Raw genomic sequence first — 57671 nt, forward strand, 5'->3', positions numbered from 1 at the left:
ATCGCCGACTACGGCGGAGTGCAGAAGGTCGCCCCGGTGCTCGCGGGCACCTTCCTGATCGGCGGCCTCGCGACGCTCTCCCTGCCGGGCCTCGCGCCCTTCGTCAGTGAGTTCCTGGTCCTGGTCGGCACGTTCACGCGCTATCCGGTGATCGGCATCATCGCCACCTTCGGCATCGTGCTCGCCGCGCTCTACACCCTCGTCCTCTACCAACGGACGATGACGGGCCCGGTGAAACCCGAGGTGAGCGCGATGCCCGACCTGCGGGTGCGTGAGCTGGTGGTCGTGGCGCCGCTGGTGGCGCTGCTGATCTTCCTGGGCGTCTTCCCGAAGCCCGTCACGGACATCGTCAACCCCGCGGTGGAGCAGACCATGTCCGACGTACACAAGAAGGACCCCCAGCCTGAGGTGGAGGCGGCCAAGTGAGCGCAACAGCCGTCCACAGCCTGTGGACAACGGCGGCCGATCCGATCTCGAAGATCGACGCGCCGAAGATCGAGTACGGGCAGCTGTCGCCCACCCTCATCATCCTCGGCGCGGCGATCGTCGGAATCCTGATCGAGGCCTTCGTCCCGCGCAGGTCCCGCTATTACGTGCAGACGTTCGTGGCCGCCGTGGCGATCGTCGCCGCGTTCGCCGCGGTCGTCGCCCTGGCGGCGGGCGGATACGGCACGACCAAGGCGGGCATCGCGGCGATGGGCGCCATCGCCGTCGACGGACCGGCCCTGTTCCTGCAGGGCACCATCCTGCTGGCGAGCCTGGTCGGCCTGTTCACCTTCGCCGAGCGGCGACTCGACCCGGAGGTGCACGGCAACCGCGTCGACTCCTTCGCCGCCCAGGCCGCTTCCGTGCCGGGCAGCGAGAGCGAGCAGAAGGCGGTGAAGGCCGGGTTCACCACCACCGAGGTGTTCCCGCTGCTGATGTTCGCCGTCGCCGGCATGCTGGTCTTCCCGGCGGCCAACGACCTGCTGACCCTCTTCGTGGCCCTGGAGGTCTTCTCCCTCCCGCTGTACCTGCTGTGCGCGCTGGCCCGCCGCAAGCGGCTGATGTCGCAGGAGGCCGCGGTCAAGTACTTCCTGCTCGGCGCGTTCGCCTCCGCGTTCACCCTGTTCGGCATCGCCCTGCTCTACGGCTACGCGGGCTCGATGTCGTACGGCACGATCGCGCAGGTCGTCGACGGCACCGTCCAGAACGTCACCCCGGCGCTCGCCGACACCATGGGCAACGACGCGCTGCTGCTCGTCGGTGCCGCGCTGGTCGTCATGGGCCTGCTGTTCAAGGTGGGCGCGGTGCCCTTCCACATGTGGACACCGGACGTGTACCAGGGTGCGCCGACACCGGTGACCGGCTTCATGGCGGCGGCCACCAAGGTCGCGGCCTTCGGCGCCCTGCTCCGCATCCTCTACGTCGTCCTGCCCGGCCTGCGCTGGGACTGGCGGCCGGTGATGTGGGCCGTGGCGATCGTCACCATGCTGGCCGGCGCGATCGTCGCGATCACGCAGACGGACATCAAGCGGCTGCTGGCGTACTCGTCCATCGCGCACGCGGGCTTCATCCTCGCCGGTGTCATCGCGACCACGCCGGACGGCATCTCGTCCGTCCTCTTCTACCTGGCTGCGTACTCCTTCGTGACCATCGGCGCCTTCGCGGTGGTCACACTGGTGCGCGACGCGGGCGGCGAGGCGACGCACCTGTCGAAGTGGGCCGGGCTCGGGCGCAGGTCGCCCCTGGTGGCGGCCGTGTTCGCGGTGTTCCTGCTGGCCTTCGCGGGCATCCCGCTCACCTCCGGGTTCTCCGGGAAGTTCGCCGTGTTCAAGGCGGCGGCGGAGGGTGGCGCGGCCCCGCTGGTCGTGATCGGTGTGATCTCGTCGGCGATCGCGGCGTTCTTCTACATCCGCGTCATCGTCCTGATGTTCTTCAGCGAGCCCCGGCCCGAGGGCCCGACCGTGGCGGTGCCGTCACCGCTGACGATGACGGCGATCGGCGTGGGCGTGGCGGTCACGGTGGTGCTCGGTGTGGCGCCGCAGTACTTCCTGGACCTGGCGGGACAGGCGGGGGTGTTCGTGCGCTGACGCGGCATGCCCCGCACACGGCGGCGGCCCGGCACCCTCGGGGGGTGCCGGGCCGCCGCCGTGTGCGGGGGTCACTCGCCGCCGCGGCGTGCCTTGATGGCGGTCAGGTCCAGGTCCATCGGGAAGGGAGCGCTCACCTTCATGCGTTCACGGAAGATGCCTACGCCGGTGTAGGCGCGGGTGGTGGGCTCCAGCTCGAAGGCGTGGACGACGGCGAGACCCTTCTCGTTCTCCACCCGCCAGTAGTGGGCGATGCCGGCCCGGGCGTACTTCAGGGGCTTGGTCTCGCGGTCGCGGGAGACGGACTCGGCGGAGACGACCTCGATGGCCAGGGTGACGGCCTCGGCGGGGTAGCGGGTCTGCTCAGGGTCGTCGACCACGTCGCCGCGCACGACGATGACATCCGGCTCGGGCCGGTTCTGCCGGTCGATGTCGATGGTGAACTCGCGAATGACCTCGAACTCCGCCGGGGCGAGGGACTGAAGCTGCCAGTTGAAGTAGTCGACAGCGCGTGAGTGGAAAAGGGTCTGCGGACTCACGAAGACGAGGCTCCCGTCGATCAGCTCCGTATGCGGAGGCAGGTTCGGAAGCCGGTCCAGGTCGTCCGCCGTCCAGCCGCCCTCCGGCGGGATCGGCCAGTCGGGTGTGGACGTCCTCGGTGCGACGCTCATCAGTGCTCCCATGGGACGGAGTCTCGCGGGTGCAATCAGACTATCCGCCAGAAACGGGCAGGTCTCCCGCGAACGTGTGAACGACTGTCGTGTCCTTGACGCGCATGACGGTCGTCACGGCGGGTGGGCCTGTGGATAACTCCGAGGCTGTCGGCGCGGCCCCCTATCGTTGAGGCAGTGGTCGGGACACGACGGACCAGACGGGCGAGGCAGGGCGTACGGGGGACAGGACGATGGGCGGGACGGGCGTGATCGGCGAGATGGCAGAGACGGTACAGGCGACGGGCGTGGGCGGCGAGGCGCTGGCCACGCTGCACCGGGTCTTCGGGTACGAGTCCTTCCGCGGCGAGCAGGAGGCGATCGTCGAGCACGTGGTGGCGGGCGGCGACGCCGTCGTGCTCATGCCAACCGGCGGCGGCAAGTCGCTCTGCTACCAGATTCCGTCCCTGGTCAGGCCCGGCACGGGCATCGTGGTCTCACCGCTCATCGCGCTCATGCAGGACCAGGTGGACGCCCTGCGCGCGCTCGGTGTGCGGGCGGGGTTCATGAACTCCACGCAGGACTTCGACGAGCGGCGCGTGGTGGAGGCCGAGTTCCTCGCCGGCGAGCTGGACCTGCTGTACCTGGCCCCCGAGCGGCTGCGGCTGGAGGGCACCCTCGACCTGCTCTCCCGGGGCAAGATCTCCCTCTTCGCGATCGACGAGGCGCACTGCGTCTCGCAGTGGGGCCACGACTTCCGGCCCGACTACCTCGCCCTGTCGCTGCTCGGTGAGCGCTGGCCGGACGTGCCCCGGCTCGCGTTGACGGCCACGGCCACGCACGCGACGCACCGCGAGATCACCGAGCGGCTGAACATGCCGGCGGCCCGGCACTTCGTGGCCAGCTTCGACCGGCCCAACATCCAGTACCGCATCGTGCCCAAGAGCGACCCCAAGAAGCAGCTGCTGAGCTTCCTGCGCGAGGAGCACGCGGGGGACGCGGGCATCGTCTACTGCCTCTCGCGCAACTCCGTCGACAAGACCGCCGAGTTCCTCTGCCGCAACGGCATCGAGGCGGTGCCGTACCACGCGGGCCTCGACGCGGGCACCCGCGCGGCGCACCAGTCGAGGTTCCTGCGCGAGGAGGGCCTGGTGGTCGTGGCGACCATCGCCTTCGGCATGGGCATCGACAAGCCGGACGTGCGCTTCGTCGCCCACCTCGACCTGCCCAAGTCGGTCGAGGGGTACTACCAGGAGACGGGCCGCGCCGGCCGGGACGGGCTGCCGTCGACGGCGTGGATGGCGTACGGACTGAACGACGTCATACAGCAGCGCAAGATGATCCAGTCCGGCGAGGGCGACGAGGCGTTCCGCCGCCGCGCGCAGTCCCACCTGGACGCGATGCTCGCCCTGTGCGAGACCGCCCGCTGCCGCCGCGGCCAGCTCCTCGCCTACTTCGGCCAGGAACCGGACCCGGCCGGCTGCGGCAACTGCGACACCTGCCTCACCCCGCCGGAGACCTGGGACGGCACGGTGGCGGCGCAGAAGGTGCTGTCGACGGTGGTGCGGCTGAAGCGGGAGCGCGGGCAGAAGTTCGGCGCGGGCCAGATCATCGACATCCTGCTGGGCAAGCGCACCGCCAAGGTGATCCAGTTCGACCACGACCAGCTCTCCGTGTTCGGCATCGGCGAGGAGCTGACCGAGGGCGAGTGGCGCGGCGTCGCCCGGCAGCTGCTGGCCCAGGGCCTGCTCGCCGTCGAGGGCGAGTACGGCACGCTGGTGCTGACCGAGGACAGCGGGGCGGTGCTGCGGCGGGAGCGGGACGTGCCGCTGCGCAAGGAGCCCAAGAAGCCGGCCGCGGCACGGACGACGGGCGGCGGTCGCGGCGACCGCAAGTCCAAGGCCGCCGCCGCCGAACTGCCCCAGGACCTGGTCCCCGCCTTCGAGGCCCTGCGCGCCTGGCGCGCGGAGCAGGCCCGGGAACAGGGCGTCCCGGCGTACGTCATCTTCCACGACGCCACCCTCCGGGAGATCGCCACCGCCTGGCCCGCCTCGGTCGAGCAGCTCGGGGGCGTCAGCGGGGTGGGCGAGAAGAAGCTGGTGACGTACGGGGAGGGTGTACTCGCCGTACTGGCCGGGCTCCGAGGACCGGACGCCGCCGCATCGCCCGCGGCCCCCGCAGCGTCCGCGGCCGACCGGTCGTCGGACGGCTCCGGCCCCGACGCGGACGACTGGCCCGAGCCGGAGCCGGACGACTGGATATAGGCGCCGCGCGGTGCCGGCCGTACCGGCGCGCCCCGGGTACTACAGCGCCTTGGCCGCGTAGGCCCTGACGTCGGCGTCGGAGTCGGCCGTGACCGTGGAGAGCGCGGCCCGGGCGTCCGCGCTGGTGGCCGTGTGCCGGGTCAGAGCCAGGACGGCGGCCTTGCGGACGTCCGCGTTCGGGTCGGCCAGGGCCTTGGCGAGGGCGGCCACCGCGATCCCGGCGGCGGCCGCCGACAACGCGGTGGCCGCGCCGGAACGCACCTGCCAGGCGGGGTCCCCCAGAGCGTCGACGGCTCGTGCGGCCGGCCGGTCCGGGCAGCCCGACCGCGCGAGGGCCGCGAAGGCGGCGCCCCGGACGAGCGGGTCGGGGTCCTCGGTCAGCCGGTCGAGGGCACCGCCCGTGAGCGGCTCCGCCCTCAGGGTCCCCAGGGCCTTGGCCACGGTCACCCGTACCTCACGGGACGGGTCCGGGGCCGCGAGGGCGACCAGTTCGGCGGCGTCCAGGGAGACCAGGCCGCGTACGGCTTCGACACGGACGGCGGCGTCGGGGTCGTCCAACGCCGTCGTGAACGTGCCGGCGTCACCCAGTCGCAGCGCGCGGAGCAGGTCGAGGGCGGTGGCGCGGACGAGGGGGTCGGGCTGGGCCAGCGCTCGGACGAGGGGGTCGCCCAGGGCGGGTTCCGACGTCAGCGTCTCGGCCAGTTCGCGCAGGGAGGCCGCTGCCGCCGCCCGTACCTCGCCGTCGGCGTCGGACAGCAGCGCCGCGAGCGCCGGGCCGGTGCCGTCCGGCACGGTCTCGGTGAGGACGGTGACCGCGGTGCGCCTGACGGCCGGCAGGGGGTCCGACAGGTAGGGCCGCAGGGCGGCGAGCGGCGGTTCGCCGTCGGCCAGGGCGAGGAGTTCCAGCAGCCGCGGTGAGGCCGGGGCCGCGGCGTCCCGGCCGCCGCGGGCCGCGTCCTCGCCGCCGGCCGGGGACGGCGGCACCGCGGCGACCGGCGCCACGTCACGCGCACCGGCCGTGGAGACCTGCTCCGGGTGCACCTCGCCGAGGTGCCGGGAGGGGCCGCCGACCGGGGCGAACTCGTCGATCGGTACCAGATAGGGAGCCACGGGCCGGGCCGTGAACTCCATCGCACCGGAGGGGGACTTGTGCAGATCGAGATGGTGGAACCAGGAGACGTCGTCACGGCCGGGGTGGTCGAGGCGGTCGTGGTAGAGGCCCCAGCGGGACTCCGTGCGGGCCAGGGAGGCCCTCGCGGCCATCTCCGCGCAGTCGCGGATGAAGGTGACCTCGGCGCAGCGCATCAGCTCGTGCGGGGTGCGGGCGCCCATCGCGGCGACGTCGGCACGCATCCGCTCGAACGCCTCCAGGGCGAGCGAGAGCCGGGCACCGGACTTCGGCGGGGTCACGTAGTCGTTCACGAAGCGGCGCAGTTTGTACTCGACCTGGGGCTGCGGCGGGCCCTCCGGGTTGCGCAGCGGGCGGTACACCAGTTCGTGCGCGGCGCGCAGCTGGTCGGCGGGCAGGTCCCCCTCGTAGGGGCGGTACCGCGCGGCGTCCGCACCCGCCAGGTCGCCGAAGACGAACGCGCCGATCATGTAGTTGTGCGGCACGCAGGCCAGGTCACCGGCGGCGTAGAGGCCGGGGACGGTGGTGCGGGCGTGGTCGTCGACGCGGACGCCCGAGGCGGAGTGGCCGCCGCACAGGCCGATCTCGGAGATGTGCATCTCGACGTCGTGCGTGCGGTAGTCGTGTCCCCGGCCTGCGTGGAAGGTGCCGCGGGTCGGACGCTCGGTGGAGTGCAGGATGCCCTCCAGGGCGGCGACCGACTCCTCCGGGAGGTGGCTGAGCTTCAGGTACACCGGCCCGCGGTCACTGGCGACCTCCGCCGCGAACTCGGCCATCATCTGGCCCGACCAGTAGTCGGAGTCGACGAAGCGTTCGCCGTTGCGGTTGACCTGGTAGCCGCCGAAGGGGTTGGCGACGTAGGCGCAGGCCGGCCCGTTGTAGTCCTTGATCAGCGGGTTGATCTGGAAGCACTCGATGCCGGTGAGTTCCGCTCCGGCGTGGTAGGCCATGGCGTAGCCGTCACCGGCGTTGGTGGGGTTCTCGTAGGTGCCGTAGAGGTAGCCGGAGGCGGGCAGGCCGAGCCGTCCGCAGGCCCCGGTCGCCAGGATCACGGCGCCCGCGCGGACGGTCACGAACCGTCCGGTGCGGGTGTGGAAACCGGCCGCGCCCACGGCCCGGCCTCCGGCGGTCAGGACCCGGACCGGCATGACACGGTTCTCGATGCGGATGCGCTCGCGCATCTCGCGCCGGCGCAGTTGCCGGTAGAGGACCTTCTTGACGTCCTTGCCCTCGGGCATGGGCAGCACGTAGGAGCCGGACCGGTGCACCTGGCGGACCGCGTACTCGCCGTGCTCGTCCTTCTCGAACTTCACGCCGTACGACTCCAGCCGCTGCACCATGGCGAAGCCCCGGGTCGCGGTCTGGCGGACGGTGGACTGGTCGACGATGCCGTCGTTGGCGCGGGTGATCTCGGCGACGTAGTCGTCGGGTTCGGCCCGGCCGGGGACGACGGCGTTGTTGACGCCGTCCATGCCCATGGCGAGGGCTCCGGAGTGGCGGACGTGCGCCTTCTCCAGCAGCAGTACGTTCGCGCCGTGCTCGGCGGCGGTCAGCGCCGCCATGGTGCCGGCGGTGCCGCCGCCGACGACGAGGACGTCGCAGGAGAGTTCTTCGGCGTCGGTGAGGGCGGGGATCTCCACCAGAGGGCCTTTCAGGTGCCGAGGGATGTGCCGAGGGAGGCCAGGACGTCGCGTCGCAGCGCCAGGCGCGCCGGGTCGCCGTGGGCCGCGCGGTCCCGCGGGCGGGGAACGTCCCGTACGGCGGTGAGGTGTCCGGCGCCGAGGAGGGCGACCCGGTCGCCGAGGAACAGGGCCTCGTCCACGTCGTGGGTGACGAAGACGACGCTCGCGCCCGTGCCGTGCAGCACCTCGACGAGAAGGTCCTGCATGCCCGAGCGGGTCTGCGCGTCCAGCGCGCCGAAGGGCTCGTCCATCAGGACGGCGCGAGGGCGCCCGGCGAGGGCGCGGGCCAGCTGGGCGCGCTGGCGCTGGCCTCCGGACACGCGGTGCGGCAACTGCCGTGCCTGCGCGGCGAGTCCGACCCGGTCGAGCCAGGCCGCCGCCTGTTCCCGGCGTTCCGCCCGGGGCACTCCCTGGATGGCCAGGGGGAGTTCGACGTTGGCGCGCAGGGTGCGCCAGGGCAGAAGGGCGTCCTCCTGGAAGACCAGTGCGCGGTCCGCGGCCGGCCCGGTGACGTGCCGTCCGTCCTGTTCCACCGACCCGGCCAGGGGCGGCAGCAGGCCGGCGAGCGTGCGCAGCAGCGTCGACTTCCCGCAGCCCGACGGGCCGGTCACGGTGAGGATCTCGCCGGGGGCGACGTCGATGTCCACGCCGGTCAGGGCGGGGGCGTCCGGGCGGCCGAGTGCCGCGTCGCGCAGGGTCAGCCGGGTGCCGCGCGGGGAGGTACGCTCCCCGGCCGGCGGGCGGGTCACGGGCTCAGTCCCGGACGAGGTGCTCATCGCGTGCCTCCTCGGTGTCGTGCCTCTCGGGAGCGGCGGTGCGGGTGGGCGGGGCCGCCGTCGCCGCGGCGCGGGCGGGCTTCGTGCGGGCGGCGGCGGGGACGTACGAGGTGCGCGGGAGCCAGCGGGTCAGCCGACGGCCGAGCAGTTCCACGGCGGTGGAGGTCAGCCAGCCGAGCACGCCGATCGTGACCATGCCGACGAACACGCCCGGGTAGTCGACGACGGTGTAGTCCTGCCAGGTGCGGTAGCCCACGCCGTACTGGCCGGAGATCATCTCGGCGGAGATGACGCAGATCCACGAGACGCCGATGCCGACCGACAGCCCGCCGAAGACGCCGGGCAGCGCACCCGGCAGGACCACGGAGCCCAGCACCCGCCACCGGCCGCCGCCCATGGTCCGTACGGCCTCCTCCCACACGGGGGCCAGCGCGCGGACCGCGTGCCGGGTGGAGACCAGGACCGGGAAGAAGGCCGCCGTGCAGGTGATGAAGACGATGCCCTGTTCGTTGGAGGGGAAGAGGAGGATGGCGACGGGGACCAGGGCGATGGCGGGAACGGGCCGGACCACTTCCAGCACCGGACCCAGCAGGTCCTCCGCGAGCCGCGAGCGTGCCACGAGCACGCCGGCGCCCACGCCCAGTACGGCGGCGAGCAGGAAGCCGGTGAGGATGCGGGTGAGGCTGTCGGTGAGGTCCGTCCAGTAGTCGGACCCGGACAGCCGGCCGGCGAAGGCGTGCGCCACGTCGGTGACCGTGGGGAACTGCGAGAAGCGCAGCCACAGGTCGATGTTCCGGCTGGTCAGCAGTTGCCACAGGCCGAGGGCGACGCCGAGCGAGGCGGCGCGCAGCGCGTAGCGGGTCATGACGCGCGCTCCAGCGCCTGGTCGTACGTGATGACCCGGGCCCCGCCGTGTCCGGCGACGTACGCCTGCGCGGTCTCCGGGGCGACGAAGGGCAGGAGCGCGGTGCCGTCGGCCACCCACACCGCCCGGTCGGCGAACCACAGGGTGCCGGTCGTGGCGTCGGGGACGTAGGCGGCGCGCACCGAGTCGCGGTGCCCGGCCACGTGCCTCAGCAGGGCGGTGGGCGAAGCGAAGGCCAGGGTCTTCCGTGCCCCCTCGGGCCAGACCTCGCCGGCCGGTTTTGGGGGGCCGGCGGCGAGCCGTTCGGCGTACTCGGCCGGTCCGAGCGCCTTCTTCACGTACCTGTCGTCCACGAAGGCGTCCACGTCCACGTCGCCGGTGAGCCTGGCGTCCTTGAGGATCGACACGTCCTCCTTGAGGGCCGCCACGAGCTGGGGCCTGATCGCCGGGTCGAAGGTGGCGATGCCCTGGGCGCCGTTGTAGAGGTAGACGGCCTCGGCGGGCAGGCCCGTGGCCTTCGCGACCTTCTCGGCGGCGTCCACGGGGTGGGAGGCGAGGTAGTCGGTCGCCTGGGCCTGCGCCTTCAGGAACGCCTCCAGCACGGCCGGGCGCCGCTTGGCGAAGTCCTCCCGGGCGGTCACTCCGTGGAAGGTGGGCAGGTTCAGCAGCGCGCCGTCGTACAGCGCCTTCGCCTTGCCCTGCCGGGCGAGCAGGCCGGGCCAGGCGACGAACTGCGACAGGGCGTCGGCACTTCCCGACGACAGGGCCGAGGCGCCGACCGCGGGCTCCTGGTTGAGCTTCTCGATGTCCTCGGCGGGGTCGAGGCCGGCGCGGCGCAGGGCGCGGACGAGGGTGCCGTCGGCGGCCGAGCCGACGCTCGTCGAGACCTTCTTGCCCTTCAGGTCCTTGAGGGAGGTGAGCCGCGAACCGGGTGCGGTGACGATGGTGTTGAGGCCGCCGCGCAGGTTGTAGCCGGTGACCGAGACCAGGCGGGTCGGCTTGCCGAGCTGTTGGCCGCGGGCCGCGTTGATGAGGAGGGGGAAGTCGCCCATCGAGCCGATGTCGATCTTCCCGGCGGTCATCTGGGCGGTGATGGGGGCGCCGGTCGCGTAGTCCTGCCACTTCACCTTGTAGGTGCGGCCGTCACCGAGGGCGTCGAGCTGCTTCTCGAAGGAGCCGAGGGAGCGCAGCAGGGTGCCGGCGGTGACGGTGTTGATCGTCCGGGACTGGTAGCCGACGGTCACGGTGACCGTGGATCCGTCACCGTCGGCCGAGGCGTCGCCACCGCAGGCGGTGAGGGGCAGGAGCAGCGCGGCGGCGGCCGCGGCCGCGGGGATGCCGGTGCGGGTCTGTTTCATGGGATGCGGGCCTCTCACCGGAGCAGGTAGGGCATGTTGACCGTGACGGCCCCGGTGGGGCAGCGGGCCGCGCACGGGCCGCAGTACCAGCACTCGTCGACGTGCATGTAGGCCTTGCCGTTGCGCTCGTCGATGGCCAGGGAGTCCAGCGGGCACATGTCCACGCAGAGGGTGCAGCCGTCGATGCACTTCGACTCGTCGATGGTCACGGGCACGTCGGCCCGCTGGGGCGCCAAGGGCATGGCTGTCTCCAGGAAGGTGCGAGGGAGGATGCGCGGAAGCGAGGGCGCGGGCCGGGTGACTACGCGGACCGGTGGAGCAGGCCGCTCATCGCGATGCGGTCGCCGCGGAAGCGGATGAACTCCAGGTCGACCGGGCGGCCGTCCGCGAGGTGGGTGAGCCGTTCCAGCATGAGGACGGCCGCGCCCCGCGGGGTCTCGAGCACGGCGGCGGAGTGCGCGTCGGCGCTGACGGCCTCCAGATTGATCTCGGCGTGGCCGAGCGGCGTGCCGGTGACGGACTCCAGCAGGTGGAAGACGTCGTTGTTCTCGAGGTCGGCGCCGAGCAGGGCGGTGCCGGTGTCGAGGGGAAGGTAGGTGTGGTCCAGGGAGAGGGGGACGCCGTTCAGGCGGCGCAGGCGTTCGATGTAGAGGACGTCCTCGCCGGGTGGGACGCGGAGGCGTTCGGCGACCGGGGCGGGGGCCGGGACGGGGACGGTGGCCCGCACCTCGTTGGTGACCCGCCCGTGTTCGTGCAGGGTCTCCGCGAGGCCCATCAGACGGTCCAGTCCGTGGGGGTACTTGCGGGTGGCGAGCACGGTGCCGACACCGGGCTGCCGGGTGACCAGCCCCTCGGCGCGCAGCAGGTCCAGGGCTTGGCGGACCGTGTTCCGGGTGGCGTCGTACTCCGCGGCGAGCGCGTCCTCGTGGGGCAGCGCGCCGTCGGGGAAGGCGTCGGTGAGCAGTTGCCGGCGCAGCAGGTCGGCCAGTTGACGGGCCCGGTCGGCGCGCAGCCGACGCCGCGTGCGGTGGGCGGCGACGGTGGTCGCGCCCTGGCCGACGTGGTCCCGGAGGCGTTCGGAGGGGGGCATGGGCTGGACCATACCGAGTGGGTGGCGTGAGTGGTGTTGCTGGTTTGTTGCGCCACCGGGGGCTTCCCCGGGCAGGGGGATGAGCTGCGCTTTTCCCTGCTCCGGGGACGAGTTCCGCCACCCGGGACCGGCTGCGGATCCGGCCCGGCGCGGGCACGGGCGCCGAGGTCCGTGCCGCGCCGGAGCAGGGCTACGCCAGCGCCGTCAGCCCCGGGGCGAAGGTGATCAGCAGGGGGAGGAGGGGGACGAGGGCGGCCGTGGCCGTGGTCAGGGCCCGGTGCCGGGGGGTCAGGCGGGGCGGCGGTTCGAGGAGGCGGTCGACCCGCTCGCCGAGGAGGCGGTGACTGGAGGCGCAGGACAGGACGCCCCGGTGCTGGTTGAGTTCGATCAGCGCCAGTGCCGTGGTCAGGTGGCCGCAGCGGCGGGAGGCGGTGTCGTCGGCGGACAGCTCGACCAGGCGGTGGGTCTGGTCGCAGAAGTGGGCGAAGAGCGGGACTCGCGGGAAGCCGGTGGCCAGCGCGGTGGACAGGTGCAGCAGCCAGTCGTGCCGGGCCCGGGCATGGCCGCGCTCGTGGGTGAGGACGGCGTCGAGCTGGTGGTCGGTGAGGCGCTGCAGGGCGCCGGTGGTGACGATCAGCTGGGGCGGGTGGCCGGGCATCCACCAGGCGTCCGGGTACTCGTCCTCCAGGACCAGCAGGGGACCCCGGGCGGTAGGGAGACCGGCGGGCAGGTCGGGAGCGCGTTCACGCAGCTGGGCGCGGGAACGGGCGCGGCCACGGCGGGCCTCGACCAGCTCCCGGGCGAGCATGGCGGTGGTCCACGCGGCCCCGCCGGCCAGCAGCAGGGTGAGGGCGGCTGCCCAGGGCGGGCCGGCGGAGAGGTTGTAGGCCGCGGTCACCGCGGGCGGTGCCGGCGCGAAGAGCTGGGCGCGGACGGTGCCGAAGACGGCGGCGGCCCCGAGGACGAGGGCCGTCAGGCAGCACAGCAGGACGGTGGCGACCAGGCACTGCCACACCCACAGCGCGACCACGGGGTCCCGCTCGGGCCACGCGGACCGGGTCAGCGCGCGCGGCACCGGTACCGCGGCGGTCACGGCGACGGCGAACAGCAGGAGCAGGCAGACGGTCATGCCACGGGCTCCGGATCCTGGTGTCGGAAGGGCGGGCGGCTCTGGCTGTGCGGGGCTGGCTGGTGCTGGTGCTGGTGCTGGTGCTGGTGGTGGTTGTGGTGGTGCTCGTGGTGGTGGTGGTGCCGATAGTGCAGGTGGTGCGGGTAGTCCAGGTGGTGCGGGGGTGGTGCGGGTGGCGCTGGGCTGGGTCTGTGCCGGGACCGTGCCGGGACTGCGGTCCGGTCGGTGCGCGGGGCGTCGGGCTTCGGCCGGTGCCGGAGCCTGCGGCGACCGGAGCGGGGTGCGGCTCCGGGTCGGTCACCGCTCCGATGCGGCCGGGAGGCGGGCGTGCCGCGCGCACACCGCCCGACGCCAGTATGACGGTGCCGGGCGGTGCGAGTCAGCCGCCGAGGGACATCGAGTCCGGACGCGCGGACGTCACCGCCCGTCCGACCGCCCGACCACCCGCCCGGTCACCTCGCCGAGTCCCACCCGGGTGCCGCCCGGCCCCGGCGCCCAGGCCGAGAGGGTCACCACGTCCCCGTCCTCGAGGAACGTCCGCTTGCCCTCGGGCAGGTCCAGCGGGTCGCGTCCGTTCCAGGTCAGTTCGAGCAGCGACCCGCGCTCCCGCTCGGCCGGCCCGCTCACCGTGCCCGAGCCGTAGAGGTCGCCGGTGCGCAGCGACGCGCCGCCCACGGTCATGTGGGCCAGTTGCTGGGCGGCCGTCCAGTACATGGTGGAGAAGGGCGGCTCGGAGACGACGTGGCCGTTGACGGCGACGGAGATCCGCAGGTCGTAGCCGCCGGGTTCGTCGGTCCGCCCGCCCGTGTCGTCGAGGTAGGGCAGCAGCTCGTGCGTGCGCTCCGGCGGCGTCACCCGCGCGTCCTCCAAAGCGTCCAGCGGCGTGATCCAGGCCGACACCGACGTGGCGAAGGACTTGCCGAGGAACGGGCCGAGGGGGACGTACTCCCAGGCCTGGACGTCCCGCGCCGACCAGTCGTTGAGCAGGCACAGCCCGAAGACGTGCTCGCGGAAGTCGCCGAGCGCCACCGGGCTGCCCAGCTCGGACGGCACGCCCACCACGAAGCCGACCTCGGCCTCGATGTCCAGGCGGACGGACGGTCCGAAGACGGGCGCGGGGTCGGTGGGCGCCTTGCGCTGACCGGAGGGCCGCACGACGTCCGTTCCGGACACCACCACCGTGCCGGAGCGGCCGTGGTAGCCGATGGGCAGGTGCTTCCAGTTCGGGGTGAGGGAGTCCGCGGCGTCGGGGCGGAAGATCTGGCCGACGTTCCGGGCGTGGTTCTCGGAGGCGTAGAAGTCGACGTAGTCCGCGACCTCGAAGGGCAGGTGCAGGGTCACCGACGACAGGGGGTGGAACAGGGGTTCCAGGGTCTCGCGGTGGGAGGGGACCGTCACCCAGGCCGTCAGCGCGCGCCGCACGTCGGACCAGGCGGTACGGCCCGCCGCCAGCAGCGGGTTGAGGGTGGGCCGGGCGAGCAGGGAGGCGTACGGCGACCCGAGCGCGTGGGCCGCCGCGCCGGCGTCGAGGACGTGGTCGCCGAGCCGGACGCCCACCGTCCGCTCCTGCGTGCCGGGGATCGAGAACACGCCGTACGGAAGGTTGTGCGGGCCGAAGGGGTCGCCCTCGGGGACATCGAAGGGGGGCATCGGGTGGTGCCTCGCTTTCGTGCTCGCCATGTGCGCCGTGCGCGCCGGGTGCGCCACGCGGTTCGTGGCCCGGCCACACGTTACGGGTGACATACCGGTCTTGGGCAGTGCGGGCGTGAGGGGGTGGTGCGTGGCGGGGGAGAGCGCGCACAGGCGGGCTGACGTGCGGGGAGTGGCCCGTCCACCGGTGCGCCATGCGAGCGGAGGGGCCGGTGGGGCGGCGTCCTCACCGCAGGCGCACGCCCGCGTGAACGACGGAGAGCGTGGCGCTCCGCTGCCGCGCGGACACGGGAAGTTGTCCACAGGCCGGTACGCAATCTTGACGGACCGGTGCGAACGGGGCGACTCTGGGCGGGTGCCGGCGGGCCTCGGGGAGGGGGCCTGCAAGGGCGCACCAGGGGGGCGGATGGCCATCGGGGAGGCCGGTCCGGGTTCGGTGCGGGATGGTTCGCGGCCGAGGAAGCGGCTGGAAGAGACCATGCGCGGCCGGCTCGGCCGGGAATGCGTGTACGTACCGTCATGCCGTTTCGGGCTGTACGCGGCACTGCGTCACTGGTGCCCGCCGGGCGGCCGCGTACTGATGTCGCCGGTCAACGACGACGTCATCTTCTTCGTCGTCCTGGCGGCCGGACTGCGGCCGGTCCAGGCGCCGCTGAACCCCTCGGAAGCCTCCATCGACATCGATGCCGTGCCCCGGGAGACGTGGGGATCGCTGTCCGCCGTACTGACGACGAACCTGTACGGGAATCCGGACCCGGCGCCCGGACTGCGGGCCCGCTGCGACGCCCTGGGCATCCCGTTGTTCGAGGACGCGGCGCACGCCATCGGCAGCGAGGTGGGCGGGCGACCGGTCGGAGCCTGGGGCGACGCCTCCGTCTTCAGCCTGTCCAAGCACGTCGGCGCCAAGGCCGGAGGAATCCTCGCGGTCGCCGACCCGGAGCTGCGGGAAGCACTGGGGAAGACCTGCGAGGAGCTGCTGCTGCCCCGCCGCACGACGGCCGAACTCGCCTACGCCGTAAGGCCGTACGCGGAGGCCGCGGTGCGCGGGCTGCGGTTGCGGAGGGCGGCCTGGGCCACGATGCGCCTGCTGGGGCGGATGGAGCGCGAGGAGATCCGGATGCCCCTGCGTCCGCAGGAGCTGGCCCGCGCGGTCGCCTCGGCACCGGACCTGGCGGCGCACGACCCGTGGGTCCGGGTGGACATGCACGACTACCGGCTGCGGGCGGGCCGGTTCCGGCTCGGGCGCGTCGCGCGGCGGCTCGACGGGCTGGACGACGTATTCGCGAGGTGCCGGTCGGGCACCGAGCTGCTGCTCGCGACACGCTGGGCGAGGCCGGCCGGGTGGGAGGCGCCGAGGAGCGGGCCGCCCGGGAGCGGACCGTCGGCGAGCGGGCCGCCCGGGAGCGGGCCGTCGGCGAGCGGGCCGTCCGGTGGGACGCAGCCGTTGTTCCGGGTGCCGCTGCTCTTGGCGGACCGGGACGCGGCGGTCCGCGCGCTGGCCCGGCGCGGCATCGTCGTCGGCTACCTCTACGACCCGCCGCTCGACGACTACGCGGGCGCGGCCTTCACGGACCCCTCTCCGTCCCCCGAGGGGGCGCGCTGGTTCGCGCGGCACGCGCTCCCCGTGGATCCGCTGCACGCCCGTGCGGCCGTCGCGGCACTGGAGGAGTCGGGAGCACGACCGGCCGAGGCACCGGAGGGGCTGGTTCCGTCCGGTGGCTGAGACCCAGGTGCACGAGACCGCCGCGGCACCCGCCGCCGACGGCTCGAAGCCGCCCCGGAGCGGGCACGGTGACGACTCGCTCTTCAAGAACGCCTACTTCCTGATGCTCAGCACCGGCGTCTCCGCCGTGCTCGGCCTGGGCTTCTGGCTCGTGGCCGCCCGCTACTACTCGGAGGAGGCCGTCGGACAGGGCTCCGCCGCCATCGCCGCCATGCGGCTGCTCGCCAGCATCACGGCGACGACGATGATCGGCGCCGTGGTCCGCTTCGTGCCCCGCGCCGGCCGGGCGACCGGGCCGCTGGTGTGGCGTGCGTACGCGGCCAGCTCGGTGGTCGTGGCCGTGGCCGCGGTCGTCTTCCTGCTCACCCTGGACCTGTGGGGCGCCTCCTACGCGCCACTGGGCACCGCGGCGGCGGGCACGCTGTTCGTGGCGGCGAGTGTGGCCTGGGCGCTGCTCACCCTTCAGGACGGTGTGCTGACCGGGCTGCGGAAGGCGGAGTGGGTGCCCGCCGGGAACGCCGTGTTCTCGGTCGGGAAGCTGATCCTGCTGGCCGTCTTCGCCACCACGCTCCCGGTGCTCGGCATCTTCGTCTCCTGGGCCGTGGCCATCGCCTTCTCCACTCTGCCCCTCGGCTGGCTGATCTTCCGCAGGCTCATCCCGCGCCAGGCCGCCGCCGACCACGACGTGGAACCGCCGAGGACCCGTGAGATGGGACGGTTCCTGGCCGGGGACTCGCTGGGCGCGCTGTTCAGCCTGGCGATGATCAACGTGCTGCCGGTGATGGTCGCCGTCAACTTCAGCGCCGCGCAGAACGGCTACTTCTACGTGGCGTACACCGTCGGCGGCACGATGGAGTTCATGGCCATCAACATGGCCTCCTCCCTCACCGCGCACGCCTCGCACGACCCGCGCCGCCTCGCCGACGGCGTCCGCGGAGCGCTGCGCCGCATGACGCTGCTGCTGGTGCCGGTGGTGCTCTTCCTGGTCGTCTTCGCCCCGCAGATCCTCGCGCCCTTCGACGCGGACTACGCCGAGCACGGGTCCACGGTGCTGCGTCTGCTGGCCGTCGGGGCGCTGCCCAGGATCGTGGTCGAGCTGTACATCGGCGTGCTGCGCGTCCAGGGGCGCACGGGCATGCTCGCCGCCGTGCAGGGCGCCATGTGCGTCCTCGTGCTGGGCAGCGCCACGCTGCTGTTCACGCCGGCCGGGATCGCGGGCGCCGGCTGGGCGGTGCTGGGGGGCATGACCGTGGTCGCCGTGGGCTGCGCGCCCGGCCTGCGCGCCACCCTGCGGGGCACCGACGGAGCCGGGCGTACCGGGTCGGGCGGCACCGCGGGTCCGGGCGTCTCCGGCGGCCCCGGATCCGGGGGCGACCGCGAGTCCGCTCCCGGCACCTCGTACGGCACCCACTGGGCGCGGCTGAACGCCACCGCCGGGTACGGCACCAGCTGGGCGCGGCGGGCGGCGTACGAGGACGGGCGGTCCGGCCGGACGGGGGAGGACACGGTCGCCCTGTTCATAGGGCGCCCGGGTTACGAACGGGAGGCCCTGGAGGCGGACACCCTCGCGGTGATCGTCCGGCGGCCCAGGGACCCCGAGGCCGAAGCCGAGCCCGGTGCAGCGCCACCGGTGTCCCGCGAGCCCGGCCCCGGACAGCCGGGGCCCGGCCCCTCGCCCGAGGAGCTTGGATCCGGTACGGGCGCCCGCACCGCCACCGGCTCCGGGCCCGAGCCCGGCCCCGGGGTCCGGTACGACGAGGTCGGCCCCGGGGTCCGGTACGACGAGGCCGGCCCCGGGAGCGGCGGCCTCGACGCCGGCCCCGGGACCGGACCCGACGACGGCCGCGCCGGCTCTGGGGCCGGCCGGCACGACGGCCCCGACGGCAGCCCCGGCCTCGATCGCGGCGACGTCCACGCCGACGGCGCCGGCTTCGGCGGGGCGGACGACTCGGGGCCGTTCCCCGAGCGGCGTCTTCGGCCGGTCCTGTGGCTGCTGGTCGGCGCCGCCGCGGTGGTCCTGCTGGTGGCGTCGCGCGGGCTGCCCTGGTTGGGGGCCGCGTCCGGGGCCGACGCCGGAGCCGAGCTCACCGGGCGCGAGCTGCTGCGGGGGCTGCCCCTGCCGGCGCTGGTCGCGGGGGCCCTGCTGCTCGTGGTGTTCGTGGCGTCCGTGACCCTGTGCGCCGCGCCCGACCCCTGGCTGCCCGGCACCTCGTTGGGGGCCGCCGTCCTCGCCCTGCACGCGGCCCCCGTCGCCCTCGGCCGCCCACCGGAGCCGGTGGGCGGGACGCTCTACGCGGACACGGCCCGGGTCCTCGCGGACGCGATGGGTCTCGACGGGCCCGGCACGCTGTTGCGCTGGGTTCCGCTCGTCCTGCACCTGCTGTGTCTCGTACCGCTGTGGCTGCTGCTCGCCAAGGCGGGCGGTCGGCTGCCGTGGCAGGGACGCTGGGGGGTTCTGTACCTCGCCGCGGTGGGGGGCTGGGTCTGGCGTCAGGAGCTCGCGCCGGTCGGGCCGCCCCTCCTCCTGCTGTTCGTTCTCGTCGTCCTGCTCCTGTCGTCGCGCCGCCCGGCCGTCCCGGCGGACCAGGCGGAGCCCCCGCACCGCACCAGACCGAACGGCATGTCCAGGCACTGATCAAGCCCAGAGCCGAATCGCCAGGGGGAAGGAACCGACGTGCGTCCGCCAACCACTCCGCGGGAGAGATCCGCACCAGAGCCCGCACCCGGGCCAGAAACCCCGGACGCGCCGGACCGGGACGCACCGCCGCCCTCGGACGCACCGCCCTCGGACGCACGGCCTACGGCCGCCCCGCCGCCCACGGACGCCCCGCAGCCCTCGGACGCACCGCCGCCCACGGACGCCCCGCCGCCCACGGATGCGCCGGAAGCCCGGGAGAAGCGCACCGCGCGTGGGCCGGTCGCCCCGGGCCGTGAGCCCGGCGGCACCCCGGGCCGTGAGCCCGGCGGCATCACGGGGCGTGAGCACGGCGGCATCACCCCGCCCGAGCCGGTCGCCACGGCCTCGCAGGAGTCGGCGGCCACGACCTCCCAGGAAGCATCCGCACGCCCGGTCCGGCACACCGCCGCACGCGCCCACCGACCCCCTGTCCCGGAGCCCACCGGCTCCGCCGCCGAGCCGCCCGTGACGGATCTGTCCGACCTCGCCCCCGCCGCCTGGCCGGCCCGCGCGGCAGCCGCCTGGCCGGCCGTCCCCCTGGTCGTCGCGCTCGCCCTGTGGGTCCACGCGATGCGGCACACCGACGTCTCCGCCCTGGACGACTTCGGCCTCCTCAGCGCCCTGCACCCCACGTTCTGGGCCGGCCTCGCGGTGCTCACCGCCGGGTTCTGGTTCACGGTGCGCGACCCGAGCCGCCGCGAGGGCTGGTCGCTCGCGTACGTGCTCGGCCTGCTGGTGATGGAGCGGGCCACCCAGGCCGTCCTCTACCCGGCCCCGCTGTACGCGTGGGCGTGGAAGCACGACGCGGTCATCGACCACCTGCTCACCTCCGGCGGCCTCCAGACGGCCGACCAGCTCGGCGACATGGCCGTCTACGACCAGTGGCCCGGCTTCTTCGCCGCCCAGGCCGCGCTGGTGCGGCTGCTGGGCGTGGACAACGCCGCGATGTACATGGCCTGGTGGCCGCTGGTCTCCAGCGTCATGCTGCTGCTTCCGCTGCTGCTGATCTACCGCACCTTCACCGCCGACCGACGGCTGATCTGGACCGCCGTGTGGCTGTTCTGCGTCGGCAACTGGGTGGGGCAGGACTACTTCTCACCGCAGTCCGTCGCTTTCGCCCTGCACCTGGGCGTCATCGCGGTCGTCCTGCGTCGCTTCGGCCGCCCCGGCGGACGGCGCGGCCGGCCGGGGCAGGCGGTGTGGACCGTACTGCTCAGCGTGCTGGTCACCGCCGTGGTCGTCTCGCACCAACTCACCCCCGGCATGCTCGTCGTCACGCTCGTCGCGCTGGCCTTCACCCGACGCCACCGACACTGGGTCCCGGTGGCCACGACGGTGGTGCTCTTCCTGGCCTGGTGCCTGACGGCCGCACTGCCCTTCCTGTCCGCCGCCATGCCGGACATGATCCGCTCCATCGGTGACGTCGGCGCCAACGTCGAGACCGGCTACGGGGCCACGCCCACCGGCACCGGCGCCGTGGCGACCTCCTGGGCGGCCCGGCTGCTGTCGGCTTCCGTGCTGCTGCTCGCACTGGCCGGCGTCCTGCGTCAGCGGGTACTGCGGCACCGGGCGATGCCGTTGCTGCTGGTCGCGGCGGCCCCGCTGCCGATGTTCGTGGCGAGCAGCTACGGCAGCGAGATGATCTTCCGGGTCCTGCTCTTCATGCTGCCCGGCGCCGCGTTCTTCGCCGCCGCCGCGCTGCTGCCCAAGGTCCGCACGCTGGCCGCCGACGCCGCCGCGCGGGAGGCGGGGGGAGCCTCGCGGGTCGTCCCCGCCCGGCGCCGTCGCCGCCTCCCCCTGCCCGCGTCGCCCCCGCTGCGGTACGCCGCGTGGGTGCCGTTGCTCGCGCTGCTCGCCGGGACCTTCGCCTTCGTGCCGAGCTACTCCGGCAAGGACCGCATCAACTACTTCCCGCCCGACGAGGTGGCCCTCGTCCGGCACCTCTTCGACCAGGCACCCGACGACTCCCTGGTCGTCGCCGCCAACCGGAACTACCCGCTCGCCTACGAGCAGTACTGGCGGGTCGACCACTACTGGTTCCTGGACGACGACCGGCGTCACGTCGACGAGATCGTGCGCGACCCGGCCGCCGTCCTCGCCCGGGACATGGCAGCCGTGGAGGCACCGGCCCGCGCCTACTTCCTGCTCACCCAGGGCCAGGTGGCCAACTCCGAGATGAACGGACAGCTGGACAAGGCCCAGTTGAGACGCCTCCGGGAGTCCGTGGCGAAGTCGTCGCGGTTCGAGCGCGTGGCGGAGAACAGCGCCGGCGTCCTCTACGCACTGAAACCGGCGAGCTGAGCCGCCGGGCCGAGCGGCCACGAAGGCCGACAAGGCCAGGAAGGCCGAAGGCCAAGAAGGCCAAGAAGGCCAAGAAGGCCAAGAAGGCCAAGAAAGCCAAGAAAGCTGCGAAGGCCGAAAGCCAAGAAAGAAGGGAGCGAGTGATGACACCCCAGCACCTCGTGATCCGGATGCTGCCACCGTTCGGCGGCTGGCTGGCGCTCGCCGCGCTCGCCCTGCCCGGCGGCTCACCCCTGCGCGGCGCCGCGGTCGCGGCCTTCCTGGCCGTGGGCCCGGGCGCCGCCCTGGTCGGCGTCTGCGGCCCCGCGCTGCGGGCCCGGCGTGCGGAGGGCCCCGTGGAACGCCGGGACTCGGCATTCGAACGCCACTCCGACCTGCTGGAAGCGCTGATGCTGGCCGTCCTGCTGAGCGTGAGCGCCGCGATGCTGGTCGCCACGGTGCTGATAGCCGCGCAGGCCTTCAGCGGGGACCGGGTGCTGCTGACGCTCACCCTGCTGACCACGCTCGCCGCGTTCTGCCCGCGCCTGCGTGCCTCCCCGACGCCCAGGACGGCGCCGGGGACGGCGCCGAGGACACGGAAGGGTTCCACTCTGTGAGGTTCGCCCGTCCCGCCCGCCGCACGTCCGCGGACCCGACGACGACCGGACGGCATCGCCGCCCCGGAGTCCCCGAGACCCACAGGAGCCGGCGCCGTCTGCTGCTCCTGTCCGTCACGGCCACCTGCGCGGTCCTGATCGCGGTGCTCGCCCTGCGCGACGCCTCCGGACCGGCCGGCCCGGCCGGCGCCGGGAGGTGCCGCCCGACCGCGCTCCTCGAACCCCCCTGCGGCGCCTGGTTCGGCGCCTTCGTGCCGCACGACAAGTCCGACCTGGCCGAGAAGGTGCGCGCCTACGAGAAGAACGTCGGCCGCAGACTCGACATCGTCTACACCTACCACGACATGTCCGCGGTCACGGAAACCCGCCTGGAGGGCCAGCTCCTGACCGAGCAGGAACAGCGCGTCGGCGCGGACCGCATGCTGCTGCTCTCCTGGGAGAGCAAGTGGTGGGGCGGTACGAAGAAGCAGCAGCCCACCTGGAGGCGGATCGCCGCCGGCGCGCTGGACGACTCCGTGATCGACGTCCAGGCCCGGCGCATCGGGGAGTACGGGCGGCGCACGGGGAAGAAGGTGTTCCTCTCCTTCGACCTGGAGATGGACACCCGTACGCCGGACAACGGCACACCGGCCGACTACGTCCGGGCCTACCGGCACATCCACGACCGTTTCCGCGAGCTGGGCGTCGACAACGTCGTGTGGACCTGGATCATCACCGGCTACCTGGACCACGCCGACCTGTTCGAGCGGATGTACCCCGGGGACGAGTACGTCGACTGGATCGGCTACAACCAGTACAACTACTACCTCTGCCACCGGGCGGACTGGCTGAGCTTCGCGCAGACCCAGCACGCCACCCACGACTGGATCCGCGCCCACCTCTCCGACGACAAGCCCCTGATGCTCTCGGAGTTCGGCAGCGCGTCGGACCCGAAGCGCCCGGACCGGCAGGCGGACTGGTACGCACAGGTGCCCCGGGTGCTCAAGGACCTGGAGGGGGTGAAGGCCGCCCTCCAGTGGAACTACCGCGACCCGGGACCCCACTGCGACCTGGCCGTGAAGGGCGACCGGGCGTGGGCCGCCCTGCGCGAGGCGGCCGCCGACCCGCACCTCAACCAGCCGCGGCGCTGACGGGGGCGGCGCCCGCGGTCAGCCGGCGAACTCCGGCCCCCGCACCATGGCGCGCCCCCGCCGGTACCACCGCCACGCGACCGTCCTGGGCCCGTCCCGGTAGGGGGCGATGCGGGCACCCCCTCCCGCCAGCCACTCCTCGACGTCGGCGACCGTGTGGCTCCGCCGCACGATGAGCCGGGCGATGCGGTACCGCTCGTCGCGGTCCGAGCTCAGGGCGTGCCGCACGGCGGTCGCCGTCTCGTACCCGGCGCGGGCCGACGAGGCGCGTACCCGCGCGCTGTTGTAGCCGTGCGGATAGGCGAGATGGCGGACCGGGTGGCCGAGGGCGTCCTCCAGCACGGCCTTGGAGTCGCGCAGTTCGCGGGCCAGTCGCTCGGCGGACAGGGTGTCGAGTTGGGCGTGGGTGACGGTGTGGCTGCCGATCTCCATGCCGGAACGTTCCAGCTCCGGCACCGCGTCCAGGGTCATCATCGGAGCGGGTGGCAGCAGACTGCGACCGCCCGGGGCGATGGCCCCGGTGGTGAGGTAGGCGGTCGCGGGCAGCCCGCGCCCGGCCAGTGCCTCGGCCGTGCGGCCGGGCAGGTCGGCGAAGCCGTCGTCGAAGGTGAGCAGGACGGGCCGGGCCGGCAGCGGCGCCCTCCCGGCCAGCTGGTCCGCGAGCCCGCTGATGGTGACGGGCGTCCGGCCGCTGTCGACGATCGCGTCCAGGTGAGCGGCGAAGTCCCGGGGAGTGACGGTGAACTCGGCGATCCAGGAAGGCGGATCGTCCATCACCGCGTGGTAGAGGAAGACGGGGATGTGCCCGGCCGCCGCCCGGCCGCCCTCCCGCGCCGCACCCGCTCGCGCGCCCTCGTTCATCCCGCCTCCCGTCCGACCGTGCGCAGGGCGCGACGAGCGCGCAGGTAGCCGACGGGCCCGTACAGCATGCCCCGCAGCTGTAGCCGTGCCAGGCGCCGCGGCCAGGGATGCGTACGGGAGTCGTGCCCACCCGGCGCCCCCGTCACGGGCCCCGCGCCGCCACCGGCGTCGGGGTCACCGGCCGCGGTCACGTCGGCGGCGCGCGCCTCGGTCGCGCGGACGGCGGTCAGCGCCCGCGCGTGCGCCAGCCCGCCCGGCACCCGGGCGAGGAGGGCGGGCAGCAGCGCGGGCCGGTTCACCAGGATCGCCGTGAGGTAGGCGGTGAGGCCCGCCCCGTAGCCGTACGCCTGGGTCTCCAGGTCCCGCCAGGTCTCCCGGTGGTGGTGCCAGACCAGCGCCGAGGGGGTGTAGCGCAGCCGGTGGCCCTGGGCGAGGACGCGGACGAAGCCGTAGAGGTCGTCGCCGCCCCGCGCCCGCGTGCCCGCGCCGGTCGCCGGGTCGAAACCGCCGACCGCCCGCAGCACCTCTGTGCGGAAGGCCATGCTGGCGCCGGAGCCGAAGCGTCCCGCGGTGAAGGGGAACAGCGGTTCGTCGGCGGGCGGGCGCTCGGGGTCGTACGTCCGGGGGGTGAAGCCCTTCGCGAAGCCGCCGTGGCTCTCCAGCAGCACCTGGGCGGGGGTGCCCAGCCGCGCGGGCAGGATCAGCCCCGTGGCGCAGCCCAGGCGCGGGTCGGCGGCGAAGGGCGCGGTCAGTTCGGTGAGCCAGCGCGGGTCCGCGACCACGTCGTCGTCGGTGAAGGCGACCACCGCGCCGCGTACGGCCGAGAGCCCCCGGTTGTGCGCGATCGCCAGCCCGGGGACCGGTTCGCGGACGTAGCCCACCCGCTCCCCGTACTTCCGCTCGACCAGCTCCCGGGTCTCCTCGGTCTCGGGGGCGTTGTCGACGACGACGATCTCGAAGTCCGGGTGGTCCTGCGCGAGCAGGGAGTCCAGGGCGCGGGCGAGCTGGTCCGCGCGTTCCCGGGTGGCGACCACGACACTGGCGGACGGCGGCGCGGGCGACGGCCCGGGCGCGGCCCCGCGGGGCACTTCCCGGGCGAGCGCCGCCAGCACCCGCGTGGGATCGGCGCCCTCGGGCACCTCCCCGAGCAGCGTGCCGACGGGCCGCCCCGCCCGCCTCACCAGGAGGAACACCGCGCCGGACGTCACCGGCGGGCTGCCCGGCCCCGGTCTCAGCATGGGCCCTTCGTCGCCGAGGTCCAGCTCGGCGACCTGCACCGGTCCGATGCTCAGGAACTCCGCGATCTCCCGTCGTGTCTCCTGCCGCGCACGCCGCACGCCGGCCATGCGCCCACCCCCCTCGTGGTTGCCCTCCGTCATGACCGGCGCAGCCGGGCCGCGCCCTTGAGCGTCCGTACCGCCAGCGAGGCGAGCCGGGGCCGGTCGCGCACGAAGCCGTGCGCGCGGCGGGCCGGTTCGCGGCCGAGCCAGTGCAGTGCGGCGCCCGCCCCCGGGCGGGTGGCGGCGCCCTCGTACACGGGCAGTTCGCCGGTCTTGAGCGAGTCCTTGTACTCCGCCGCGCCCCGGCCCATGTCCAGCACGCCGATCCCCTCGGCGGCGGCCGCCTCGGCCATGCGCAGATGCAGGACCAGCCCCGGCGAGTACTTGGCGAAGCCGGGGTCGTACGCCGGGAACCAGCAGGCCAGGACCGTCGCCGAACGCAGCCCGAAGTGGGCCGCGACCGGCCGGCCGCCGGCGTAGAGCACGGACAGCGTGCCCGTGCACTCGGGTGCCCGGGTCTCGGCCAGCCGGGCCACGAGCCGGCTGATCCACTCCCGCGCGAACCGGTCCCGGCGCCCCGTCCTGCGGTACTGCGCCGACTTCCACTCCATCAGCGTGCGCAGCGCGGCCGGCTCGCGCTCGTCGAACACGAAGCGCAGGTCCCCGGCCCGGCGGCCCAGCCTGCGCTCCTTGGCGAGCGTGGTCTTCAGGAACTTCGGCGACCGGGCGCGCAGCACACGCTCGTACGCCTCGTACCCCTTCTCCACGTCGATGACGTACGTGGTGTGCTCCTCCGCGGCGAACGGAGCGAAGAGCTCCTGGTCCGCCTCCAGGTTGTCGAAGGCGAAGCTCGACAGGGAGCAGGCCCTGAGCAGCCGGCGGGTGTCCGGGACGAGGCCCGGGCGCAGCACCGCGCCCTGGCAGTCCGAGACCCCGAGTCCGATCGCCCGCCCCTGGCCCAGCGGCCCGCGCTCGTGCGGCAGGAACCCGGCCGCCTCGCCGCCTTCGTACACCACGGCCACCCGCGCCCGCGGCCGTACCCGGCCCACGACGTCGGTGAACTCCGGCTCCATGAAGGGATTGCGGGGCGCCCCCGACTTGGCGCGCAGCTCGCGCCAGTGCTCCCGTTCCCCCTCGCCCAGCTCCTGCGGCCTGAGCACGCGCACACGTCCGCCGTTCAACCCGACCCCCCGATCAAGTCCCCCTGGACAACAGGAAGGTACCCCCGGGGGCCCGCGGCCGGTAGGCGGCGGGCCATCTTGTTGCCAATCGGTGCACAGGCCTTGAACCGGCCTTAGCCGGTGATGTGCCAGGTTCCGGACACGAACGTGCGTCCTCGCGCGTACTTGCGCCCTACTCGTGCGCACTTGTGCCGTACTCGCGCGTCCTCGTTCGGATGCGATCGCCGGTGAGTCGGACAGGTGCGGTGTCCGTATTCTCTGATCATGGACCGCACCGCGTATTCACTCGTCGCCACCGACCTCGACGGCACGCTGCTCCGCGGCGACGACACCGTCTCCGACCGGTCGTTGGCCGCTCTGGCACGGGTGGCCGAGGCGGGTGCGCGGCACCTGGTGGTGACCGGGCGGCCGGCACCCCGGGTACGGTCCCTGCTGGACCGTCTCGGCTGCACGGGGCTCGCGGTGTGCGGACAGGGCGCGCAGGTGTACGACGCCGGCGCGCACCGGATGCTGTGGTCGGTCACCCTGGACCGGGAGCTGGCCGAGACCGCGCTCGGCAAGATCGAGGCCGAGGTCGGGCAGGTGCACGCCGCCGTCGACCAGGACGGCGTCGACGGCCTCACGCTCATCGAGCCGGGCTACCTGATGCCCCACCCGACGCTGCCCGCGGTACGGGTCGAGCGGCGCGACGAGCTGTGGGAGGCACCGATCAGCAAGGTGCTGCTGCGCCATCCCGACCTGGGCGACGACGAGTTGGCGGCGACGGCGCGCGCGGTGGTCGGTTCCCTGGCCACGGTCACGATGTCGGGGCCGGGGACGGTGGAGCTCCAGCCGTGCGGCATCACCAAGGCGACCGGTCTGGCCCTGGCCGCCGAGCGCCTGGGCCAGAGCCGGCGGCGGACGATCGCCTTCGGGGACATGCCCAACGACATCCCGATGTTCCACTGGGCCGCCCGCGGGGTCGCCATGGCCGACGCCCACCCCGAACTCAGGGCGGTGGCCGACGAGGTCACCCTCACGAACGAGGACGACGGCGTGGCCGTCGTCCTCGAGCGGATCTTCGGTACCCCCTAGCGCGGCCGCCGCCGCGGGGGGTGCGGCTCAGTACGCGCCGAAGACGTTGTCCATCGAGCCGTACCGGTCGGCCGCGTAGTTGCAGGCCGCGGTGATGTTGGCGACCGGGTCGTACGGGTCCCAGGAGGTGCCGGGCACGTGGTACGCCTGGAAGGTCGGGTCGATCACCTGGAGCAGGCCCTTGGACGGGGTGCCGTTGACGGCGTTGATGTCCCAGTTGTTGATGGCGAGCGGGTTGCCGGACGACTCCCGCATGATGTTGCGGTGGATGCCCTCGTACGAGCCGGGGATGCCGTGCTGCGCCATGACGTCGAGCGACTCGCGGATCCAGCCGTCGAGGTTGTCGGGGTACGTCGTCGCCGCGGTGGCGGCGGCCGGGGCGGCGGCGGGGGTGGCCGCGGAGGCGCCGGTGGCACCGATGAGCGGCAGGGCGAGCACGGCGGCGCCGGTGCCGGCGACGGCGAGCCGGCGGGCGATGCGGGCGGTCCGGGCGTGACGGTTCTGACCGTTGGCAGACATGCTTGAGTCCCTCTCCTTACGCCTGCGAGGTGAGCTGTCGGGTTCGGGCGGGGAGGTGCCCGGCCGCGCCCTGACGGGTACGGCTTCACCCCGAGCCGCTCCGGTGGTGACCGGTGCGGCGACTTACCTGGGTCCCCCGCTCCTGCCTGCGAGTTTGTTGGTGGATGACTGTGCGTTCGGGCGGTGGCAGGATTCGGCGTCCGCCCGACAGGCCGGGAACGTATGCGAGAGCACATGTCCGGAACAAGTGCAGGAATCACCCCACGCCCATGTTGACCTTGATCCGGGGTGTTTGGGGTGCTTGATCCTTTGCGTCCGCCAAGCCTCAACTGGCTTGCGGGACAAAGGGAGGGCGCGGTCGGCGGCAGGGTTGCCTACAGGGGGAACGGCGTGAGCCAACTCACGGGCCTCAATAAGAGCGGCAAATCGGGCATTAATCCCAACTGGGCGTCAACCGCCCGCAGGTGGGGAGGGCCGGAAGAGGCGGCCCGGCGGCCGGCCGGTGGTCGGCCGGTGATCGGGTGGTGCCGGCCGGCGTGCGTTCCCTTGCCGGGGTCGCGCGCCGTGTCCCGCTCCGTCCGGTGTTCCCGCGCGCTGTGCGGGCATCCGTTCGGGCGGGAGTGGGGTGTGGCGAGTGGGTGACGTTCTCGGAGCGCGGGCCGTTGGGGGGAGTGGTGGGATCTTCCTTGGCGGCTCCCGGCCCGCTCGCGTTCCGGGTCGCGTCCCTCCAGTGATGTCGATCAATATCTGCTCATATCGCCTGATCAAAAACTTGCCGCGCATGATCCGATACCGACCGGCCTGTAACGGTGGGCGCTAGCGGTGATCGAAACGTGACCGGATACGCTGACTTGAGTGGTGGCAGCGACCTATCGACAAACCAGGTAATCGCCAGTAGACACCAGCAGACAGGAGACCCCTCGTGACCGTCGTCGGGCCGTTCGGGCTGAGCGTGCGGGACCAGGCTCTGGAAGCCGATGTCCAGGCCGGATTGGTTGCTGTCGAGGAAGGGTTGCTCGAGGCAACCAAGAGCGAGGTGCCCTTCATCACGGAGGCCGCCCAGCACCTGGTGCGGGCGGGAGGCAAACGGTTCCGCCCGTTGCTCGTGATGCTCGCGTCCCAGTTCGGCGACCCCTACGCTCCCGGCATCGTGCCCTCGGCGGTCGTCGTGGAACTGACCCACCTCGCCACGCTGTACCACGACGACGTGATGGACGAGGCCACCGTGCGGCGCGGCGTCCCCAGCGCGAACACCCGCTGGGGCAACTCGGTCGCGGTCCTCACCGGCGACTTCCTGTTCGCCCGGGCCTCCCAGATCCTCGCCGACCTCGGTCCCGAGGCGGTCCGTGTGCAGGCCCTCGCGTTCGAGCGGCTGGTGACCGGCCAGATCCTGGAGACGGCGGGACCGCAGGACGGCCGTGACCCGGTGGATCACTACCTGGACGTGCTGGGCGGCAAGACGGGATCGCTGGTGGCGGTCTCCTGCCGGTTCGGCGCGATGATGTCCGGCGCCGACGAGACGGTCGTGGACGTGCTGACCCAGTACGGCGAGCGGCTCGGTGTCGCCTTCCAGCTCGCGGACGACGTCCTGGACATCGCCTCCGACTCCCACGAGTCGGGCAAGACACCCGGGACCGATCTGCGCGAGGGCATCCCGACCCTCCCGGTGCTGCGGCTGCGCGAGCGGGCGGCCCGGCTGGGGCTCGCCGAGGACGTCGCCCTGTGCGAGCTGCTGGACTCCGACCTGAGCGACGACGCACGGCACGCGGAGGCGCTGCGCCTGCTGCGCGCCCACCCCGCGCTGGAGCAGGCGCGCCGGGACACCGTCCGGTACGCCGAGGACGCCCGGGCGGCGCTGGCCCCGCTCAAGGAGTGCGACGCGAAGACCGCGCTGGTCGAACTCTGCGAGGCCGTGGTGCACCGGGCCGGTTGAGCCTCGGTGGCCGGTGGCCGGTGGCCGGTGGCCGGTGGCCGGTGCGGGTGCCGGTGCGGGTGGCCGGTGATGGTGTCGGTGCCGGCCTCGATGCGCGTGTCGCTGCCGTCGTCGGTGCCGTGGCCCGGGGTGCGGGTGTGCCGCGGCCGGTGACGGGTGGTGCCTCCCGCCGTCGGGCGGCGTACCCCACCCCTACGGGCCGGGGGAGGCGCCGCCCCTCCGTGTCATCCCGCAGGAGTACGCGGAGTTGAGCCCGCGGTCTGACGCTTGTGCCCGGCCGATTTGGTCAGATGGTCATCACGGAAAACACCAATCCTCACCGATTCGGGTGAGAATGGCGGCTCACGGGTGAGAGAACGCGTGCGAGGTCGCGAGAGAGCCGCCGCCGACGACGGAGGTAGGGCACACATGGCACCGATCGATTCCGAGGACAGCACGATGGCCGCCGGGGAGGGCGAGGAGGCGCGTGCCGGACGGCGCAAGGCCGCGCGGTACGTCGTCCCGGTCGCGGTGATGGGAGTGGCGGCCGCGACGATCGGCCTGGTCCCCGCGCTCGCCGACTCCGGGGACCCCGACCTCCCCAAGATCACGGCGGAGCAACTGCTGGAGAAGATCGCCAAGTCGGACGTCGAACAGCTGTCCGGCACCGTCAAGATCAGCACGGACCTGGGCCTGCCGGACCTCGGCGGCCTGGAGAGCGGTCTGATGTCCGGGATGTCCGGCGCTCCCGGCGCCGGCAAGGACGAGGACGGTTCCGCCGCCGACCCGTCGGCCAAGCTCACCGAGCTGGTCTCCGGCACCCACACGCTGCGGGTCGCCGCCGACGGTCCGGACCGGCAGAAGCTGTCGTTGCTGGAGAACGCGGCGGAGTACAGCCTGATCCACGACGGCAAGGACGTCTGGGGCTACGACAGCGGGTCCAACGAGGTGTACCACTCCACCGCCCCCGACGCCGCCGGCCAGCGGGAGAAGGAGGTGCCGGTCACCCCGAAGGACTTCGCCGACCAGGCGCTCAAGGCGGTCGACGACACCACTTCGGTGACCGTGGACGGCACCGCGCAGGTGGCCGGCCGGGACGCCTACCGGCTGGTGATCAAGCCCAAGCAGTCCGGTTCCACCGTCGGTGCCGTCACCGTCGCGGTGGACGCCGGGACCGGCATGCCGCTGAAGTTCACGCTGACGCCGGCGAGCGGCGGCGCCGCCGTCGTGGACGCGGGCTTCACCCAGGTCAGCTTCGCGAAGCCGGACGCGTCGACGTTCGACTTCACCCCGCCCGAGGGCGCGAAGGTCACCGAGGACGACGAGGCGGCCCGGGCGCCGGAGCGGGGGCACCGCGCCGAAGGCGGTCTCGCCGAGCGGACGGACGGCCTGGAGGTCATCGGGGAGGGCTGGAACTCGATCGCCACCTTCGACACCGGCGGCCAGGGCCTGCCCACGGCTGCCGCGGGCGGCGGTCTCGGCGGCTTCCTCGGCTCCTTCGGCGACCAGGTCAAGGGCGACTTCGGCTCCGGCACGGTCTTCAAGACCCGCCTGGTCAACGCGCTGATCACGGACGACGGCACGGTCTACGCCGGTGCCGTCACCAAGGACGCGCTGGTCAAGGCGGCCGACGCCGCGAAGTAGCGGCACCGCCGTCCCCGTACGACGAGAGAGGGAGCCGATGGCCGAAGCGTCCGCCGCGGAGCGGGAGCGCCCGGACCAGGGGAGCGCGGACGACGCCGTCATCGCCACCCGCGCGCTCACCAAGCGCTACGGCGGCGGACAGCTCGCCGTCGACGGTCTGGACCTGACCGTCCCGGCGGGCAGCGTCTTCGGCTTCCTCGGCCCCAACGGCTCCGGCAAGACCACCACCATCCGGATGCTGATGGGGCTGATCGAGCCGACCTCGGGGACCGCGCGCGTGCTGGGCCGGCCCGTGCCGCGCGCCGCCCGCACCGTGCTGCCCCAGGTCGGCGCGCTCATCGAGGGCCCGGCCCTGTACGGCTTCCTCTCCGGACGCGACAACCTGCTGCGCTACGACGCCGCCGACCCGACCGCCGACCCGCGCACCCGGCGCGAGCGCGTCGCCCAGGCGCTGGACCGGGTGGGCCTGGCGGCCGCCGCCGGCAAGAAGGCCAAGGCGTACTCGCTCGGCATGAAGCAGCGGCTCGGGCTCGCCGCGGCGCTGCTCCAGCCGCGCCGTCTGCTCGTCCTGGACGAACCGACCAACGGCCTCGACCCCCAGGGCATGCGCGAGATCCGCGCCCTCGTGCGCGAACTGGCCTCCGACGGCACCACCGTCTTCCTCTCCTCCCACCTGCTGGACGAGATCGAGCAGGTGTGCACGCACGCCGCGGTGATGGCCCGGGGGCGGCTGATCACCCAGGGCGCGGTCGCCGACCTGGCGGCGGGGGCGCGCGGCCGGCTGGTGGTGACCACCCCGGACGCGGGGGAGGCCGCCCGGGTGCTGAAGGAGCAGGGGGCCGCGGACGTGGTGATCGCCGAGGACCGGGTGAGCGCCGAGCCCCCCGACCGCGACCTCGCCGATCTGAACGCCGCGCTGGTGTCGGCCGGTGTCCGGGTCCGCGGCTTCTCAGTGGAGCGGGCCTCGCTGGAGGACGCGTTCGTGGCGCTCACCGGGGAGGGCTTCGATGTCGCGGGCTGAGACGCGGAGTGCGGTGCGCGCCCCGAGCGCGCTGTGGACCTTCGGGCTGCTGAGCAGCGAACTGCGGATCACCTTCCGGCGCTGGCGCACCCTCGCCCTGCTCGGCGTGCTGGCCGCGGTACCGGTCCTGGTCGGCATCGCCGTGAAGATCGAGACGAGTGACGGCGCGTCCTTCGGCGACGGCGGTGGAGGGGGCGGCGGCCAGGGGCCGGCCTTCATCTCGCAGGTCAGCAACAACGGTCTCTTCCTGGTCTTCACCGCGCTCGCCGCGACGCTCCCGTTCTTCCTGCCGATGGCCGTCGGCGTCATCGCGGGCGACGCGATCGCCGGCGAGGCGAGCGCGGGCACGCTGCGCTACCTCCTGGTCGCCCCGGCCGGCCGCACCAGGCTGCTGCTCGCCAAGTACGCGACGGTGATCGTCTTCTGCCTCGCCGCCACCCTGGTCGTCGCGGTGTCGGCGCTCGCGGTCGGAGCGCTGCTGTTCCCGGTCGGCGACCTGGTCACCATCTCCGGCACCCGGATCACGTACGCCGAGGGCCTGGGACGGGCGCTGCTGATCGCCCTGGTCGTCGCCGCCTCGCTCCTCGGCGTCGCGGCCCTCGGTCTGTTCGTGTCGACCCTGACCGGCAGCGGCATCGCGGCGATGGCGACGACGGTCGGACTGTTGATCACCGTCCAGATCCTCGACCAGATCCCGCAGCTCGACGCGGTCCAGCCGTACTTCTTCTCGCACTACTGGCTGTCCTTCGCCGACCTCATGCGCGAACCGGTCCACTGGGACGACCTGGTGCGGAACCTGGGCCTCCAGGGCCTCTACGCCGCGGTGTTCGGTTCGGCGGCCTGGGCCCGGTTCACGGCGAAGGACATCACCTCGTAACCGCTCGGTCCACCGCCGCGAACCTCACCTCGCGGCGGCGGGGTGAGGTGCGCACGGCCGACGGCGTCACCTCGCGGACACGGCGTCCGTGCGCTCGTACGGGAAACGGGCGAGCGGCGCCTCCCGCGCGAAGAAGGTCTTGGCCCGTGTCAGCGCGTCCGTGTCCCGCAGGACGTCCCCGGGCTTGCTGCCGTTGCCGAGCAGCACTCCGCCGAAGCGCATGCCCATGTAGGCCGCCGAGTTGTTCAGGGTGCCGATCAGCGGGTCGGCGACCTCCTGCTCCTCGTGCGCCAGCGCGGTGACGCCCCACAGGGTGCGGCCGGACAGGGTGGCCTTGAAGTCCAGGCCGGGGGTGCGCAGCCAGCCGGACCAGTGGTCCAGGTAGCGCTTGACCGGGGCGGACAGCGAGTACCAGTACAGCGGCGAGGCGATCACGAGATCGGTCGCGGCGAGCGTCGCATCGAGGAGCAGGCCGGCGCTGCCCTCCGTGGGGCGCGCGTGGTCGCTGTCGTGGCGCAGGTCCTCGAACTCGGGCAGTGGATGCGCGGCCAGGTCGATCCAGCGCTGCTCGACGCCGGACGGCAGCTGTTCGGCGGCGCGCCGGGCGAGCAGCTCGGTGTTGCCGTCGGGACGGCTGCTGCCCAGCAGGAAGAGGAATCGGCGGGTCATGAGGTCCCCCGGAACGGTTGTCGTGCGCGGATACCAGCACATGCATTATATGCGTACGCATTTATCTGTCCATGGGTCTCCCTGTCCGAGCGCGCGAGCGCGGGCGGGCGGCCGGGGCGGACGCCCGGCTTCGAGCGTCGACGCGCCGACACCGGTGTGACCTCCTGGAACGAGCCTGTGACACCCCGGTGACGCGAGAAGGGGGAGCGAGCGGAGAGACTCGACGGCAGGTGTACGACAGGCATGACAGGCTCTGGACGGCGCGGAAACCGAAACCGCCGACGGAAGCCGCCGATGAGTGGGGGAACGATGTCTCGACTCGGTCGCGAGGAGCAACGGGGCCACGAGGGCGCCGAGCGCCCGCCCGCCCCTGCGGCGACGCCGATCGAGGTCCGCGTGCCGGCGGCGGAGCCCGGCGCACGCAGCGCCTCGGTCGACGGCGCGCTGGTCGTCGCGGCGCCCGGCGAGGAGATCCAGAACGCCGTCCTGAACCGCCTGCACCGCCTCGCCCTGGCGGCGGGCCGGCCCGTCCTCGCCACGATTCACGACGAGCGCATCGGCTGCTCCGTCCCGCTCCGGGTCGATCCCGACGGCTCCAGCCACCTCGCCGCGGAACCGGTCCCGACGGCCCCCGCGGAGAAGCCCGTACGACGGGACCGGCCCACGCACGTCCTGCGCGCGGTGGAACCGGTGACGGAGGGTACCGCCGCGTCCCACCCGTCGCCGGCGCCCGAGACGCGGCGGACGCCCGCCGGTGATGCGGCACCGACGTTCACCCTGCGCGCCCTGGCCGCACCGGCGGGGGGCGCGGCGCCCGGTACGGTCGCGCCGCCGACGGGGGTCTTCGGGCCGCCGCCCCGGATGGACGGCGGCTCCGTGGCCAGAACCACCGAGCAGGCGCACCCCCGGCCCACGGCGGGGCCCGCCGTCGGGCGGGCGGCGGTCGACGGGCCGGCAGTGGCCGCCGGTTCGAAGCCGGTCGCGGCGCCCGCGCCCGTCCCGGTGCCCGCGTCCGCGCCCGAGCCCGTCGCCTGGCCCGAGCCGGTCACCGATGCCGAGTCCGAGTCGCGCCAGGCGCACGAGTCGCTCGACGTGCCCGAGTACGAGCCGCGACACGCGCCCGAGCCCGAGCCGACTCCAGCCCCCGAACCGCCCCGCGCTCCCGCGCCCGTCTCCGCTCCCGCTCCCGTCCCCGTCGTCGACCTCGGTCTCGCCGCCGCGGCCGAGCTGGGGCCCAGGCCCACCCCCACCCCCGCCCGCGGCTTCGATGCCGTGGCCGAGGCCGTGCTCGGGGACGGACCGCTCACCGCGCCCGGTGACGCCACCGCCCCCGCGCTCCTCGCGGAGCCGACCGCCCGTATCAACGAGGCCGTCAAGGAGGGGCGTACGGAGGAGGCGGCGCGGCTGGCCGAGCGGACCGTGGGGGACGCCTCCACGACGCTGGGGCCGGAGCACCCCGAGGTACTCCGGCTCCGCGAACTCTGCGCCTACATCGCCTACTTGTCCGGCGAACCGGAACGTGCCTTCCACCTCTCCATGGACCTGGCCCGGACGCACCACCGCGCGGGCGACGCCGAGGCCGCCTACGGCAACGTCCGCAGCGCGGCCACCGCCTGGCGGGCCGTTCGCGACCCGGAGCGGGGCCTGGAGCTGGGCCGCGAACTGGTCGGCCTGTGGGGTGGACTCGCCGCCGAGGAGGGCCCGGCCGCGGACGACGCCGAGGAGCTGGAGACCGCCCGCAACCGTATGGGCCGCCTCACCGAGCGCGCCCGCGCCCGCACCGCGGCCGGCTGACCGGACGGCCTGCGCGGCGGGCCGCCCGGTCTACCGGGACAGCTCCCACATCGCGTACGCGATGGCGTCGCTGTTGCGGTTCAGGGCCGTGTCGTTGATGTTGGCGGTCGTGTCGCAGGACGAGTGGTAGCAGCGGTCGAAGGGCTGCCCCGCGGTGCCGCCCCACTTGGCGGCCTGGGCCGACGTCTTGCGGTAGTCGGCGCCGCTGAAGAGGCCACCGACGGGGACACCCGCGTTCTTGAAGGGCGCGTGGTCGGAGCGGCCGTCGCCCTCGGTCTCGATCTCCGTGGAGACGCCGAGGCCGGCGAAGTAGTCCTTGAAGGTCTTCTCGATCGTGGGATCGTCGTCGTAGACGAAGTAGCCGGGGTTCGGCGAACCGATCATGTCGAAGTTCAGGTAGCCGCTGATCTTCGCGCGCCCGGCGGAGCCGAGGCTGTTGACGTAGTGGCGCGAGCCGACCAGGCCCAGCTCCTCCGCGCCCCACCAGGCGAAGCGCAGGTGCTTGGCGGGCTGGTGGCCGGAGCGGGCCACGGCGAGGGCGGTCTCCAGGACGGCCGCCGAGCCGGAGCCGTTGTCGTTGATGCCGGCACCGGAGGAGACGCTGTCCAGATGTGACCCGGCCATGACAACCTGATCGACGTTGCCGCCCGGCCAGTCGGCTATCAGGTTGTAGCCGGTGCGTCCGGAGGCGGTGAACCGCTGGACCGTGGTGGTGAAGCCGGCCGCGTCCAGCTTGGCCTTCACGTAGTCGAGCGAGGCCTGGTAGCCGGGGCGGCCGTGGGCGCGGTTGCCGCCGTTCGCCGCGGCGATCGACTGCAGTTGGGTCAGGTGGGCCTTGACGTTGGCTATGGGTATGTCGGGCGCCGCGGCGACGGCCGCGGGCCCGGAGGCGGACGCGGCGTGCTCGGAGGCGGAGGCCGCGCCGGCCACCGAACCGCCGGTCATGAGTGTGGCGACCGCGACGGCGCCGGCCGTCAGTGAACGCCCGGAAAGGGGGAGCTTCATGTGGGGGGCTCCGGATTCCTAGGGAGGCCCTGGGGAGGGGACTCCGCAGTGAATGGGGTGCCTGGATGGTGTGGCCGGGACTGACCCGTCGTCAAGACCGTTATCCGGCCACCACCTTGCGGATATCGGGAACCCCTGGTCGCCGGCCCGTCCTAGTGGACGCAGAACTCGTTGCCCTCCGGGTCCGCCATCGTCACCCACTCCCCGCCCTGCTCCTTCACCTGCCGCAGGACGCTCGCCCCGAGCGCCTCCAGCCGGGCGACCTCCGCCTCGCGCCGCCCCTCGCCCGGGTGCAGGTCCAGGTGGAGCCGGTTCTTGCCGGTCTTGGCCTCCGGTACGCGCTGGAACAGCAGCCGCCGCCCCAGCCCGGCACCGCTCTCCTCGTGGCACGGGTCGTCCGGATGGCGTACGGCGGCCAGGTCCCGCCAGGCGCGGCGGCCGTGGGACTCGACGGTCAGCTCGGCCGGTACGGCCCCGAAGCCCAGCAGTTTCTCGATGAGGGCGCTGTTGTCCTCCACCTCGTAGTGGAGGGCGGCGGCCCAGAAGTCCGCCTGGGCGTGCGGAGCCGCGGCATCGATGACGATCTTGAAGTGCACGGGGGCGGGTGACGAGGTCGATGTCATGTAACCAGTTATACTGGTTATGTGAGTGAGCGGACAGCGAAATCGCCGAAAACCTCCCCCGGTCTGACGCTCGTGACGCGCGAGGGCAAGCCGTACCGCTTCGACCCGGGCGCCCTCTGTCTCGAACTGCTGACGACCGGTGGGCCGGGCGCCTACGCGCGCTGGGAAGTACTGCACGAGCCCGCGGACCTGGTGGCCTGGGCCGGGCGCAGCCGGCTGCCGGGCGGACTGGAGCCGGCCGTGGACCAGGCCGATGTGCAGCGGGCCCGAGCCCTGCGCGACGCCCTGTTCCTGCTCACCGCGGACCGGGCGCACGGACGGCCGCTCCGGCCCGACGCCCTGGAGGCCGTGAACGCCGCCGCGGCCGAGCCCTCGCTCGTCACCCGCGTGGAACCGGACGGCGCCCGGGGCTGGGCCCCGGGCGCCACGGGCGTCCGCCTGCTGTCGACGGTCGCACGCGACGCGATCGAGCTGTTCACCGGTCCGTACGCCGACCGCATCCGCGAGTGCGGCGCCCACGACTGCCTTCTCCTGTTCGTGGACACCTCACGCCCGGGGCGCCGTCGCTGGTGCGCGATGGAGCACTGCGGCAACCGTGAGAAGGCGCGGACCCACCGCGCACGGCGAGCGCCCGACGCACGCTGACGCCGAGGGGGGAAGGCCCAGACGGGGCTAGGGGGGAGCGGGGAGGGCTGGAGGAGCGGGGAGAGGCAGGGAGGGACCGTGGAGGGGCAGCAGGGCTACGGCTTCGCCACCGGAGCGTCCCGCTGTTCGGGCCCGGAAGGGTCGGGGGCAGGCGCTCCGGAGGCCACGATTCCCGACTCCCGCTCGGCGCCCCCCTTCACCGGCGGCACCCCGGCGCCCGTCCGGTCGAGCTGTGCCCTGAGCGCCCGGGCGGTCCGGCGGACGGTGCGCAGGGCGTCCCAGGTGAGCAGCGTCAGCGCCAGCCAGACCAGCGCGAAACCGGCCCAGCGTTCGGGCGGCATGGCCTCGCCGAAGTAGAAAATGCCGAGCAGGAACTGGAAGACCGGGGCCAGGTACTGCAACAGCCCCAGCGTCGAGAGCGGCACGCGGATCGCCGCCGCACCGAAGCAGACCAGCGGGATCGCCGTGACCACGCCGGTCGCGGCGAGCAGGGCCGCGTGTCCCGCGCCCTCCGTGGTGAAGGTGGAGTCGCCCCGCGCGCCCAGCCACAGCAGGAAGCCGAGCGCCGGCAGGAACTGGATCGCCGTCTCGGCGGCCAGCGACTCGACGCCACCGAGGTTGACCTTCTTCTTCACCAGGCCGTACGTGGCGAAGGAGAAGGCGAGGCAGAGGGAGATCCACGGCGGCCGTCCGTAGCCGACGGTGAGGACGATGACGGCCGCGAGACCGGTGCCGACCGCCGCCCACTGCACGGGCCGCAGCCGCTCCTTGAGCAGCAGCACCCCCATCGCGATGGTGACCAGCGGGTTGATGAAGTACCCGAGCGAGGCCTCGACCACATGACCGCTGTTCACGGCCCAGATGTAGACGCCCCAGTTGACGGTGATGACGGCGGCGGCCACGGTGATCAGACCCAGCTTCCGCGGCTGCCGCAGCAGCTCGCCCGCCCAGGCCCAGCGCCGTACGACGAGCAGGGCGACGGCGACGAAGGCGAGGGACCACACCATCCGGTGGGCGAGGATCTCCCCGGCCCCGGCGGGCTTGAGCAGCGGCCAGAACAGCGGGACGAGGCCCCACATCCCGTATGCCGCGAAGCCGTTCAGCAGGCCTATGCGCTGTTCGCTCCTCGACGACCCGGCCACGGGCACCTCCTTCTCGCGCTGCCGCATGCCGGGGCGGAGGCATGCCACGACGAAGGTAGCGCCGTGACCGGCCGTCTGTCATGTCCGTATCGGCATACGGTCATGACAGACGGCCGGGTGGGGGCCGACGGCGGGCGTCAGTCCTTGAGCGCGGCGGAGACGGCCTCGGCGAGCGGCGTGGTCGGGCGGCCGGCCAGCCGGGACAGGTCGCCGGTGGTGACGACCAGCTCCCCCTTCTCGATGGAGCCGTCCACGCCCGCGAGGACGGCGGCCAGCGGCCCGGGAAGCCCGGCGCCGGTGAGGATGCCGGCGTAGGCCTCGGTGGAGACGGGGGTGTAGACGATCTCCCGGCCGGTCTGCCGGCTCAGTTCGGCGGCGTACTCGTCGAAGCTCCAGGCCTCGTCGCCGCCCAGTTCGTACGCCTTGTTCTCGTGACCCTCGCCGGTCAGGACGGCGACGGCGGCGGCCGCGTAGTCGGCGCGGGAGGCCGAGGAGATCCGGCCCTCGCCGGCCGCCTGCACGACGGCGCCGTGCTCCAGGACCGGGGCGAGCTGCTCGGTGTAGTTCTCGTGGTACCAGCCGTTGCGCAGGAGCACGTACGGCAGGCCCGAGCCGACCAGCGCGTCCTCGGTGGCGCGGTGGTCGTCGGCGAGGGCGGCCGTGAGGCTGCTGGGGGCGCTGGTGTAGGCGAGCAGGGCGACGCCGGCCTTCCTCGCCGCTTCGATCACGACCGTGTGCTGCTGGACGCGGCCCTTGTCGAACTCGTTGCCGGAGATCAGCAGCACCCGGTCGCCGGCGGCGAACAGGCCGTCGAAGGTCTCGGGGCTGTTGTAGTCGGCGACCGCCAGCCGGACGCCGCGGGCGGCGAGGTCGGCGGCCTTGTCCCGGTCGCGGACGACGGCGGTGATCCGGTCGGCCGGCACCTTCTCCAGCAGCTGCCGCACGACGTGGCGGCCCAGGTGTCCGGTGGCTCCGGTGACGACGATGCTCATGGCTTCAGTACTCCTTGTGGGGGTGCGATGCCACTGACCCTAAAGCGTGCGCTAACTAAATGACAGTGCCCACTTTGAAGTAAGGTACTTACCTTTGAGTTAGCTTCCTGGTCGGGTGCCTGGTCGTCCCTGCGCGCCGACCTGGGCGCGCGCATGCGAGAGGCCCGGGCGTTGCCGCCCGGGCCTCTTCACAGCCGTGCGCCGCCGGTCTCAGCCGACGACCGTCCAGGTGTCCCCGCCGGCGAGCAGCGCGGCGAGGTCGCCCTTGCCGTCCCGCTCGACGGCGGTGTCGAGCTGGTCCGACATCAGCGTGTCGTAGACCGGCCGCTCGACGGAGCGCAGCACACCGATCGGGGTGTGGTGCAGGGTGTCCGGGTCGGCGAGCCGGGACAGGGCGAAGGCGGTGGTCGGGGACGCGGCGTGGGCGTCGTGGACCAGGATGTCCGCCTCGTTGGCCGCGGTGACCGCGACGACCTTCAGGTCGCCGGTGGCCGGGTCGCGTACGACCCCCTTGGAGCCCTCGCTCCCGAAGCGGATCGGCTGCCCGTGTTCGAGGCGGATCACCGCCTCCTCGGCCCGCTCCCTGTCCTTGAGGGCGTCGAAGGCGCCGTCGTTGAAGATGTTGCAGTTCTGGTAGATCTCCACCAGGGCCGTCCCCGGGTGCTCGGCGGCCTGGCGCAGCACCTCGGTGAGGTGCTTGCGGTCCGAGTCGACGGTCCGGGCGACGAACGACGCCTCCGCTCCGATGGCGAGGGAGACCGGGTTGAAGGGCGCGTCCAGCGAACCCATCGGGGTCGACTTGGTGATCTTGCCGACCTCGGAGGTGGGGGAGTACTGGCCCTTGGTCAGGCCGTAGATCCGGTTGTTGAACAGCAGGATCTTGAGGTTGACGTTGCGGCGCAGGGCGTGGATGAGGTGGTTGCCGCCGATGGAGAGCGCGTCGCCGTCACCGGTCACGACCCACACGGACAGGTCGCGGCGGGAGGAGGCGAGCCCGGTGGCGATGGCGGGGGCACGGCCGTGGATCGAGTGCATCCCGTAGGTGTTCATGTAGTACGGGAAGCGGGAGGAGCAGCCGATGCCGGAGACGAAGACGATGTTCTCCCTCGCCAGACCCAGCTGGGGCATGAAGCCCTGCACGGCGGCGAGGACGGCGTAGTCGCCGCAGCCGGGGCACCAGCGCACCTCCTGGTCGGACTTGAAGTCCTTCATGGACTGCTTGCCCTCGGCCCGGGGGACCAGCTTCAGTGCCTCGACCGTGCCGGTGCCGACCGGTTTCTCTTCCGTGGACGTCTCAGCCATCGATGGCCTCCTTCAGGACCGTGGCGAGCTGTTCCGCCTTGAACGGCATGCCGTTGACCTGGTTGTACGACTGGGCGTCGACCAGGTACTTCGCCCGGACGAGCGTGGCGAGCTGACCGAGGTTCATCTCGGGGATCACCACCTTGTCGTACCCCTTCAGCACCGCTCCCAGATTGCGCGGGAACGGGTTGAGATGGCGCAGGTGCGCCTGCGCGATCGCCTGACCGGCGGTCCGCAGCCGGCGCACCGCCGCCGTGATGGGCCCGTACGTCGAACCCCAGCCCAGCACCAGCGTCCGCGCGCCGTCCGGGTCGTCGACCTCCAGGTCGGGAACCTCGATGCCGTCGATCTTGGCCTGCCGGGTGCGGACCATGAAGTCGTGGTTGGCCGGGTCGTACGAGATGTTCCCGGTGCCGTCCTGCTTCTCGATGCCGCCGATCCGGTGCTCCAGGCCCGGAGTGCCCGGCACCGCCCAGGGGCGGGCGAGGGTCTGCGGGTCGCGCTTGTAGGGCCAGAACACCTCGGTGCCGTCGTCCAGGGTGTGGTTGGCGCTGTGGGTGAACTGCACCGCGAGGTCCGGCAACTCGTCCGGCTCCGGGACGCGCCACGGCTCACTGCCGTTGGCCAGGTATCCGTCCGAGAGCAGGAAGACCGGGGTGCGGTACGTCAGCGCGATCCGGGCCGCCTCCAGCGCGGCGTCGAAGCAGTCGGCCGGGGTGCGCGGGGCGACGACCGGGACCGGCGCCTCGCCGTTGCGCCCGTACATCGCCTGCAACAGGTCCGCCTGCTCCGTCTTGGTCGGCAGGCCGGTGGACGGCCCGCCGCGCTGGATGTCCACGACCAGCAGCGGCAGCTCCAGGGAGACGGCGAGCCCGATGGTCTCGCTCTTGAGCGCCACCCCCGGACCGCTGGTGGTCGTCACGGCCAGCGAGCCGCCGAACGCGGCACCCAGCGCCGCGCCGATGCCCGCGATCTCGTCCTCGGCCTGGAAGCTCCGCACACCGAAGTTCTTGTGCTTGCTGAGCTCGTGCAGGATGTCCGAGGCCGGGGTGATGGGGTACGAGCCGAGGAAGAGCGGCAGATCGGCCTGGCGGGACGCGGCGATCAGGCCGTAGGACAGCGCCAGGTTCCCGGAGATGTTGCGGTACACGCCCGGCGGGAACGCCTTCGCCGCCGGCGCCACCTCGTAGGAGACCGCGAAGTCCTCCGTGGTCTCACCGAAGTTCCAGCCCGCCCGGTAGGCCGCGATGTTGGCGGCGGCGATGTCGGGCTTCTTCGCGAACTTCGACCGCAGGAACTTCTCCGTGCCCTCGGTGGGCCGGTGGTACATCCAGCTCAGCAGCCCGAGCGCGAACATGTTCTTGCTGCGCTCGGCCTCCTTGCGGGTGAGGTCGAACTCCTTGAGGGCCTCGACGGTCAGGGTGGTCAGCGGCACCGGATGCAGGTGGTAGCCGTCGAGCGAACCGTCTTCCAGGGGCGAGGTGTCGTAGCCGACCTTCTGCATCGCCCGCTTGGTGAACTCGTCGGTGTTGACGATGATCTCCGCACCGCGCGGCATGTCGTCGATGTTCGCCTTGAGCGCGGCCGGGTTCATGGCGACCAGCACGTTGGGGGCGTCACCGGGGGTGAGGATGTCGTGGTCGGCGAAGTGCAGCTGGAAGGACGAGACACCCGGCAGCGTGCCGGCGGGCGCCCGGATCTCGGCCGGGAAGTTCGGCAGCGTCGACAGGTCGTTGCCGAACGACGCGGTCTCCGAGGTGAAGCGGTCGCCGGTGAGCTGCATCCCGTCGCCCGAGTCCCCCGCGAACCGGATGATCACCCGGTCCAGCCGGCGGACGTCCTTCGCCCCGACCGGTTTGCGCTGCGCTCCCACGACGGTCTCGTCGGTTCCGTCGGCCTGCTCCGCTGGGCTGCTGACCTGGCTGGTCACTGAACTGGACCTCCCTCGAGGCGGCTGTCCCGGGGACCGGTCTCTCACCGGCCGTCCCAGGATCAACCCTACGTCCGCAAGGGTTTACTTCCGGTGGACATTCGCATGATGGTCACGCCTCGAGACGGCGCGCCGCCCCGGCGGCCCACGGTTTCCGCACCCCCCGCCACTCGTGAGGACGCACCTCGCACGGGCCCCGCATCCTCATTCGTTCGGATGAGCCGCCGGTCGGGGAGGGTGAGCGGCCGGTCCGCGCCGGTGAGCCGCCGGGCCGCCGGAAGCGGCGTCAGGAGTTGAGATAGGTGAGGACGGCGAGCACCCGCCGGTGGTCTCCGTCGCTCGGGGACAGGCCCAGCTTCATGAAGATGTTGCTGACGTGCTTCTCGACGGCCCCGTCGCTCACCACGAGCTGCCGCGCGACCGCCGAGTTCGTCCGGCCCTCGGCCATCAGGCCCAGCACCTCGCGCTCCCGCGGGGTGAGCCCCGCCAGAACGTCCTGCTTGCGGCTGCGCCCGAGCAGCTGCGCGACCACCTCCGGGTCCAGGGCCGTCCCGCCCCGCGCGACGCGCACGACCGCGTCCACGAACTCCCGCACCTCGGCCACCCGGTCCTTGAGCAGGTAACCGACCCCGCGGCTGGAGCCGGCCAGCAACTCCGTGGCGTAGCGCTCCTCCACGTACTGCGACAGCACCAGCACCCCGAGGCCGGGGTGCGCCTTGCGCAGTTGCACCGAGGCGCGCACCCCCTCGTCGGTATGGGTCGGCGGCATCCGTACGTCCGCCACCACGACGTCCGGCAGCTCGCCCTGCGCGTCCAGCTCGGCGATGGTCTTGATCAGCGCCTCCGCGTCGCCGACACCGGCCACGACCTCGTGCCCGCGGTCGGTCAGCAATCGGGTCAGCCCCTCTCTGAGCAGCACTGAATCCTCGGCGATGACCACCCGCACCCTGTCCTCCACGATCTCGGCCCCCCACGCCCGTCCACCGCACGGTCCGCGCGGCCCACGCCGCGTCCACGAACCGTCCGTGCGACAGGTCCAGCATTCCAGCTCCGGCGGCCGGATGCGTCGGGGCAGCCGGAAGAGAACGGGAGGGGCGGGGCGGCGGCCCGGCTCGACCGCCCGATGACGGCCGGTCGATCACGTCGCCCGGGCCGGGGGAGGGGCACCGGGCGGACGGTTGTCACGGCAACGTCGGCTTGAGGGCAGACCACATGGCGGCCGGCGGGTCGGTCTTCGCGGTGTCTCGCGCGCCGGTCCACGGGGCGGCCGGCGCGCCGGAACCCGCCGGCGTCCCGCGCGTGGCCGGCGCGCCGGCTCCCGCGCCCGCTCACCTGGCGACCGGTTCGCTCCGCCACGGCAGTTCCGCCGTCACCCGCGTCGGCCCGCCGGCCGGCGAGTCCACGACGAGGATGCCGTCCACCGCGTCGAGGCGCTCCGCCAGGCCCGCCAGGCCCGACCCGGCCGAGGCGTCCGCGCCGCCCACGCCGTTGTCCACGACCTGGAGCATCAGCCGGTTCTGCACCCGCCACACCTCCACGGCGGCGGACGTGGCACGGGCGTGCTTGCTGATGTTCTGCAGCAGCTCCGACACCGTGAAGTACGCGATCCCCTCGATGGCCGACGCCGGCCGCTCCGTCAGGTCGACCTCCACCCGCACCGGCACGGTGCAGCGCGACGCGATCGCCGACAGCGCCGCGTCCAGGCCGCGGTCGGTCAGAACCGCCGGGTGGATGCCCCGGGCCAGGTCCCGCAGCTCCTGGAGGGCCGTCTTCACCTCGCCGTGCGCCTCGTCCACCATGATCACCGCAGCCTGCGGGTCCTCCCGCAGCTTCTCCTTCGCCAGGCCGAGGTCCATGGCCAGGCTGACCAGACGGGCCTGCGCCCCGTCGTGCAGGTCGCGCTCGATGCGCCGCAGGTCCGCCGCGGCCGTGTCGACGACGACCCCCCGGTCCGACTCCAGCTCCACGACCCGCGTCGCCAGCCGGGACGGCCCGAGCAGCCCGTGCACCATCAACCGGTCCACCGTCGTCAGCGCCCGGACGATCCACGGGGTGGCCAACGTGAACAGCAGTCCGACCAGCGCGGTCAGGGTGATCTCGAAGGGGTTGTCCAGGTAGACGCTGTGCGTCTCGTCGCCGTACAGCTGGACCCCGCCCTGCCCGGCGTACATCGGGAACACCCAGAACCAGAGCGGATACGTGAGCATCGCCCACCCGACCGCCCAGAAGTTCACGGCGACCACGAACGAGAACACCGACCACGGGAACTGCAGCACCGCGTACAGCAGGCTCCGCCAGGAGGCGCCGCTCTTGAGCACGGCACCCATCCAGCCCATCGCGCCCTGCTTCCTGCGCCGCAGCGGCTCCGGGTCGGACACCTGGAGACCCAGCAGGGCGCGGGCCCGCACCCGTTCCATCGCCCCGAAGCCCCGGCACCCGGCGAGCGCCGCCGCCAGCACCGGGACCCCCAGGAACGTCACCAGCAGGCCGGCTCCGAGCGACACCATCGTGACGGCGTAGGTGAAGAGCAGGATGCCGATCGGCAGGCCGAGCAGCACATAGCCGAACTCCCGCCAGCTGCGCCCCTCGAAGGGGGCCCGCAGCCCGGCCGGCAGCCGGGGGCGTCCCGCGTCGGCGTCCCCGGGGAAGCCGGACCCGCTCCCGAACCCGTAACCCTGTCCGTAATCCGTGGCCATCGGTGCCGTCCTTCTCCTCGTCCTACGGCTGTGCTCTCGTAACCTCACCCTCCTGCACCGCGGACCCGCGGGCCATGGAGCCCGTCGGCGTCTCGGGAGGGGGGTTTTCCCCACCCCGCGGCACACGGCTCCCGGCCTCCCGGCGGTCGCTCCCGGCGGTCGTCCTCGGCGGTCGCCCGCGGGCCTCGTCCTCGGTGGTCGCCCGCGGGTCTCGCCCCCGGTGGTCGCCCGCGGGTCTCGCCCCCGGTGGTCGCCCGCGGGCCTCGTCCCTGGCGGCCGTCCGCGGGCCTCGCTCCCGGCGGTCGTCCCCAGTGGACGCCCCCGGCTCTCGCTGCCCGGTCGCCGTCGCCCGGCGCCCGGCCGGTCACCTCGTGCCGGAGGCGTGCCGCGTGTCGTCGGCGGCCGTGCGGTCGCGCCACGGCAGCTCGGCCGTGACCAGGGTGGGGCCGCCTTCCGGCGAGTCGACGACGAAGAGACCGTCGACGGCCGTCAACCGCTCGGCGAGGCCCTTCATCCCCGTGCCGCCGTCGAGGCTCGCGCCGCCGCGACCGTCGTCCCCCACCTGGATGAGCAGCCGGTCGGACGACCGCCAGACGTCCACGGAGGCGGACTTCGCCCCGCTGTGCTTGCTGACGTTCTGGAGCAGCTCCGAGACGGTGAAGTAGGCGATGCCCTCGATGGCCGCCGCGGGGCGCTCCGCCAGGTCGACGGTCACCTTGACCGGCGACGTGCAGCGGGAGGCGACCGAGGAGAGCGCCGCGTCCAGCCCCCGGTCGGTCAGCACGGCCGGATGGATGCCGCGCGCCAGGTCCCGCAGCTCCTGCAACGCCAGTTTCACCTCGCCGTGCGCCTCGTCGACCATGGCCGCGGCGGTGTCCGGGTCCTCCAGGAGCTTCTCCTTGGCCAGTCCCAGCCCCATGGCCAGGTTGACCAGGCGGGCCTGCGCCCCGTCGTGCAGGTCGCGCTCGATGCGCCGCAGGTCGGCCGCGGCCGTGTCGACCACGATCCCCCGGTCCGACTCCAGCTCGGCGATGCGCCGCTCCAGCTCGTCCGACGGCGACAGCAGCGCGCGCACCATCGCCCGGTCGGCGTTGGCCAGGCCCCGCGCGATGAACGGCAGGACCGGCCACAGCACGAACAGCGAGGTCAACGTGATGACGAAGGTGAGGATGCCCCAGGGAAGCCGCATGAAGTCGTACAGGACCGTGCGCCAGCCCACCGGGTCCTTCAGCGCCATCCACAGCCGGGGGAGCAGCCCGTCCCCCCTCCGGCGCGGCAGCCGGCTCGGTTCGTCCACCCGCACCCCGAGCAGCGCCCGGGCCCGCGCCCGCTCCAGCCGGCCCAGCTGCCGCGCGCCCATCAGTCCCACCGCCAGCAACGGGAAGCCGACGACCGTCACCGTCAACCCGACGCCGACGGACAGCATCGTCACGACGTAGACGAAGGCGAGCAGCGACACCGGGAAGTTCGCCAGCAGATGGGCGATCTCCTTCCAGGTGTGCCGGTCGTAGGCGAAGCGGGCCGGCGGCAGGCGGTCACCGGGCGTTGCACCGGAGAACCCGTCGGGGGGCGGTGTCGAGAGGCGTTCGGTCATACGGGTCAGCGTGCCGTGCGGCGGGGCCCCGCGCCATGAGGTGGGCCGCCAGGACGCACTGAGGAAAACCCCACCCCCGCGTCCAAGGTGCGACGGGCTGCTTACCGTCCCTTTATCAGGCCCTAGACTCCCGTGCGTACAGATCGTCGAACAGCAGCGTTCACGACAGGGAGCGAGGGACGGACGTGCCGGAACCGACCGTCGGCGAGATGAGCGCCGGCGAAGTCCCAGCCGCCGACGTGCCCGTCGGCCTCGCCGCGGACCACTTCCAGTCCTACTCGGTCGTCGGGCTGCTCGCCGTCGTCGGCGTGCTCTTCGTCGCCGTCGCCTTCGGCGCCGGTCGCCTGCTGCGGCCCGTGGTCCCGACGCCCGAGAAGCTGCTGACGTACGAGTGCGGCGTCGACCCCGTCGGCGAGGGCTGGGCCCACACGCAGGTCCGCTACTACGTCTACGCGTTCCTCTACGTCATCTTCGCCGTCGACTCGATCTTCCTCTTCCCCTGGGCGACGGTCTTCGCCGATCCTGGTTACGGCGCCACGACCCTGGTGGAGATGTTCATCTTCCTCGGCTTCCTGGCCGTGGGCCTGTTGTACGCATACAAGAAGGGCGTCCTGTCATGGACGTGAACCCCTCCGAACCCGTGCCGCTCCCCGAGCCCAAGAGGCTGGGCGCGCTCTCGCGCCTCGCCCCCGAGCCGATGAAGGTCGTCCTGAACTGGGGCCGCCGGTACTCCCTGTGGGTCTTCAACTTCGGCCTCGCCTGCTGCGCCATCGAGTTCATCGCCGCGTCGATGGCCCGCCACGACTTCATCCGGCTCGGCGTCATCCCCTTCGCGCCGGGTCCCCGCCAGGCCGACCTGATGGTGGTGTCCGGCACGGTGACCGACAAGATGGCGCCCGCCGTCAAGCGCCTGTACGAGCAGATGCCCGAGCCGAAGTACGTCATCTCCTTCGGCGCCTGCTCCAACTGCGGCGGCCCCTACTGGGACTCCTACTCCGTGACCAAGGGCGTCGACCAGATCATCCCCGTCGACGTCTACGTCCCCGGCTGCCCGCCGCGCCCCGAGGCGCTGCTCCAGGGCATCCTCAAGCTCCAGGAGAAGATCGCTCGGGAGTCGCTGGGGGAGCGGTACGCCACCTCGCCCCGGCCGTCGGCCGCCGCCCTGCGGAGTGACCTGGTGCGGCCGCCGGCCCCCGGCACGGGGGAGGCCCGATGACCGCGGTCGGCTGGCTGCCCGCCGACACCGGGGAACTCTTCGGTACGGAGGCCACGGCCGAGGAGTCGTACGACGTCCTGACCGTGGACGTACCGCCGGCGTCCTGGATCTCCGCGCTGGAGACCGCGCGCGACCGGCTGGGCTGCACCTACTTCGACTGGCTGAGCGCGGTCGACGAACCGGGCACCGGCTTCCGCGTCGCGGCGCACGTCGTGGCGCTCGGACCGGTACGCCGGCTGCTGCTGCGTACGACGGTCCCGCACGAGGCCCCGGCCCTGCCCACCGCCGTCCCGGTGTACGCGGGCGCGGCCTGGCACGAGCGCGAGACCCACGAGATGTTCGGCGTCGTCTTCGCCGACCACCCCGCGCTGGACCACCTGCTGCTGCCGGAGAACTTCGAGGGCCACCCGCTGCGGAAGGACTTCGTCCTCGCGGCCCGCGTCGCCAAGGCCTGGCCCGGGGCCAAGGAACCGGGGGAGTCCGACCACGGCGGCCCCCGACGCCGCCAGATGCTGCCGCCCGGCGTCCCCGACCCCAACGAGTGGGGCCCGCTCAAGGGACAGCTCCCTGCCGCTCCGGCCCGCCCGGCACGCGGGGCGGGACGTGCGGCGGGGGAGCGCCCGGCCCGCCCGGCCGGCGACCGCCCGGCCCGCCGCACCCGCACAGCCACCGAGGGCTCCGCCAGCCAGACGGCACCGGGTACCGAGCCTCCGTCGCCGCCTCGCCGTTCGCGCACGGCGGCGGAGGGTTCGGCGAGTCAGGCGGTACCGGGTACCGAGGCTCCGTCGGCGCCTCGCCGTTCGCGCACGGCGGCGGAGGGTTCGGCCAGTCAGGCAGCCGCACCGGACGCGGGGGCCTCGACCGCCCCGGCGGTCCGGCGCGCGCGCAGCGCGAGCGAGGGCTCCGCGTCCCAGCGGCCCACGTTGGACGCACCCTGGCACCACGCCCGCCCCGCCTTCGACGAGGCCGAGGAGACCGGGGACGCCGGGAAGACCGGGGACGCCGGGAAGGCCGGGGACGCCGGGAAGGCCGGGGACGCCGGGAAGGCCGGGGACGCCGGGAGGCCCGCAGAAGCCGGGAAGCCCGGAGAAGCCGTGGAGACCGGGGAAGCCGGGAAGCCCGGAGAAGCCGGGAAGACCGGGGAAGCCGGGGAAGCCGGGAAGACCGGGGAAGCCGAGCACGGTGCTCGTCGTGCGGAGGCCCGCTCCGCGGACGAGCCTGGCGCTCCCGCGGAGGCCCGCTCCGCGGACGAGCCCGGCCCTCCCGCGGACGCCGCTGCCCCGGACGAGCCCGACGGCTCCGGCGCCACCTCTCCTGACCGCCGCCCGCATTCCCCGAACCATCCCGACTCCGGACCCGACTCCCGTCCCGACTCCCCAGGAGGCACGCAGTGAACGACGCGCTCGACGTCGCCCTGCGACTCCTGGTCGTCTTCGTCGTCTTCCTCACCTTCCCCCTGCTCGTGGGTCAGACCGAGCACAAGGTGATGGCCCACATGCAGGGCCGCCTCGGCCCGATGTACGCGGGCGGCTTCCACGGCTGGGCCCAGCTCGTCGCGGACGGGGTGAAGTTCGCGCAGAAGGAGGACGTGGTCCCCGCCGACGCGGACCGCCGCATCTTCCAGCTCGCCCCCGCCGTGGCCCTGTTGCCGTACCTCCTGGTCCTTCTGGCGATCCCCGTCGGTCCGGGTGAGGGCGCCGTGGGCCAGGTCGTCGACGCCGGCGTCTTCTTCGTCCTCGCCGTCATGGGCGTGGGCGTCCTCGGCTCCCTCATGGCCGGCTGGGCCTCCGCCAACAAGTTCTCCCTCCTCGGCGGCCTGCGCACCGCCGCCCAGCTCCTGGCGTACGAACTGCCGATGCTGCTCACCGCCGCCTCCGTCGCGATGGCGGCCGGCACGGTCTCCCTCGTCGGCATCCTCGACGCCTTCGAGTGGTGGTGGCTGCCCTGGCAGATCGTGGGCGCGATCGTCTTCTTCGTCGCCGGGCTGGCCGAACTGCAACGCCCTCCGTTCGACATGCCGGTCGCCGACTCGGAGATCATCTTCGGTGCCTACACCGAGTACACCGGCCTGCGCTTCGCCCTGTTCCTCCTCGCCGAGTACGCCGGGATCGTCGTCCTGTGCGGCCTCACCACCGTCCTCTTCCTGGGCGGCTGGCACGGCCCCTGGGGTGCCGACGGGCTCGGCTGGGTGTGGACCCTGCTGAAGGCGGCCGTACTGGCCTTCGTCGTGATCTGGCTGCGCGTCACCTACCCCCGACTCCGCGAGGACCAGCTCCAGAAACTCTCCTGGACCCTCCTCGTCCCCCTCTCCCTCGCCCAGATCGCCCTCACCGGCATCGTCAAGGTGGTGATCGCGTAACCATGGCCCCCCTTCCCGGCAGCGGCCTGGCCAAGGGCCTGGCCGTCACCCTCCGCACGATGACGAAGAAGACCGTCACCGAGCAGTACCCGGACGCCCAGCCCGAACTGCCGCCCCGCACCCGCGGTGTGATCGGTCTGTTCGAGGAGAACTGCACGGTCTGCATGCTGTGCGCCCGCGAGTGCCCCGACTGGTGCATCTACATCGACTCCCACAAGGAGACGGTCCCGGCGGCGACCCCCGGCGGGCGCGACCGCAGCCGCAACGTCCTCGACCGCTTCGCCATCGACTTCTCCCTGTGCATGTACTGCGGTATCTGCATCGAGGTGTGTCCTTTCGACGCCCTGTTCTGGTCGCCGGAGTTCGAGTACTCCGAGACCGACATCCGGGACCTCACCCACGAGCGCGACATGCTCCGCGAGTGGATGTGGACGGTCCCGGCCCCGCCCGCCCTCGACCCCGGCGCGGAGGAACCGAAGGAACTCGCCGCCGCCCGCAAGACCGCCGACAAACTGGCCGCCCAGCAGGAGACGCCCCAGCCGCCGGAGGCCTCGCGGGAGGCGGCCCGGGCCGGCGAACCGCACGCCGACGAGCAGGCCCGCGCGGCCGAACAGCCCACCCGCCCCATGGGTGACTCCAAGCAACAGACGGACCAGCCGAGGCCGGACCAGCCGGAACAGGAGGGCCGGGAATGACGCCCGCAGCGACCGCAGGCCACCTCGCCGCGCATCCCACGACCCTGGCGGCCGAATCCCACGGCTTCCTCTCCCCGACCGGCGTCGAGATCGCCTTCCTCCTCGTCGGCCTGGTCACCCTCGGCGCGGCCGTCGTCACCGTCACCACCCGGCAGCTCGTCCACGCCGCCCTGTGGCTGGTGGTGGCCCTCGGCGGCCTCGCCGTCGAGTACCTCCTGCTCACGGCCGAGTTCATCGCCTGGGTGCAGGTCCTCATCTACGTCGGTGCCGTCGTCGTCCTCATCCTGTTCGGTCTGATGCTCACCAGGGCGCCCATCGGCCGCTCCCCGGACGCCGACTCCGGCAACCGCTGGGCCGCCCTCACCGTGGCCCTGGCCGCCGCCGCGGCCCTGGTGTGGGTGGTCGTCGACGCCTTCCGCACGACCTGGATCGACCTGGACGGCCCGGCCGCCGGCTCCACCGCCGTGACCGGAGCGAGCCTCTTCCAGAACTGGGTCCTCCCGTTCGAGGCCCTCTCCGTCCTCCTCCTCACCGCGCTGATCGGCGCCATCGTCCTGTCCCGCAAGACGAAGCCGGACCGCGCCACCGACCCCGGTCGCGTCGCCCCCCTTGGCCCCGCCGCCGGCCCCGCTCGCGCCGCCGGCCCCGCTCGCGCCGCCGGCCCCGGTCCTGCCGCCGACCCCGGCGGCACAGCCGACCCCCGCCGTACAGCCGACCCCGGCCGTTCCCCCGAAGCCGGCCGGCCGACCGCGCCGAACGGTGCCGACAAGGCCGGTGACCGCTGATGCACCTCGCCTACCCCGCCGTTCTCTCCGCCCTCCTGTTCTGCACGGGCCTGTACGGCGTCCTCGCCCGCCGCAACGCGATCCTGGTCCTGATGTCGGTCGAGCTGATGCTCAACGCCGTCAACCTCAATCTCGTCGCCTTCGACGTCTGGCTCAGCAGGACCGCCGAGGAGACCCTGCACTCCGGCCAGGCCCTGACCCTGTTCACGATCGCCATCGCGGCCGCCGAGATCGGCATCGGCCTGGCGATCGTGCTCGCCGTCCACCGCAACCGCGGCACCTCGGACATCGACAAGCTCCGCGACACCGCGGAGGGCCACGAGCCGGACGGCGCCGACACCGATCCCCCCGCGACCGGGACGGCCGCCGAGAAGGCTGAGGCCACCGCGTGACCACGACCACCCTCGCCGTCCTCGTCCCCCTCCTCCCCTTCCTGGGGGCAGCCGCCGGCCTCTTGCTGGGCCGCGCGGCACCCGGGTTCGTCCGCCCGCTCGCCGTCCTGCCGACGTCGGTGGCCCTCCTCCTCGCCGTCCTGGTCGCCGCCCGTCAGGGCGGTGACCAGCCCGTGGACGCCGTCACCGAACTGACGCCCACCGGTTCTGTGCCCATCGAACTCGCCCTGCACATCGACGGCTTCGCCGCTCTCGTCGCCGTCCTGGTGGGCTGCGTCGCCACCTGTGTGCAGATCTACTCCACGGGCTACCTGCGCGACGACCCGCGCTACTCCTCGTACGCCGCCCTCGTCTCCCTGTTCACCTCCGCGATGTTCCTCGTCGTCTACTCCGGCGACCTGATGGTGCTGCTGGTCGGCTGGGAGATCATGGGCATCTGCTCGTACTTCCTGGTCGGCCACTACTGGGAGACACCGGAGGCCCGAGCCGCCTCCCTCAAGGCCTTCCTGGTGACCAAGCTCGGAGACGTCCCCTTCCTGATCGGCCTGTTGGCGCTGGCCACCGAGGCCGGCTCGTTCCGCATCACGAAGATCCTCGGCGCCGTGGCGAGCGGCTCCCTCGACCACCCGACGCTGATCGCCCTGCTCCTTCTGGCCGGCGTGGCGGGCAAGTCGGCGCAGTTCCCGCTGCACACCTGGCTCCCCGACGCGATGGCGGGCCCGACGCCCGTCTCCGCGCTGATCCACGCCGCGACGATGGTCGCCGCCGGCGTCTACTTCGTCGCCCGGCTCCTTCCGCTGTTCGAGGCCTCGCGGGCCGCGATGATCGTCCTCGCCGTCATGGCCGCGGTCACGATGGTCGGCTCGGCGCTCGCCGCGCTCGCCCAGGACGACATCAAACGCGTCCTCGCCTACTCGACCATCGGACAGCTCGGCTACATGACCGGCGCCCTCGCCGCCGGCGACCGCGGTGCCGCCGTCTTCCACCTCATCTCGCACGGTGCCTTCAAGGCGCTGCTGTTCCTAGCCGCCGGCGTGATCATCCACGCCGCCGGCACCAACTCGCTGGCCGCCATGTCCCGCATGCGGGGCCTGCGCGACCGCGTCCCGGACGCGTACTGGACGATGACCGTGGCGCTGCTCGCACTCGCCGCGATCCCGCCCTTCAGCGGCTTCTTCTCCAAGGAGTCCGTCCTCGTCGCAGCCGAGCACGTCGCCACCGGCCACACCGAGCACGCGCCCGGCGCCGCGGGCTGGACCGTCCTCGTCGCCGGCCTGGTCACGGCCCTGCTGACCGCCGCCTACGCGGCGCGCCTGTGGCTGCTGGCCTTCCGCGGCCGCGGAGCCGAAGCCCCCGACCACGGCAGGCAGCCTCTCGTCATGAACGCCGTCCTGTGGGTCCTCGCCATCCCCTCGCTCGCCCTCGGCGGGCTCGCCTTCCGCCTGCTGCCCGACTGGTTCGACGGCCAGGACCTCACCCCGACGCTCACCACCTCCGTGCTCGGCACGGGCGTGGCCCTGATCGGCGGCATCGTCACCTACGCCGCCTGGCGCCACACCACGGCGTTCCCGGATCGCCCGCCGCTGGGGGCGGTCGCGGCCCACCCGGAGGGCGACGCCGCCCTGGTGGAGGCGGAGGCCATCGCCAGCCACGAGCCCGCCTACGGTGACATCGCGTACGCCCCCGACCCCTCGGACCCGGGACGCCTCCTGCTGGGCCCCCTGCACCGGCACGCGGCCGTCGGCTTCCACCTGGACGCGGTGTACACGGCGCTCTTCGTCCGGCCGGTCCAGGCCGGCGCGAGCCTGGTCCGGTTCCTGGACCGCGAGGTCGTCGACACCTACGTACGCGGCGCGGGCGCCCTGCCCCGCTGGCTCGGAACCGCCGTCCGCCGGGCCCAGACCGGCAATGTGCAGACCTATGTGAGCGCGCTGCTCGCCGGCACCGTCGTCCTCGCGGTCGCCGCCGTCCTCGTCGCCACGGGAGCGTGAGCAGGCGTGATCGATATCAACGAGTCCCTGATGCAGTTCCTTCTCGCGTTGATCGTCGTCGGCCCGCTTCTCGGCGCCGCCGCCGCTCTCCTCCCGGCCCCGCCCGGGCTGAAGGGAAAGTCACCCGAGCAGGCCGTGCTGCGGCACGGCGTCACCGTCACCGGTGTCGTCCTTCTCGCCGTGATCATCCTCGTGCTCGGCTTCGACCACGACCATCCGTCGAAGGTGCAGGCCGGCACGGACATCAGCTGGATCCCCGCGCTCGACGTGCGCATCCACCTCGGCATCGACGGCATCTCCCTCCCCCTCCTGGCGCTGACCGCGCTGCTGACCTTCCTCTGCGCGCTCTACTCGTACTTCAAGCAGCAGAACGAGCGGCTGACACCACGAGCCCCGGTCCCGAGCCCGAAGGCCTTCGTCGCGCTGCTGCTCGTCCTGGAGTCCGGCACCCTCGCGACCTTCGCCGTTCTTGACCTGATCCTTTTCTTCCTCGCCTTCGAGATGGTCCTCATCCCGATGTACTTCCTCATCGCCCGCTGGGGCGGCGAGGGACGGGCCGAAGCGGCCTGGAAGTTCATCCTCTACACGCTCCTCGGTTCCGTCGTCATGCTGCTCGGCCTGCTCCTGATCGGACTCACGGCGGGCACATTCGACATGGTGGCACTCGCCACTGACAACGGCCGGTCGCTGACCACATCCGTGCAGGTCATCGCCGTTCTGGCGATCGGCGTGGGGCTCGCGGTGAAGACCCCGATGTGGCCTCTGCACAGCTGGCTGCCCGACGCCCACACCGCCGCTCCGACGGTCGGCTCGGTCCTGCTGGCCGGTGTGCTGCTGAAGATGGGGACGTACGGATTCGTCCGGATCCTCCTCCCGGTCGCGCCGGACGGCTTCCAGACGTTCGCGCCCTACCTCGCCGCCCTCGCCGTCGTCGGCATCATCTACGGCTCCCTGGCGTGCCTGGCCCTGGCCCGACGGGGCGCGAAGGGCGACCTCAAGCGCCTCATCGCCTACTCCTCCGTCGGCCACATGGGCTTCGTCCTGCTCGGCATCGCGACCATGACCCCGACCGGCGTGAACGGCGCCCTGTTCGCCAACATCGCCCACGGTCTCATCACCGGCCTGCTCTTCTTCGTGGTCGGCGGGCTCAAGGACCGCACCGGCACCACCGACCTCGACACCCTCGCCGAGGAGACCGGAGCCGCCCTGTACGGCAGGGCACCGCGCCTCGGCGGCTTGCTCGCCTTCGCCGCGGTCGCCTCGCTCGGCCTGCCGGGCCTGGCCGGATTCTGGGGCGAGATGCTGGCGCTCTTCGGCGCCTTCGACCCCCACGAGGGCCTCAGCCGCCCCGCCTTCCTCACCTTCATGACCGTCGCCGCCTTCGGCACGTTGCTGACCGCCGCGTACATGCTGATCGTGGTCCGCCGAGTCTGCATGGGCGCCGTACCGCGGGAAGCCCCGGGCCTCACCGACGTGCGCACGTACGAGTTCGCCGCCTGGACGCCGCTCGTCGCCCTCACCGTCGTCGCCGGACTGTGGCCCAGGACCCTCCTCGGCCTGACCGACCCGGCCGTGCAGCAGCTCCTCTCAGGAGGCACCCGATGAGCTCCCCGGCCCAGTCCCTCGCCCAGACCCTGGCGCAGTCACCGGCCCAGAACCTCGTCCAGTCCGTCGACTGGCTCGCCATCGCGCCGCCCACCATCGCCGCGGTCGTCGGACTCGTCGTCCTCGTCACCGACCTGTTCGTCAAGGACACCCGCAAGCCGCTGCTCGGCTGGATGGCGGTCGCCGGACTCGCCGCCGCCGCGCTCATGCTGCTGCCCCTGGTGAACGGCGACCGCTCGACGTTCTGCCTGACCGGCGACGCCGACGTCTGCAGCTACACGGCCGACACCTTCACCCTCGCCATCCAGTTCCTGGTCCTCGGCGGAGCCCTCCTGGCCGCCCTGCTGTCGGTCACCGCCCTGAAGGACGCCGACCGCGGACTCCCCGAGGGCGAGTTCTGGTTCCTGCTGCTCTCCTCCGCGGCCGGCGCCGCCCTCCTGCCCGCATCCCGCGACCTCGCGACCCTCGTCGTCGCCCTGGAGGTCGCCTCGCTGCCCGCCTTCGCCCTCGTGGGCCTGCGCCAGGGCGACCGCCGGTCCTCCGAAGCGGCCCTGAAGTTCTTCCTGTCCTCGGTCACCGCGACCGCGGTCAGCCTCATGGGCATCAGCTTCGTGTACGCCGCGACCGGCACCCTCTACCTCACCCAGGTGGCCGAACGCATCCAGCACGTCGACGGGCAGCTCACCACCCTCACCCAGACCGGCGTCGTCCTCACCCTCGTCGGCTTCGCCTTCAAGACGGCCGCCGTGCCCTTCCACTTCTGGGTGCCCGACAC

48 protein-coding genes and 1 riboswitch (2 of these 49 only partly in view) are annotated in these 57671 nt (G+C 73.0%); of the genes, 25 read left to right on the forward strand and 23 right to left on the reverse strand.

The window, feature by feature from the left end; genetic code table 11:
- Window positions 1-426, forward strand: the 3' end of a protein-coding gene (locus SAM23877_RS20815; RefSeq protein WP_053135385.1) for an NADH-quinone oxidoreductase subunit M. It extends 1146 nt beyond the left edge of the window; 426 of the gene's 1572 nt are visible here — the last part of the coding sequence; the start codon falls outside the window, past its left edge; the stop codon is at window positions 424-426.
- Window positions 423-2072: an NADH-quinone oxidoreductase subunit NuoN gene (gene nuoN, locus SAM23877_RS20820; protein WP_053135388.1), complete on the forward strand. Its 1650-nt coding sequence runs from the start codon at window positions 423-425 to the stop codon at window positions 2070-2072. Before SAM23877_RS20815 ends, nuoN begins: the two co-directional genes overlap by 4 nt.
- Window positions 2073-2143: 71 nt before the next feature.
- Here the strand turns inward: nuoN and SAM23877_RS20825 are convergent, their stop codons facing one another.
- On the reverse strand, window positions 2144-2743 hold the full coding sequence (locus SAM23877_RS20825; RefSeq protein ID WP_053135391.1) for a Uma2 family endonuclease: 600 nt from the start codon (window positions 2741-2743) through the stop codon (window positions 2144-2146).
- A gap of 233 nt (window positions 2744-2976) precedes the next feature.
- Between SAM23877_RS20825 and recQ the strand changes: the two genes are divergently transcribed.
- Window positions 2977-4986: a DNA helicase RecQ gene (recQ, locus tag SAM23877_RS20830; RefSeq protein WP_053135394.1), complete on the forward strand. Its 2010-nt coding sequence runs from the start codon at window positions 2977-2979 to the stop codon at window positions 4984-4986.
- Window positions 4987-5025: 39 nt separating this feature from the next.
- Here recQ and SAM23877_RS20835 read toward each other — a convergent pair whose 3' ends face one another.
- The 8 genes from SAM23877_RS20835 to fahA form a co-directional block, all read right to left on the reverse strand.
- A complete protein-coding gene (locus SAM23877_RS20835) occupies window positions 5026-7755 on the reverse strand; it encodes a fumarate reductase/succinate dehydrogenase flavoprotein subunit (protein ID WP_053135397.1) in 2730 nt (909 codons plus the stop codon).
- Between the two features lie 11 nt (window positions 7756-7766).
- On the reverse strand, window positions 7767-8573 hold the full coding sequence (locus tag SAM23877_RS20840) for an ABC transporter ATP-binding protein (protein ID WP_053135400.1): 807 nt from the start codon (window positions 8571-8573) through the stop codon (window positions 7767-7769).
- Entirely contained in the window at window positions 8551-9438 is an 888-nt protein-coding gene (locus SAM23877_RS20845) for an ABC transporter permease (RefSeq protein ID WP_053135402.1), read from the reverse strand. The genes SAM23877_RS20840 and SAM23877_RS20845 overlap by 23 nt, the downstream gene beginning before the upstream one ends.
- Window positions 9435-10796 (reverse strand): ABC transporter substrate-binding protein, encoded by a 1362-nt coding sequence (locus SAM23877_RS20850; protein WP_053135405.1) that lies wholly within the window; start codon window positions 10794-10796, stop codon window positions 9435-9437. The genes SAM23877_RS20845 and SAM23877_RS20850 overlap by 4 nt, the downstream gene beginning before the upstream one ends.
- Before the next feature lie 14 nt (window positions 10797-10810).
- Entirely contained in the window at window positions 10811-11038 is a 228-nt protein-coding gene (locus SAM23877_RS20855; protein WP_003992261.1) for a 4Fe-4S dicluster domain-containing protein, read from the reverse strand.
- A gap of 59 nt (window positions 11039-11097) precedes the next feature.
- Complete coding sequence (locus tag SAM23877_RS20860; RefSeq protein ID WP_053135408.1) at window positions 11098-11886, reverse strand: GntR family transcriptional regulator; 789 nt, start codon at window positions 11884-11886, stop codon at window positions 11098-11100.
- Between the two features lie 190 nt (window positions 11887-12076).
- Complete coding sequence (locus SAM23877_RS20865) at window positions 12077-13015, reverse strand: M56 family metallopeptidase (RefSeq protein ID WP_053135411.1); 939 nt, start codon at window positions 13013-13015, stop codon at window positions 12077-12079.
- Between the two features lie 417 nt (window positions 13016-13432).
- Window positions 13433-14665 (reverse strand): fumarylacetoacetase, encoded by a 1233-nt coding sequence (fahA, locus tag SAM23877_RS20870; protein ID WP_053135414.1) that lies wholly within the window; start codon window positions 14663-14665, stop codon window positions 13433-13435.
- Between the two features lie 478 nt (window positions 14666-15143).
- Between fahA and SAM23877_RS20875 the strand changes: the two genes are divergently transcribed.
- The 5 genes from SAM23877_RS20875 (at window position 15144) to SAM23877_RS20895 (ending at window position 23092) form a co-directional block, all read left to right on the forward strand.
- On the forward strand, window positions 15144-16388 hold the full coding sequence (locus SAM23877_RS20875) for a DegT/DnrJ/EryC1/StrS family aminotransferase (RefSeq protein ID WP_053142706.1): 1245 nt from the start codon (window positions 15144-15146) through the stop codon (window positions 16386-16388).
- Window positions 16381-19023 (forward strand): lipopolysaccharide biosynthesis protein, encoded by a 2643-nt coding sequence (locus SAM23877_RS20880; protein WP_053135417.1) that lies wholly within the window; start codon window positions 16381-16383, stop codon window positions 19021-19023. Before SAM23877_RS20875 ends, SAM23877_RS20880 begins: the two co-directional genes overlap by 8 nt.
- Window positions 19024-19062: 39 nt before the next feature.
- The gene (locus SAM23877_RS20885) at window positions 19063-21366 is read left to right on the forward strand and encodes a glycosyltransferase (protein ID WP_244902982.1); all 2304 of its coding nucleotides are present in this window, start codon (window positions 19063-19065) and stop codon (window positions 21364-21366) included.
- Between the two features lie 143 nt (window positions 21367-21509).
- Window positions 21510-21962: a hypothetical protein gene (locus SAM23877_RS20890; RefSeq protein WP_053135421.1), complete on the forward strand. Its 453-nt coding sequence runs from the start codon at window positions 21510-21512 to the stop codon at window positions 21960-21962.
- A complete protein-coding gene (locus tag SAM23877_RS20895; protein ID WP_053135423.1) occupies window positions 21959-23092 on the forward strand; it encodes a glycoside hydrolase family 26 protein in 1134 nt (377 codons plus the stop codon). The genes SAM23877_RS20890 and SAM23877_RS20895 overlap by 4 nt, the downstream gene beginning before the upstream one ends.
- Before the next feature lie 18 nt (window positions 23093-23110).
- Here the strand turns inward: SAM23877_RS20895 and SAM23877_RS20900 are convergent, their stop codons facing one another.
- The 3 genes from SAM23877_RS20900 to SAM23877_RS20910 all read right to left on the reverse strand — a co-directional run bounded on the left by SAM23877_RS20900 (window position 23111) and on the right by SAM23877_RS20910 (window position 26393).
- On the reverse strand, window positions 23111-23866 hold the full coding sequence (locus tag SAM23877_RS20900) for a polysaccharide deacetylase family protein (protein ID WP_053142708.1): 756 nt from the start codon (window positions 23864-23866) through the stop codon (window positions 23111-23113).
- Window positions 23867-23949: 83 nt separating this feature from the next.
- Window positions 23950-25299: a glycosyltransferase family 2 protein gene (locus SAM23877_RS20905; RefSeq protein WP_053135426.1), complete on the reverse strand. Its 1350-nt coding sequence runs from the start codon at window positions 25297-25299 to the stop codon at window positions 23950-23952.
- 29 nt (window positions 25300-25328) lie between these two features.
- Window positions 25329-26393 (reverse strand): GNAT family N-acetyltransferase, encoded by a 1065-nt coding sequence (locus SAM23877_RS20910; protein ID WP_244902983.1) that lies wholly within the window; start codon window positions 26391-26393, stop codon window positions 25329-25331.
- Window positions 26394-26678: 285 nt separating this feature from the next.
- Here SAM23877_RS20910 and SAM23877_RS20915 point away from each other — a divergent pair, with 285 nt between their 5' ends.
- Complete coding sequence (locus tag SAM23877_RS20915; protein WP_053135432.1) at window positions 26679-27488, forward strand: HAD family hydrolase; 810 nt, start codon at window positions 26679-26681, stop codon at window positions 27486-27488.
- Between the two features lie 27 nt (window positions 27489-27515).
- On the opposite strand, the gene SAM23877_RS20920 is transcribed toward SAM23877_RS20915, so the two are convergent.
- A complete protein-coding gene (locus SAM23877_RS20920; RefSeq protein ID WP_053135435.1) occupies window positions 27516-28007 on the reverse strand; it encodes a transglycosylase SLT domain-containing protein in 492 nt (163 codons plus the stop codon).
- Between the two features lie 5 nt (window positions 28008-28012).
- Window positions 28013-28180: riboswitch (cyclic di-AMP (ydaO/yuaA leader) on the reverse strand.
- A 749-nt stretch (window positions 28181-28929) separates the two neighbouring features.
- Between SAM23877_RS20920 and SAM23877_RS20925 the strand changes: the two genes are divergently transcribed.
- The 4 genes from SAM23877_RS20925 to SAM23877_RS20940 all read left to right on the forward strand — a co-directional run bounded on the left by SAM23877_RS20925 (window position 28930) and on the right by SAM23877_RS20940 (window position 33461).
- Window positions 28930-29940, forward strand: coding sequence for a polyprenyl synthetase family protein (locus SAM23877_RS20925; protein WP_053135438.1), 1011 nt, complete (start codon window positions 28930-28932; stop codon window positions 29938-29940).
- A gap of 408 nt (window positions 29941-30348) precedes the next feature.
- Complete coding sequence (locus tag SAM23877_RS20930) at window positions 30349-31563, forward strand: LolA family protein (protein WP_053135440.1); 1215 nt, start codon at window positions 30349-30351, stop codon at window positions 31561-31563.
- A 37-nt stretch (window positions 31564-31600) separates the two neighbouring features.
- Complete coding sequence (locus SAM23877_RS20935; protein WP_053135444.1) at window positions 31601-32584, forward strand: ABC transporter ATP-binding protein; 984 nt, start codon at window positions 31601-31603, stop codon at window positions 32582-32584.
- Entirely contained in the window at window positions 32571-33461 is an 891-nt protein-coding gene (locus SAM23877_RS20940) for an ABC transporter permease (RefSeq protein ID WP_053135447.1), read from the forward strand. Before SAM23877_RS20935 ends, SAM23877_RS20940 begins: the two co-directional genes overlap by 14 nt.
- A gap of 66 nt (window positions 33462-33527) precedes the next feature.
- Here the strand turns inward: SAM23877_RS20940 and SAM23877_RS20945 are convergent, their stop codons facing one another.
- A complete protein-coding gene (locus tag SAM23877_RS20945) occupies window positions 33528-34130 on the reverse strand; it encodes a flavodoxin family protein (protein ID WP_053135450.1) in 603 nt (200 codons plus the stop codon).
- Between the two features lie 309 nt (window positions 34131-34439).
- Here SAM23877_RS20945 and SAM23877_RS20950 point away from each other — a divergent pair, with 309 nt between their 5' ends.
- On the forward strand, window positions 34440-35924 hold the full coding sequence (locus SAM23877_RS20950) for a hypothetical protein (protein WP_053135453.1): 1485 nt from the start codon (window positions 34440-34442) through the stop codon (window positions 35922-35924).
- 30 nt (window positions 35925-35954) lie between these two features.
- On the opposite strand, the gene SAM23877_RS20955 is transcribed toward SAM23877_RS20950, so the two are convergent.
- Window positions 35955-36929, reverse strand: coding sequence for a M28 family metallopeptidase (locus SAM23877_RS20955; RefSeq protein WP_053135456.1), 975 nt, complete (start codon window positions 36927-36929; stop codon window positions 35955-35957).
- Between the two features lie 152 nt (window positions 36930-37081).
- Window positions 37082-37552 (reverse strand): VOC family protein, encoded by a 471-nt coding sequence (locus tag SAM23877_RS20960; RefSeq protein WP_053135458.1) that lies wholly within the window; start codon window positions 37550-37552, stop codon window positions 37082-37084.
- A gap of 21 nt (window positions 37553-37573) precedes the next feature.
- Between SAM23877_RS20960 and SAM23877_RS20965 the strand changes: the two genes are divergently transcribed.
- A complete protein-coding gene (locus SAM23877_RS20965; RefSeq protein WP_244902984.1) occupies window positions 37574-38197 on the forward strand; it encodes a CGNR zinc finger domain-containing protein in 624 nt (207 codons plus the stop codon).
- A 95-nt stretch (window positions 38198-38292) separates the two neighbouring features.
- Here SAM23877_RS20965 and rarD read toward each other — a convergent pair whose 3' ends face one another.
- The 7 genes from rarD to SAM23877_RS21000 all read right to left on the reverse strand — a co-directional run bounded on the left by rarD (window position 38293) and on the right by SAM23877_RS21000 (window position 47853).
- The gene (gene rarD / locus SAM23877_RS20970) at window positions 38293-39339 is read right to left on the reverse strand and encodes an EamA family transporter RarD (protein WP_053135464.1); all 1047 of its coding nucleotides are present in this window, start codon (window positions 39337-39339) and stop codon (window positions 38293-38295) included.
- Between the two features lie 137 nt (window positions 39340-39476).
- Complete coding sequence (locus SAM23877_RS20975; RefSeq protein ID WP_053135467.1) at window positions 39477-40331, reverse strand: SDR family oxidoreductase; 855 nt, start codon at window positions 40329-40331, stop codon at window positions 39477-39479.
- 210 nt (window positions 40332-40541) lie between these two features.
- Window positions 40542-41633 (reverse strand): 2-oxoacid:ferredoxin oxidoreductase subunit beta, encoded by a 1092-nt coding sequence (locus SAM23877_RS20980; RefSeq protein ID WP_053135470.1) that lies wholly within the window; start codon window positions 41631-41633, stop codon window positions 40542-40544.
- Entirely contained in the window at window positions 41626-43563 is a 1938-nt protein-coding gene (locus SAM23877_RS20985; protein ID WP_053135473.1) for a 2-oxoacid:acceptor oxidoreductase subunit alpha, read from the reverse strand. Before SAM23877_RS20985 ends, SAM23877_RS20980 begins: the two co-directional genes overlap by 8 nt.
- A 286-nt stretch (window positions 43564-43849) precedes the next feature.
- A complete protein-coding gene (locus SAM23877_RS20990; RefSeq protein ID WP_053135476.1) occupies window positions 43850-44521 on the reverse strand; it encodes a response regulator transcription factor in 672 nt (223 codons plus the stop codon).
- A 370-nt stretch (window positions 44522-44891) separates the two neighbouring features.
- Entirely contained in the window at window positions 44892-46259 is a 1368-nt protein-coding gene (locus SAM23877_RS20995; protein WP_053135478.1) for a sensor histidine kinase, read from the reverse strand.
- A 364-nt stretch (window positions 46260-46623) separates the two neighbouring features.
- Window positions 46624-47853, reverse strand: coding sequence for a sensor histidine kinase (locus SAM23877_RS21000; protein WP_053135481.1), 1230 nt, complete (start codon window positions 47851-47853; stop codon window positions 46624-46626).
- A 185-nt stretch (window positions 47854-48038) separates the two neighbouring features.
- Between SAM23877_RS21000 and SAM23877_RS21005 the strand changes: the two genes are divergently transcribed.
- The 10 genes in view from SAM23877_RS21005 to SAM23877_RS21050 are tightly spaced (at most 6 nt apart) and all read left to right on the forward strand, a layout consistent with a single transcriptional unit that may run on beyond the window.
- The gene (locus tag SAM23877_RS21005; protein WP_079030339.1) at window positions 48039-48479 is read left to right on the forward strand and encodes an NADH-quinone oxidoreductase subunit A; all 441 of its coding nucleotides are present in this window, start codon (window positions 48039-48041) and stop codon (window positions 48477-48479) included.
- Window positions 48470-49069, forward strand: coding sequence for an NADH-quinone oxidoreductase subunit B (locus tag SAM23877_RS21010; RefSeq protein WP_053135484.1), 600 nt, complete (start codon window positions 48470-48472; stop codon window positions 49067-49069). Before SAM23877_RS21005 ends, SAM23877_RS21010 begins: the two co-directional genes overlap by 10 nt.
- The gene (locus SAM23877_RS41795; RefSeq protein WP_079030340.1) at window positions 49066-50463 is read left to right on the forward strand and encodes an NADH-quinone oxidoreductase subunit C; all 1398 of its coding nucleotides are present in this window, start codon (window positions 49066-49068) and stop codon (window positions 50461-50463) included. Before SAM23877_RS21010 ends, SAM23877_RS41795 begins: the two co-directional genes overlap by 4 nt.
- Window positions 50460-51428: a complex I subunit 1/NuoH family protein gene (locus SAM23877_RS21020; RefSeq protein WP_053135487.1), complete on the forward strand. Its 969-nt coding sequence runs from the start codon at window positions 50460-50462 to the stop codon at window positions 51426-51428. The genes SAM23877_RS41795 and SAM23877_RS21020 overlap by 4 nt, the downstream gene beginning before the upstream one ends.
- Window positions 51429-51430: 2 nt before the next feature.
- Window positions 51431-52123, forward strand: a complete 693-nt coding sequence (locus SAM23877_RS21025; RefSeq protein ID WP_053135490.1) for a NuoI/complex I 23 kDa subunit family protein — start codon at window positions 51431-51433, stop codon at window positions 52121-52123.
- Entirely contained in the window at window positions 52120-52908 is a 789-nt protein-coding gene (locus tag SAM23877_RS21030; RefSeq protein WP_167355236.1) for an NADH-quinone oxidoreductase subunit J family protein, read from the forward strand. The genes SAM23877_RS21025 and SAM23877_RS21030 overlap by 4 nt, the downstream gene beginning before the upstream one ends.
- Window positions 52908-53300 (forward strand): NADH-quinone oxidoreductase subunit NuoK, encoded by a 393-nt coding sequence (gene nuoK / locus SAM23877_RS21035; RefSeq protein ID WP_053135493.1) that lies wholly within the window; start codon window positions 52908-52910, stop codon window positions 53298-53300. The genes SAM23877_RS21030 and nuoK overlap by 1 nt, the downstream gene beginning before the upstream one ends.
- Window positions 53297-55291: an NADH-quinone oxidoreductase subunit 5 family protein gene (locus SAM23877_RS21040; protein ID WP_053135496.1), complete on the forward strand. Its 1995-nt coding sequence runs from the start codon at window positions 53297-53299 to the stop codon at window positions 55289-55291. The genes nuoK and SAM23877_RS21040 overlap by 4 nt, the downstream gene beginning before the upstream one ends.
- 6 nt (window positions 55292-55297) lie before the next feature.
- Window positions 55298-56896, forward strand: a complete 1599-nt coding sequence (locus SAM23877_RS21045) for a complex I subunit 4 family protein (RefSeq protein WP_053135499.1) — start codon at window positions 55298-55300, stop codon at window positions 56894-56896.
- Window positions 56893-57671, forward strand: the 5' portion of a protein-coding gene (locus SAM23877_RS21050) for an NADH-quinone oxidoreductase subunit N (RefSeq protein ID WP_053135503.1). It continues 769 nt past the right edge of the window; 779 of the gene's 1548 nt are visible here — the first part of the coding sequence; its start codon is at window positions 56893-56895; its stop codon lies beyond the right edge, outside the window. Before SAM23877_RS21045 ends, SAM23877_RS21050 begins: the two co-directional genes overlap by 4 nt.

This window comes from Streptomyces ambofaciens ATCC 23877, from assembly GCF_001267885.1.
Lineage (GTDB): Bacteria > Actinomycetota > Actinomycetes > Streptomycetales > Streptomycetaceae > Streptomyces > Streptomyces ambofaciens.

Bases quoted from the DNA above. Each gene is read 5' to 3' on its own strand.
- SAM23877_RS20825 (WP_053135391.1), bottom strand. From the start codon at position 2,743: ATGAGCGTCGCACCGAGGACGTCCACACCCGACTGGCCGATCCCGCCG.
- recQ (WP_053135394.1), top strand. From the start codon at position 2,977: ATGGGCGGGACGGGCGTGATCGGCGAGATGGCAGAGACGGTACAGGCG.
- SAM23877_RS20840 (WP_053135400.1), bottom strand. From the start codon at position 8,573: ATGAGCACCTCGTCCGGGACTGAGCCCGTGACCCGCCCGCCGGCCGGG.
- SAM23877_RS20845 (WP_053135402.1), bottom strand. From the start codon at position 9,438: ATGACCCGCTACGCGCTGCGCGCCGCCTCGCTCGGCGTCGCCCTCGGC.
- SAM23877_RS20850 (WP_053135405.1), bottom strand. From the start codon at position 10,796: ATGAAACAGACCCGCACCGGCATCCCCGCGGCCGCGGCCGCCGCCGCG.
- SAM23877_RS20855 (WP_003992261.1), bottom strand. From the start codon at position 11,038: ATGCCCTTGGCGCCCCAGCGGGCCGACGTGCCCGTGACCATCGACGAG.
- SAM23877_RS20860 (WP_053135408.1), bottom strand. From the start codon at position 11,886: ATGCCCCCCTCCGAACGCCTCCGGGACCACGTCGGCCAGGGCGCGACC.
- SAM23877_RS20865 (WP_053135411.1), bottom strand. From the start codon at position 13,015: ATGACCGTCTGCCTGCTCCTGCTGTTCGCCGTCGCCGTGACCGCCGCG.
- fahA (WP_053135414.1), bottom strand. From the start codon at position 14,665: ATGCCCCCCTTCGATGTCCCCGAGGGCGACCCCTTCGGCCCGCACAAC.
- SAM23877_RS20875 (WP_053142706.1), top strand. From the start codon at position 15,144: ATGCGCGGCCGGCTCGGCCGGGAATGCGTGTACGTACCGTCATGCCGT.
- SAM23877_RS20890 (WP_053135421.1), top strand. From the start codon at position 21,510: ATGACACCCCAGCACCTCGTGATCCGGATGCTGCCACCGTTCGGCGGC.
- SAM23877_RS20900 (WP_053142708.1), bottom strand. From the start codon at position 23,866: ATGGACGATCCGCCTTCCTGGATCGCCGAGTTCACCGTCACTCCCCGG.
- SAM23877_RS20905 (WP_053135426.1), bottom strand. From the start codon at position 25,299: ATGGCCGGCGTGCGGCGTGCGCGGCAGGAGACACGACGGGAGATCGCG.
- SAM23877_RS20915 (WP_053135432.1), top strand. From the start codon at position 26,679: ATGGACCGCACCGCGTATTCACTCGTCGCCACCGACCTCGACGGCACG.
- SAM23877_RS20920 (WP_053135435.1), bottom strand. From the start codon at position 28,007: ATGTCTGCCAACGGTCAGAACCGTCACGCCCGGACCGCCCGCATCGCC.
- SAM23877_RS20930 (WP_053135440.1), top strand. From the start codon at position 30,349: ATGGCACCGATCGATTCCGAGGACAGCACGATGGCCGCCGGGGAGGGC.
- SAM23877_RS20935 (WP_053135444.1), top strand. From the start codon at position 31,601: ATGGCCGAAGCGTCCGCCGCGGAGCGGGAGCGCCCGGACCAGGGGAGC.
- SAM23877_RS20940 (WP_053135447.1), top strand. From the start codon at position 32,571: ATGTCGCGGGCTGAGACGCGGAGTGCGGTGCGCGCCCCGAGCGCGCTG.
- SAM23877_RS20945 (WP_053135450.1), bottom strand. From the start codon at position 34,130: ATGACCCGCCGATTCCTCTTCCTGCTGGGCAGCAGCCGTCCCGACGGC.
- SAM23877_RS20950 (WP_053135453.1), top strand. From the start codon at position 34,440: ATGTCTCGACTCGGTCGCGAGGAGCAACGGGGCCACGAGGGCGCCGAG.
- SAM23877_RS20955 (WP_053135456.1), bottom strand. From the start codon at position 36,929: ATGAAGCTCCCCCTTTCCGGGCGTTCACTGACGGCCGGCGCCGTCGCG.
- SAM23877_RS20960 (WP_053135458.1), bottom strand. From the start codon at position 37,552: ATGACATCGACCTCGTCACCCGCCCCCGTGCACTTCAAGATCGTCATC.
- SAM23877_RS20975 (WP_053135467.1), bottom strand. From the start codon at position 40,331: ATGAGCATCGTCGTCACCGGAGCCACCGGACACCTGGGCCGCCACGTC.
- SAM23877_RS20980 (WP_053135470.1), bottom strand. From the start codon at position 41,633: ATGGCTGAGACGTCCACGGAAGAGAAACCGGTCGGCACCGGCACGGTC.
- SAM23877_RS20995 (WP_053135478.1), bottom strand. From the start codon at position 46,259: ATGGCCACGGATTACGGACAGGGTTACGGGTTCGGGAGCGGGTCCGGC.
- SAM23877_RS21000 (WP_053135481.1), bottom strand. From the start codon at position 47,853: ATGACCGAACGCCTCTCGACACCGCCCCCCGACGGGTTCTCCGGTGCA.
- SAM23877_RS21010 (WP_053135484.1), top strand. From the start codon at position 48,470: ATGGACGTGAACCCCTCCGAACCCGTGCCGCTCCCCGAGCCCAAGAGG.
- SAM23877_RS41795 (WP_079030340.1), top strand. From the start codon at position 49,066: ATGACCGCGGTCGGCTGGCTGCCCGCCGACACCGGGGAACTCTTCGGT.
- SAM23877_RS21025 (WP_053135490.1), top strand. From the start codon at position 51,431: ATGGCCCCCCTTCCCGGCAGCGGCCTGGCCAAGGGCCTGGCCGTCACC.
- SAM23877_RS21030 (WP_167355236.1), top strand. From the start codon at position 52,120: ATGACGCCCGCAGCGACCGCAGGCCACCTCGCCGCGCATCCCACGACC.
- nuoK (WP_053135493.1), top strand. From the start codon at position 52,908: ATGCACCTCGCCTACCCCGCCGTTCTCTCCGCCCTCCTGTTCTGCACG.